The organism is Uliginosibacterium gangwonense DSM 18521 (genome assembly GCF_000373965.1).
In the GTDB taxonomy this organism is placed as follows: domain Bacteria; phylum Pseudomonadota; class Gammaproteobacteria; order Burkholderiales; family Rhodocyclaceae; genus Uliginosibacterium; species Uliginosibacterium gangwonense.
Genome location: NZ_KB892835.1, coordinates 402,141 through 458,285, shown reverse-complemented (window position 1 = coordinate 458,285; position 56,145 = coordinate 402,141). Strand labels below are relative to the sequence as shown.

General features: G+C 53.5%; 60 protein-coding genes and 3 tRNA genes (2 of these 63 running past the window's edge). 13 read left to right on the top strand and 50 right to left on the bottom strand.

Translation table 11 applies throughout. The features are described 5' to 3' along the window. Window positions 1–271 carry the 5' portion of a metal-sulfur cluster assembly factor gene (locus tag B145_RS0104995; RefSeq protein ID WP_018605574.1) on the bottom strand. It extends 32 nt beyond the left edge of the window, so only the first 271 of its 303 coding nucleotides appear in the window; the start codon lies at window positions 269–271; its stop codon lies beyond the left edge, outside the window. A 74-nt stretch (window positions 272–345) separates the two neighbouring features. Between B145_RS0104995 and B145_RS0104990 the strand changes: the two genes are divergently transcribed. Further along, complete coding sequence (locus B145_RS0104990) at window positions 346–786, top strand: RrF2 family transcriptional regulator (RefSeq protein WP_018605573.1); 441 nt, start codon at window positions 346–348, stop codon at window positions 784–786. Window positions 787–1,985: 1,199 nt separating this feature from the next. On the opposite strand, the gene B145_RS0104985 is transcribed toward B145_RS0104990, so the two are convergent. From B145_RS0104985 to B145_RS0104960, 6 genes are all read right to left on the bottom strand, one after another. Beyond that, window positions 1,986–2,318 carry a hypothetical protein gene (locus B145_RS0104985; protein WP_018605572.1) on the bottom strand — a complete coding sequence of 111 codons (333 nt, stop codon included), beginning with the start codon at window positions 2,316–2,318 and terminating at the stop codon, window positions 1,986–1,988. A gap of 174 nt (window positions 2,319–2,492) precedes the next feature. Continuing rightward, entirely contained in the window at window positions 2,493–2,621 is a 129-nt protein-coding gene (locus tag B145_RS29590; RefSeq protein ID WP_425425546.1) for an ATP-binding domain-containing protein, read from the bottom strand. 311 nt (window positions 2,622–2,932) lie between these two features. Beyond that, entirely contained in the window at window positions 2,933–6,721 is a 3,789-nt protein-coding gene (locus B145_RS24450; RefSeq protein WP_018605567.1) for a CHAT domain-containing tetratricopeptide repeat protein, read from the bottom strand. A gap of 599 nt (window positions 6,722–7,320) precedes the next feature. Next, window positions 7,321–8,127 carry a hypothetical protein gene (locus B145_RS0104970; protein WP_018605565.1) on the bottom strand — a complete coding sequence of 269 codons (807 nt, stop codon included), beginning with the start codon at window positions 8,125–8,127 and terminating at the stop codon, window positions 7,321–7,323. Window positions 8,128–8,423: 296 nt separating this feature from the next. Continuing rightward, window positions 8,424–11,588: a hypothetical protein gene (locus tag B145_RS0104965; protein ID WP_018605562.1), complete on the bottom strand. Its 3,165-nt coding sequence runs from the start codon at window positions 11,586–11,588 to the stop codon at window positions 8,424–8,426. Window positions 11,589–11,676: 88 nt separating this feature from the next. Further along, on the bottom strand, window positions 11,677–12,645 hold the full coding sequence (locus tag B145_RS0104960; RefSeq protein WP_018605560.1) for a DUF2971 domain-containing protein: 969 nt from the start codon (window positions 12,643–12,645) through the stop codon (window positions 11,677–11,679). A 464-nt stretch (window positions 12,646–13,109) separates the two neighbouring features. Here B145_RS0104960 and B145_RS0104955 point away from each other — a divergent pair, with 464 nt between their 5' ends. Then, window positions 13,110–15,293 (top strand): ATP-dependent nuclease, encoded by a 2,184-nt coding sequence (locus tag B145_RS0104955; RefSeq protein WP_018605559.1) that lies wholly within the window; start codon window positions 13,110–13,112, stop codon window positions 15,291–15,293. 53 nt (window positions 15,294–15,346) lie between these two features. Beyond that, window positions 15,347–17,086, top strand: coding sequence for a UvrD-helicase domain-containing protein (locus tag B145_RS0104950; RefSeq protein WP_018605558.1), 1,740 nt, complete (start codon window positions 15,347–15,349; stop codon window positions 17,084–17,086). A 187-nt stretch (window positions 17,087–17,273) separates the two neighbouring features. Here the strand turns inward: B145_RS0104950 and B145_RS0104945 are convergent, their stop codons facing one another. Then, window positions 17,274–20,072: a tetratricopeptide repeat protein gene (locus tag B145_RS0104945; protein ID WP_018605557.1), complete on the bottom strand. Its 2,799-nt coding sequence runs from the start codon at window positions 20,070–20,072 to the stop codon at window positions 17,274–17,276. 125 nt (window positions 20,073–20,197) lie between these two features. On the opposite strand from B145_RS0104945, the gene B145_RS28535 reads away from it, so the two are divergent. Both B145_RS28535 and tcmP read left to right on the top strand, forming a co-directional pair. Continuing rightward, window positions 20,198–20,341, top strand: a complete 144-nt coding sequence (locus B145_RS28535) for a hypothetical protein (protein ID WP_018605556.1) — start codon at window positions 20,198–20,200, stop codon at window positions 20,339–20,341. Between the two features lie 311 nt (window positions 20,342–20,652). Next, window positions 20,653–21,507, top strand: a complete 855-nt coding sequence (gene tcmP, locus B145_RS0104935; RefSeq protein ID WP_026258832.1) for a three-Cys-motif partner protein TcmP — start codon at window positions 20,653–20,655, stop codon at window positions 21,505–21,507. Here tcmP and B145_RS27230 read toward each other — a convergent pair. Then, window positions 21,504–22,256, bottom strand: coding sequence for an FRG domain-containing protein (locus B145_RS27230; RefSeq protein WP_083917611.1), 753 nt, complete (start codon window positions 22,254–22,256; stop codon window positions 21,504–21,506). The two genes, tcmP and B145_RS27230, sit on opposite strands and share 4 nt — an antisense overlap. Window positions 22,257–22,954: 698 nt before the next feature. Between B145_RS27230 and B145_RS0104925 the strand changes: the two genes are divergently transcribed. Genes B145_RS0104925 through B145_RS0104915 form a run of 3 tightly spaced genes read left to right on the top strand, consistent with a single transcriptional unit; the run spans window position 22,955 to window position 25,611 of the window. After that, the gene (locus B145_RS0104925) at window positions 22,955–23,557 is read left to right on the top strand and encodes a LexA family protein (protein WP_018605553.1); all 603 of its coding nucleotides are present in this window, start codon (window positions 22,955–22,957) and stop codon (window positions 23,555–23,557) included. An 18-nt stretch (window positions 23,558–23,575) separates the two neighbouring features. Further along, window positions 23,576–24,322, top strand: coding sequence for a DUF5131 family protein (locus tag B145_RS0104920; protein ID WP_026258831.1), 747 nt, complete (start codon window positions 23,576–23,578; stop codon window positions 24,320–24,322). A 5-nt stretch (window positions 24,323–24,327) separates the two neighbouring features. Continuing rightward, window positions 24,328–25,611: a three-Cys-motif partner protein TcmP gene (locus tag B145_RS0104915; RefSeq protein WP_018605551.1), complete on the top strand. Its 1,284-nt coding sequence runs from the start codon at window positions 24,328–24,330 to the stop codon at window positions 25,609–25,611. A 109-nt stretch (window positions 25,612–25,720) separates the two neighbouring features. Here the strand turns inward: B145_RS0104915 and B145_RS0104910 are convergent, their stop codons facing one another. After that, window positions 25,721–26,491: a Fic family protein gene (locus B145_RS0104910; protein WP_018605550.1), complete on the bottom strand. Its 771-nt coding sequence runs from the start codon at window positions 26,489–26,491 to the stop codon at window positions 25,721–25,723. A gap of 331 nt (window positions 26,492–26,822) precedes the next feature. On the opposite strand from B145_RS0104910, the gene B145_RS0104905 reads away from it, so the two are divergent. Further along, complete coding sequence (locus B145_RS0104905; RefSeq protein ID WP_018605549.1) at window positions 26,823–27,386, top strand: 3'-5' exonuclease; 564 nt, start codon at window positions 26,823–26,825, stop codon at window positions 27,384–27,386. 50 nt (window positions 27,387–27,436) lie between these two features. Here the strand turns inward: B145_RS0104905 and B145_RS24440 are convergent, their stop codons facing one another. After that, window positions 27,437–28,705, bottom strand: a complete 1,269-nt coding sequence (locus B145_RS24440) for a type II toxin-antitoxin system HipA family toxin (RefSeq protein WP_018605548.1) — start codon at window positions 28,703–28,705, stop codon at window positions 27,437–27,439. Window positions 28,706–28,951: 246 nt separating this feature from the next. After that, window positions 28,952–29,386: a hypothetical protein gene (locus B145_RS0104895; RefSeq protein ID WP_018605547.1), complete on the bottom strand. Its 435-nt coding sequence runs from the start codon at window positions 29,384–29,386 to the stop codon at window positions 28,952–28,954. Between the two features lie 89 nt (window positions 29,387–29,475). On the opposite strand from B145_RS0104895, the gene B145_RS0104890 reads away from it, so the two are divergent. After that, window positions 29,476–29,760, top strand: coding sequence for a helix-turn-helix domain-containing protein (locus B145_RS0104890; protein ID WP_018605546.1), 285 nt, complete (start codon window positions 29,476–29,478; stop codon window positions 29,758–29,760). A 1-nt stretch (window position 29,761) separates the two neighbouring features. On the opposite strand, the gene B145_RS0104885 is transcribed toward B145_RS0104890, so the two are convergent. From B145_RS0104885 to ssb, 5 genes are all read right to left on the bottom strand, one after another. Then, window positions 29,762–30,247 (bottom strand): hypothetical protein, encoded by a 486-nt coding sequence (locus B145_RS0104885; RefSeq protein WP_018605545.1) that lies wholly within the window; start codon window positions 30,245–30,247, stop codon window positions 29,762–29,764. A gap of 14 nt (window positions 30,248–30,261) precedes the next feature. After that, entirely contained in the window at window positions 30,262–32,334 is a 2,073-nt protein-coding gene (locus B145_RS24435; protein WP_018605544.1) for a hypothetical protein, read from the bottom strand. Beyond that, the gene (locus B145_RS0104875; RefSeq protein WP_026258830.1) at window positions 32,324–33,868 is read right to left on the bottom strand and encodes a site-specific integrase; all 1,545 of its coding nucleotides are present in this window, start codon (window positions 33,866–33,868) and stop codon (window positions 32,324–32,326) included. The genes B145_RS24435 and B145_RS0104875 overlap by 11 nt, the downstream gene beginning before the upstream one ends. Then, the gene (locus tag B145_RS0104870; RefSeq protein WP_018605542.1) at window positions 33,865–35,139 is read right to left on the bottom strand and encodes a tyrosine-type recombinase/integrase; all 1,275 of its coding nucleotides are present in this window, start codon (window positions 35,137–35,139) and stop codon (window positions 33,865–33,867) included. The genes B145_RS0104875 and B145_RS0104870 overlap by 4 nt, the downstream gene beginning before the upstream one ends. Window positions 35,140–35,268: 129 nt before the next feature. Further along, the gene (gene ssb / locus B145_RS0104865) at window positions 35,269–35,787 is read right to left on the bottom strand and encodes a single-stranded DNA-binding protein (protein WP_018605541.1); all 519 of its coding nucleotides are present in this window, start codon (window positions 35,785–35,787) and stop codon (window positions 35,269–35,271) included. A gap of 264 nt (window positions 35,788–36,051) precedes the next feature. Between ssb and uvrA the strand changes: the two genes are divergently transcribed. Beyond that, window positions 36,052–38,868: an excinuclease ABC subunit UvrA gene (gene uvrA, locus B145_RS0104860; RefSeq protein WP_018605540.1), complete on the top strand. Its 2,817-nt coding sequence runs from the start codon at window positions 36,052–36,054 to the stop codon at window positions 38,866–38,868. Between the two features lie 119 nt (window positions 38,869–38,987). Here uvrA and rplQ read toward each other — a convergent pair whose 3' ends face one another. The 33 genes from rplQ to B145_RS0104700 form a co-directional block, all read right to left on the bottom strand. Further along, on the bottom strand, window positions 38,988–39,383 hold the full coding sequence (rplQ, locus tag B145_RS0104855; RefSeq protein WP_018605539.1) for a 50S ribosomal protein L17: 396 nt from the start codon (window positions 39,381–39,383) through the stop codon (window positions 38,988–38,990). 25 nt (window positions 39,384–39,408) lie between these two features. After that, window positions 39,409–40,389, bottom strand: coding sequence for a DNA-directed RNA polymerase subunit alpha (locus tag B145_RS0104850; RefSeq protein ID WP_018605538.1), 981 nt, complete (start codon window positions 40,387–40,389; stop codon window positions 39,409–39,411). A gap of 38 nt (window positions 40,390–40,427) precedes the next feature. Then, window positions 40,428–41,057, bottom strand: coding sequence for a 30S ribosomal protein S4 (gene rpsD, locus B145_RS0104845; protein WP_018605537.1), 630 nt, complete (start codon window positions 41,055–41,057; stop codon window positions 40,428–40,430). Between the two features lie 16 nt (window positions 41,058–41,073). Then, window positions 41,074–41,463: a 30S ribosomal protein S11 gene (gene rpsK / locus B145_RS0104840; RefSeq protein WP_018605536.1), complete on the bottom strand. Its 390-nt coding sequence runs from the start codon at window positions 41,461–41,463 to the stop codon at window positions 41,074–41,076. A gap of 13 nt (window positions 41,464–41,476) precedes the next feature. Beyond that, complete coding sequence (gene rpsM / locus B145_RS0104835) at window positions 41,477–41,839, bottom strand: 30S ribosomal protein S13 (protein ID WP_018605535.1); 363 nt, start codon at window positions 41,837–41,839, stop codon at window positions 41,477–41,479. Between the two features lie 61 nt (window positions 41,840–41,900). Then, window positions 41,901–42,014 (bottom strand): 50S ribosomal protein L36, encoded by a 114-nt coding sequence (gene rpmJ, locus B145_RS28005; protein ID WP_083917609.1) that lies wholly within the window; start codon window positions 42,012–42,014, stop codon window positions 41,901–41,903. Window positions 42,015–42,040: 26 nt separating this feature from the next. Then, window positions 42,041–42,259, bottom strand: a complete 219-nt coding sequence (gene infA / locus B145_RS0104830; RefSeq protein ID WP_018605534.1) for a translation initiation factor IF-1 — start codon at window positions 42,257–42,259, stop codon at window positions 42,041–42,043. A 13-nt stretch (window positions 42,260–42,272) separates the two neighbouring features. Further along, window positions 42,273–43,598, bottom strand: coding sequence for a preprotein translocase subunit SecY (gene secY, locus B145_RS0104825; RefSeq protein ID WP_026258829.1), 1,326 nt, complete (start codon window positions 43,596–43,598; stop codon window positions 42,273–42,275). Between the two features lie 24 nt (window positions 43,599–43,622). Then, window positions 43,623–44,057 carry a 50S ribosomal protein L15 gene (gene rplO, locus B145_RS0104820; RefSeq protein ID WP_018605532.1) on the bottom strand — a complete coding sequence of 145 codons (435 nt, stop codon included), beginning with the start codon at window positions 44,055–44,057 and terminating at the stop codon, window positions 43,623–43,625. Then, a complete protein-coding gene (gene rpmD / locus B145_RS0104815; protein WP_018605531.1) occupies window positions 44,058–44,240 on the bottom strand; it encodes a 50S ribosomal protein L30 in 183 nt (60 codons plus the stop codon). Between the two features lie 3 nt (window positions 44,241–44,243). Continuing rightward, entirely contained in the window at window positions 44,244–44,768 is a 525-nt protein-coding gene (gene rpsE, locus B145_RS0104810) for a 30S ribosomal protein S5 (protein ID WP_018605530.1), read from the bottom strand. 11 nt (window positions 44,769–44,779) lie between these two features. Next, window positions 44,780–45,133: a 50S ribosomal protein L18 gene (gene rplR, locus B145_RS0104805; RefSeq protein ID WP_018605529.1), complete on the bottom strand. Its 354-nt coding sequence runs from the start codon at window positions 45,131–45,133 to the stop codon at window positions 44,780–44,782. A gap of 12 nt (window positions 45,134–45,145) precedes the next feature. Beyond that, window positions 45,146–45,679 (bottom strand): 50S ribosomal protein L6, encoded by a 534-nt coding sequence (gene rplF / locus B145_RS0104800; protein ID WP_018605528.1) that lies wholly within the window; start codon window positions 45,677–45,679, stop codon window positions 45,146–45,148. Between the two features lie 11 nt (window positions 45,680–45,690). Further along, on the bottom strand, window positions 45,691–46,086 hold the full coding sequence (rpsH, locus tag B145_RS0104795) for a 30S ribosomal protein S8 (protein WP_018605527.1): 396 nt from the start codon (window positions 46,084–46,086) through the stop codon (window positions 45,691–45,693). Between the two features lie 10 nt (window positions 46,087–46,096). Further along, on the bottom strand, window positions 46,097–46,402 hold the full coding sequence (gene rpsN / locus B145_RS0104790) for a 30S ribosomal protein S14 (RefSeq protein ID WP_018605526.1): 306 nt from the start codon (window positions 46,400–46,402) through the stop codon (window positions 46,097–46,099). Between the two features lie 7 nt (window positions 46,403–46,409). Continuing rightward, window positions 46,410–46,949 (bottom strand): 50S ribosomal protein L5, encoded by a 540-nt coding sequence (gene rplE, locus B145_RS0104785; RefSeq protein WP_018605525.1) that lies wholly within the window; start codon window positions 46,947–46,949, stop codon window positions 46,410–46,412. Between the two features lie 9 nt (window positions 46,950–46,958). Further along, on the bottom strand, window positions 46,959–47,276 hold the full coding sequence (gene rplX, locus B145_RS0104780; RefSeq protein WP_018605524.1) for a 50S ribosomal protein L24: 318 nt from the start codon (window positions 47,274–47,276) through the stop codon (window positions 46,959–46,961). Window positions 47,277–47,285: 9 nt separating this feature from the next. Then, window positions 47,286–47,654 carry a 50S ribosomal protein L14 gene (gene rplN / locus B145_RS0104775; RefSeq protein WP_018605523.1) on the bottom strand — a complete coding sequence of 123 codons (369 nt, stop codon included), beginning with the start codon at window positions 47,652–47,654 and terminating at the stop codon, window positions 47,286–47,288. Window positions 47,655–47,794: 140 nt separating this feature from the next. Further along, a complete protein-coding gene (gene rpsQ / locus B145_RS0104770) occupies window positions 47,795–48,061 on the bottom strand; it encodes a 30S ribosomal protein S17 (protein ID WP_018605522.1) in 267 nt (88 codons plus the stop codon). After that, on the bottom strand, window positions 48,061–48,252 hold the full coding sequence (rpmC, locus tag B145_RS0104765; protein WP_018605521.1) for a 50S ribosomal protein L29: 192 nt from the start codon (window positions 48,250–48,252) through the stop codon (window positions 48,061–48,063). Before rpmC ends, rpsQ begins: the two co-directional genes overlap by 1 nt. Before the next feature lie 3 nt (window positions 48,253–48,255). After that, window positions 48,256–48,669: a 50S ribosomal protein L16 gene (gene rplP, locus B145_RS0104760; RefSeq protein ID WP_018605520.1), complete on the bottom strand. Its 414-nt coding sequence runs from the start codon at window positions 48,667–48,669 to the stop codon at window positions 48,256–48,258. After that, window positions 48,653–49,456, bottom strand: a complete 804-nt coding sequence (gene rpsC, locus B145_RS0104755; RefSeq protein ID WP_018605519.1) for a 30S ribosomal protein S3 — start codon at window positions 49,454–49,456, stop codon at window positions 48,653–48,655. Before rpsC ends, rplP begins: the two co-directional genes overlap by 17 nt. 9 nt (window positions 49,457–49,465) lie before the next feature. Beyond that, on the bottom strand, window positions 49,466–49,795 hold the full coding sequence (gene rplV, locus B145_RS0104750) for a 50S ribosomal protein L22 (RefSeq protein ID WP_018605518.1): 330 nt from the start codon (window positions 49,793–49,795) through the stop codon (window positions 49,466–49,468). A gap of 9 nt (window positions 49,796–49,804) precedes the next feature. Beyond that, window positions 49,805–50,080, bottom strand: a complete 276-nt coding sequence (gene rpsS / locus B145_RS0104745; RefSeq protein WP_018605517.1) for a 30S ribosomal protein S19 — start codon at window positions 50,078–50,080, stop codon at window positions 49,805–49,807. A 9-nt stretch (window positions 50,081–50,089) separates the two neighbouring features. Then, window positions 50,090–50,917: a 50S ribosomal protein L2 gene (gene rplB / locus B145_RS0104740; protein ID WP_026258828.1), complete on the bottom strand. Its 828-nt coding sequence runs from the start codon at window positions 50,915–50,917 to the stop codon at window positions 50,090–50,092. Next, complete coding sequence (rplW, locus tag B145_RS0104735; RefSeq protein WP_018605515.1) at window positions 50,914–51,222, bottom strand: 50S ribosomal protein L23; 309 nt, start codon at window positions 51,220–51,222, stop codon at window positions 50,914–50,916. The genes rplB and rplW overlap by 4 nt, the downstream gene beginning before the upstream one ends. Continuing rightward, window positions 51,219–51,839: a 50S ribosomal protein L4 gene (rplD, locus tag B145_RS0104730; RefSeq protein WP_026258827.1), complete on the bottom strand. Its 621-nt coding sequence runs from the start codon at window positions 51,837–51,839 to the stop codon at window positions 51,219–51,221. The genes rplW and rplD overlap by 4 nt, the downstream gene beginning before the upstream one ends. An 11-nt stretch (window positions 51,840–51,850) precedes the next feature. Beyond that, a complete protein-coding gene (gene rplC, locus B145_RS0104725; protein WP_018605513.1) occupies window positions 51,851–52,492 on the bottom strand; it encodes a 50S ribosomal protein L3 in 642 nt (213 codons plus the stop codon). Between the two features lie 114 nt (window positions 52,493–52,606). After that, window positions 52,607–52,918 carry a 30S ribosomal protein S10 gene (rpsJ, locus tag B145_RS0104720; protein ID WP_018605512.1) on the bottom strand — a complete coding sequence of 104 codons (312 nt, stop codon included), beginning with the start codon at window positions 52,916–52,918 and terminating at the stop codon, window positions 52,607–52,609. 75 nt (window positions 52,919–52,993) lie between these two features. Then, window positions 52,994–54,184: an elongation factor Tu gene (tuf, locus tag B145_RS0104715; RefSeq protein ID WP_018605511.1), complete on the bottom strand. Its 1,191-nt coding sequence runs from the start codon at window positions 54,182–54,184 to the stop codon at window positions 52,994–52,996. Window positions 54,185–54,231: 47 nt separating this feature from the next. Then, window positions 54,232–54,306: transfer RNA gene (locus B145_RS0104710), tRNA-Thr, on the bottom strand. A gap of 12 nt (window positions 54,307–54,318) precedes the next feature. After that, window positions 54,319–54,392, bottom strand: a tRNA-Gly gene (locus tag B145_RS0104705). Window positions 54,393–54,473: 81 nt separating this feature from the next. After that, window positions 54,474–54,558: transfer RNA gene (locus B145_RS0104700), tRNA-Tyr, on the bottom strand. Window positions 54,559–54,701: 143 nt separating this feature from the next. Here B145_RS0104700 and B145_RS0104695 point away from each other — a divergent pair. Both B145_RS0104695 and B145_RS0104690 read left to right on the top strand, forming a co-directional pair. Further along, on the top strand, window positions 54,702–55,457 hold the full coding sequence (locus B145_RS0104695) for a class I SAM-dependent methyltransferase (RefSeq protein WP_018605510.1): 756 nt from the start codon (window positions 54,702–54,704) through the stop codon (window positions 55,455–55,457). 131 nt (window positions 55,458–55,588) lie between these two features. Further along, window positions 55,589–56,145, top strand: the 5' portion of a protein-coding gene (locus B145_RS0104690) for a P-loop NTPase family protein (protein WP_018605509.1). Its footprint extends 103 nt past the window's final position; 557 of the gene's 660 nt are visible here — the first part of the coding sequence; it begins with the start codon at window positions 55,589–55,591; its stop codon lies off the right edge, out of view.

The following is a 56,145-nucleotide window of genomic DNA, read 5'->3' as shown; positions in this document are numbered from 1 at the left end:
TCATCAGTGCGGGCGACCATGGTGGATTCCACACAAGCTGGACGCGCACTGGGCAATCGATCGGGAGGGCGGCTTTAAGCACGGCCTCAGCATCTTCCGCAATGCTTTCCCCCATCGGGCAGGCAGGCGAAGTCATCGTCAGATCCAGCTCCACGCCATCGGCTTTGTGTTCGAGGCGGTATACGAGCCCCAGATCGACGATATTCATGCCAACCTCGGGGTCTATGACCTGACGCAGCACTTCCTGCAAAGTATGGGTATCGGTAGTCATGATTAAGGTGTATTCTTAATACACCTTTACTGTATGCCTTTGCTTTTACAAAAGCAATATTTTTTGCACATCTTATGAAACTGACCAGCTTTACCGACTACACGCTCCGTGTGCTGATGTATCTGGCACTGCATCAGGAACGGCTTGCAACCATCCAGGGGATTGCGCAGGCGTATGCGATCTCTGAGAACCACCTCATGAAGGTAGTACACCATCTGGCAAAGACTGGCGTGATTGAATCGGTACGTGGCAAAGGCGGTGGCATCCGCTTGGCATTTCCGCCTGAGCAGATCCGCCTGGGCGCCGTGGTGCGAGCTGCCGAAGGGGACAGCCCGATTGCCGAGTGCTTCGGTGAAAGCAATGCTTGCTGCATCACGGCCAGCTGCCAGTTGATCCCGATTCTGGCGCAGGCCTTTGATGCACTCTATGCCGTGCTGGACCAGCATACCTTGGCCGACCTGGTCCATACGCCGATACCGATGGCACGTTTGTTGAAGATAGAATTTGTACGCTAAGCCGCCGCTGATCTATCAACACAATTTGTTGGCCTTCGTCGAGTAGATAAGAAAAACCCCCTGGCAGAGATCAATCTGCCAGGGGGTTTTCACTCTATGTATCTCACTGGACCCTAAAAGGGTTGTGTTTACTATTTCTGTAAATAAACACTTAACACAATGATTTTTAAATTAAAAATTTAACAACACAAATTTAACGTAAACAACCATAACCCAAATCGCTAAGTTGTTTACAAAATCGTGTCACTGATATATATCCATATACCTTACCTAGCATTGCTTACTGGCCAATACGTGTCGTTTTATACCCAAGTGCTTCAGAATGTAGACGTTTCAGTTGCAGGCCCTCGGCCACAGCAGTCAATTAGCAGCAACCTCCTGAGAGGCTGCAATTCGTCCAAAAGCAGCCAGTAGGTGGCAGGGAAACCCGTATAGCAGCTTTCGGTCTTAGCGAATGCCCAGTCCGACCCTTTGCAGACGGTCAGGCTTTTGGAAAGCGACCGCTCGAACGTTTGACATGAGGGGCCGCCGTAGCGGCGAAGGGAAATCAGCCAGGAGATAGGACAACTGGCCGTCATTACATATTCCAGTCAAAACCTACCAGCAATTCCGTTTCAAACACGTCCAGTAATTCTCATCCATTTCCAGCCAGTTATTCCGATCTGAACACAGCCACGGTTTCCGGTTAGAGTTACGAACAGCGCCTGCAAGCCAGACGAAAATCCACTCGCTGCGGTTGCGTGGAGCCAGACCATGATTCAGCAGTTGCCAGCAACTGGTTATTGCCAGAAAGAATGAGAGTTCAGGCGTGATCCGAATACATATTTTCCACGTGGCCGGATTTGATAGATTTGCACACTATGAGTGGCAAATCGTCGGCCAAAGCTGCCAGTCGGTATCCGGAGAGCTAACGGCCGCTTCCAACCGAGGCTGCGTAAAAACGCCGTGGAATTCCAGGGGACAAAAAACCGACCCTTTAAAACGGCCCATACGCAACAATCGTTCATGCAGGAGGGGTAAAGCAACCCAAAAAAAAATGCAAATCCGGCTCTTCATTGTGTTTTTGCACAGTCTAAACCCAAACCAGTCGCCCACATTGGAAAGAACCGGTATGTCGGCAAAGCTAACTTCGCGCGGAAGTAAGTTAGCCGATGAAACCGAAATCCAACTGTTTTCATCAGCCGCATTGTCTTGAATTTTCAAGCCGCCAGCACAGCATCGGCCCGCTTCGCGAACTCGGCGATGCGGCTGTAAACGACGATGCGCGGGTTATTCGTCACCACAGGAAAACGCGAGACAAGCATGTGCTGCACAGGCTCAAGGCCCAGTCTCATTTTCAGCAGTTGCTCCCGATTGCGTTCCTTCACTAATGCCTTCTCATATGCGCGCACGAGGCGGCGGTTGTAACGGGCGAAGGCCGCCGCATCCGAATCGACGCGCGTGAGGTCGACGAAGTTATTCTTGCATTGGACATTCCAAATGATACCGCTGCGCAGCGTCACGACGTCGAATTCCTGCCGGTTGATGCGCACAATGTCCTGCACAAAGAATGAGGTTTATGACCCGAGTCAGTGGCTGAGTTTGCACTGGAACCACTGGCTGATATCTCGTTGGAATCACTGCTACAGTTTGAATGAGAACGGGTGGCGGAAATAGGCTGAAATATGCACGTCATCATGCACTGTCGGCCCAAGGCCGTTAAAAGTTCATGCAAATGGAGCTTTACTAAGGTTGGCCTCCAACTGTACGAGTACAAGGCAGCGTTCTTTCGCGCGAGTGACTGCGTTGTAGAGGAGCCGACGCTTTTGATCGTCGCTCCCATGGCCGCTGGCCACAGCACAATAACGTTGTCGAACTCGCGGTTCTTTGCCCCATGAACTGTCACACCCTTCCAACCGCCACCATCGCTTTTCCGTACTCAACTTCGCTGAGCAAAGCTGTCAGACGTATCAACGGTCAACGCCAGTACAGTGGTCAACATGTCCCAGGAACGTCTGGTCAACTTCAATGAAATCCGCAGCAATCAACAAACGCTCCGGTATTATCGTGAGTCGTCACCACTACACGTCTTACGTCACCATTGGCCGACTGACAGATGACTTTATCAGGTGGCTACTGCCTTTCGAAGGCACGTTCTCAACAGACTCTAAACATCAGCACCGTTAAAGGTAAATGCTGCCCAGTAATACGGATTGGCATAGGGACGCTCATCAGGTGCGCCGTTCAGCATAATGTCTTTGTAAGCACCTAGGGCATGCTCCGGACTCATGCGAATAAAGGACTTGTAGTGCTCACCTAGCTCTGCACGCGTAGTACCCCGTAGCCACAGCTGTGCTTCGCGCAGAGCAGCCGAGCAGCGCATTCCTTGTAGGATATGATTGTGGTAAAAGCGGTCCATGAGTAACGCAGTGCAACGGTCGTCCACACTCCATAGGCTGCTTATCAGGGCAGGTGTCCCAGCTTGCAGAAATCCTGCGGGCAATCCTAAGTACTCATCGGGTGATTGGCTCGCATCAGAAATGCCAGTTTCACATGCTGACAGTGTTACCAAACGCGCCGACCGCAAATCCAGCTTGCCGATGACATCTGAGAGTGTGAGCATTTCATTGTTGGCGAGGCAGAGTGTCGAATCCATCGGCATGCTCCAATTGAAGGAGCCGTGACATGAGAAATGGAGATAGGCCGCCTTGGGGGCACCGCTGATCACTGCCCCTTTGGTCGCGTCGGTGTCGAGCAAGGGCGCAACGTTAAATAATGCGGCTACAGCCTGAGCCTCGGGGATAGCGTTGACCAGGGGCGACTGAGCGTAATCGTTGATTCCAACTACCAGCGCCTCACGTCCTGTACGCCCAGCGAGGCGTCGACGCGCAATGGAGTACGCGTGCGCAGAAGGCGCGAAGGCGATTTCATAGTCATCAAGCAAGCTACACCGTTGCCCGTCTTCCCCAGAGAACCATGTTGAGTGTAGAGGGAGCAGTTGCAGACCCCCTGAAGGCAAGACAAGAAGGCGCTTAACCTTCAATGCTGTCAAGCGCTCTTGAATGGGCGCTATGATTGCTTGCCCCATTCGTCCTACGAGCGACTCAATGGCCTCTTTCCAATTATTGATATCGAGATCAGCTAGGTAGGCTCCGTACGCGGTCAACCAACCGGGGCATTCTTGTGTGCCGCGCAGCAAGGCATCCAGGTCTGCGTCCTGGAAAGCGTCCAGTTGCACTACATGTGCTGCGGTAAGCTCTGTGGTGCCCTGCGGAATGACGAATACGGCACTGCCCTGGGAGGTGAATAGCGGTGCTACCAACGCGCCTTCTGGTGGAATAAGCTGAAGTATCTCGTCTAGACTCAAACCGAGCGGGAGGAAGTCCGGGGCCTTGCGTCGAATGTTCCCAACCAGACTATTGAGCGCAGACCGTTCAGTGAGAAGCCGTTCCGCCAAAACACGATCATCCCGGCGCGCTGGTGTGTTCGGAGGCAGGCGCATTTCTGCCTCCAATTCTTTGATGGTTAACCGAGCAGACTGGAGTTGCTGCTGGTTCTCTATGGACAAAGAAGCCATATCCAAATCGCTCAATGCCATTGTCTCAGCCAACAGACGCGTTTTGCCTCGCTCCAGAACCTCAAGTGCTTCGCTGTGGCGATTCAAGCGCAGTAGGCAATAGGCAGTACGGGCGTAGAGTTGAGTGGTTTCCCTTACTTCAGCTTGCCGTCCCACTTCAGAATAGGCGAGAGCCAGAAGGTCGTTTCCCGCTTCGATCGCCCGCTGATAGGCAATGAGCGCATCCAACTGTCTGCTTTCTCGGAAATACAGATCACCCAAGTTGCGCTGAGTCTGGCGGTAATCAGTAGGGAAGGCAGAGCGGGTTCTTACCTTCAACGCCTCTTGATAGTGATGGATGGCGTGGCTTACGTTTTCGGCTCGATCTCCACAGATGCGATTAGAGTAAGCAAGTGCTAGGCTGTTTTGAGTCATGCCCCACTGCTCGGGGAGAGCCGTACGGGTTCTTACCGTCAGAGCCTCCTGACAGCGAAGGATTGCCTGCTCCAAGTTCTCCTCGCGCTCGCCGCTGATGCGGTCTAAGTAGGCATTTGCGAGGTTATGTTGAGTCGCTGCCCAGTCTTCGGGGAAGAAGTCGCGGGTTCTTACCGCTAGCGCCTCGAGATGATGATGAATAGCACACTCTAGGTTCTCGGCGCGATCACCGCAGACGCGATGTTTGTAGGCTACCGCTAGGTTGTTCTGGGCTGTAGCCCACTGCCCTGGGAAGGCTGTACGGTTATAGACTATCAGCGCCTCCTGATAGTGATGGATGGCCTGCTCCAGGTTTTCATCGTGTTTCCCGCAGATGCGGTCTGAATAAGCTAGGGCTAGGTTGCTCTGGGTCATTGCCCACAGTTCGGGAAAAGCCGTGTGTGTATAAACCGCCAGCGTCTCCTTATAGTAATGAATAGCGCGTTCCAGATTCTCTGTGCGCTCCCCGCAGATGCGGTTCCTGTAGGCAAGTGCTAGATTGTTCTGGGTCGCAGCCCAGTCTTCGGGTAAGGACTCGCGGGTTCTTACCGCTAGCGCCTCTCGATAGTGATAGATGGCTTGCTCCAGGTTTTCGGCACGCTCTCCATAGATGCGGTTTGAGTAGGCAATTGCCAGGTTGTTCTGAACGACAGCCCACTTCTCGGGAAAGGCCGCGCGGGTACAAACCGATAGGGTTTCCTGATAGTAACGGATGGCCTGTTCCATGTTTTTGGCACGCTCACCGTAGATACGGTTCGAGTAGGCAAGTGCTAGGTTGCTCTGGGTCGCAGCCCAGTCCTCAGGGAAAGACTCGCGGGTTCTTACCGCTAACGCCTCTCGAAAATAACGGATGGCCTGCTCTATGTTTTCGGCGTGCTCTCCACAGGTACGGTTCGAGTAGGCAATTGCCAGGTTGTTCTGAGCCGTAGCCCATTTCTCGGGGAAGGCCACGCGGGTATAAACCGTCAGGGCTTCCTGATAATAGCGGATGGCCTGCTCCATGTTTTTGGCGCGCTCACCGCAAATACGGTTTGAGTAGGCAAGTGCTAGGTTGTTCTGGGTTGCTGCCCAGTCTTCGGGTAAGGATTCGCGGGTTCTTACCTCTAGCGCCTCTCGATAGTGATAGATGGCTTGCTCCAGGTTTTCGGAGCGCTCACCGAGAATGCGGTCTGAAAAGGCTACTGCCAGATTGTTTAGAGTCATGGCCCAGTCCTCTGGGAAGGACTCGCGGGTATAAACCATTAGAGCTTCATGACAGTAATGGATGGCCTGTTCCAAGTTTTCGGCATGCTCACCGCAGATACGGTTCGAGTAGGCAAGCGCTAGATTGTTCTGAGTCGCAGCCCAGTCCTCAGGGAAGGACTCGCGGGTCCTGACTGTTAGCGCCTTCTGATGGTGATGGATGGCAAGCTCAAGGTTTTCGGCGCGCTCTCCACAGATACGGTTCGAGTAGGCAAGCGCTAGGTTGCTCTGAGTCGCAGCCCACTGCGTGGGGAGAGACTCGCGGGTTCTGACTGCTAGCGCCTCCTGATAATGATGGATGGCTTGCTCCAGGTTTTCGACGTGCTTCCCACGGATGCGTTTCAAGTATGCATTCGCCAGACTGTTCTGCGTTATGGCCCACTGCTCTGGGAAGTCTGTGCGGTTGTAGATCACCAGCGCCTCCTGATGATGATGGAGGGATCGTTCCAAGTTCTCAGCGCGGTTGCCCTGGGGGTTTTGGGTCAGACTGTTGCCCAGTTCATTTTGTAGCGCAGCCCACAAGATCGAGTGCTGATTTCGGCTCACCAGCGCTAAGGCATGAACGCATAATTCTATTCGATGTGGTAGCTCCTGAACGCTTTTGGCAGGTCGTTGCAGCTCTTGCAGAAGAGCTGCTAGATCGCTGCTGTTAGATTTAGCCCCCTGATCCGATGACATTGCCATGTTTCTTCTTCCTAAGAATATATCCGTAAATAGTGGATCATGGTGTTTTCATTTTGGATGAATTCAAATGGGTGCACTAACTTTGGATGTGACAGATGAGTACTAGAGTCGTGTAGAGCCCCTCATTCCTCCCAAGGCAACTACTGCCCCAACAATCTGGGCGAACCGCATACGATCGCATGCAACAAGCTCAAGAGCGCCCAAAAAAGCCCTTCGATCATCGCCCCGCTTACTGCAGGCTACCCTCCGGTAATGTTATGAATTACGGAAGTCTTAATAGATGCTGTCCTGCAGGCCAGATGCAGGATACCGCAGCCAGCAAGCCCTGCAAAGCATTCTGGCCCACAGCTACATCCCCCCATGTGAAAGGGCGCAGCCAAGAGGCGTCCAAACTGAGACATCACCCAAACAAACGCGCCTGCAGATTGCAGCGTCGAAGTGGCACACAATTGGTTCAACCGATTCCGCAGACTCTTTGTCTGATATGAAAAGCTCGTCCGTAGTTTTTTGGTGCTCAACCACCTGACTGCTGCCATCATTGCTTTTCGGAAGATTTCTTTATCTATTAATATTATTTAGGGATAAATTATAAGCAGATTCTAGAGTGCGTGTGCCTTGTGTTTCTCGACAATTCTCCATGTATCTGGATGATCTACCATTTGCTCGACGCTCCTCATCCTCTTTAGGTCGTGCAGGGAGGATGTCAGCTCTATTGGTTTCAATGCGTCTCGCCCCACGCTTTGCCGAGCAGCGTTGACGTGTTCCAGAAGCATTGCCTCGGTGATGGCTCCATCGTCTTGTTTTGGTGATCGAACTAGTCCCCAGAATACTGTTGCTTCGCGTTCTGGAATTTTCACCTTAACAGCTTTGTAAAGCGAGCCAAGAACTGCCAATATGCCCGCAGCTATCAGAATGCCACTAGGCTGATGAATCACTTCCTTGCCGACAGTGGTGAGAACGCAAGCACTTAAAGTGGAGATGCCATCGAATTCCCAATTGATGTTGCCCAATTTGTAACTGAAGGCTTCAGTGGGATGCTTCTGCTTAATAAGACGTGTTTCTTGCGGATCGCGCTGTGCTTCCTCAAGTAAGAGAGAAACGCTCTCACTGTTGTCTAGATTGAGTTGTTTTGCTAGATCAAGCAGGGTGGCAAGCATGACTCCCGCGTCGCCCTGAGTGGCAAGGGCTGCCCGCAACCGTTCGCGAGCGGGCGCATAGGGAGCAAACAGCGCGACCAGATCGGCAACGACGCGATCAGGGCTCACGCTCGTTGCCCCTTGCAATTGACTGCGTAAGCAACGGTAACGGACTTCTAAATTCCCCCAATCCTCGCCAACTAAGCTAGGCCATTCACTTTCCACCGCCACGAGTATGCTCATAACTTCAGCAGGAAACGCATTGGACATCGCAACATTCCTTAAATAGGGCCCCCAGGGTCAGACAGAAATGCAGTTAGTTTAAGCTGCGTATTCGACTTTTTTCGCAGATGGACAGGCCGAGCCAATCGCCGACTGAATCGCCCCGTTTTCCGTGGAGGCTGGTTGGTTTGAGTCAGGCGGCGAGACGGCCTGACTGGCAAGTTGCCTTTAGTATTTTGCCTCAGCCTCTGCGGGCGGTATATAAGCCTGTCACCTCTATTGCGCATTTGTGTGCTGTAAGTCACATCGTAAGCATCCCCACTTCGGGGGGACCACAGGGGAAGTTAAGCGTCAAATAGGGTTCCTTGTTTCTGATCAGTCCACAGCCGATTGAGCGCTTCCAGTTCGAAACGTTGACTTCGGCTTTCGCTCACCAGATTGCAGAGCGACTGAAAAACCCCATAGTCATCTGCTACTGCTGCGAGCCGGGCCCTGTTTATTTGAAGGGGGATGTTTTTGGTTAGCAGCCCTGGGATTTTAACCTTTAGTGCCTCGGCTGCTTGCGCCTTCGCAGCTCCACGCGGCTTGCCATTGAGCGAGTGGAAGACACACTCGAAATACATACCCAGCGAGTGTTGATCGTCCAATGAAGTCTTTTCGGTCAGCAGTTGGACTGCAGCATCCGCACGCCCCTCTCCTTTCAAAACTTCGGCTTCCATCGTTATGAAAATTGGATCAGTTTTGTTTTCCGCTGCCCGCAATGCCCGTTCGAATACTTGGCGGGCTTTGTATAGGGTCTCGGGGCAACGTCCATATATCTTGATCAGCGTCATTGCAGCGTTGGTTTGATTGGGATAAAGGTCAAATAGTGGTTGTAGCGAATTAACAGCATCATCAAGCTTACCCAAGCGCTGGAGAGCCCCACCATCCATTGCAAGCAATTCCAGGTTTTCGGGGTAATGTTGCAATGCTTTTGCCAAGACTTTCCGCTCTTCTTCAAGCGCGCCCTGGTATTGGAGTGCGCGGGCCAAGTCCAAATATGCACGCGAGTGCGGCAGTTTGGATGAGCCGACAACACGTCTCAATAGCGTTTCGGCTTCGTCATAGTCATGCAAACCCAGATGAATTCTTCCAAGTAGGCCCGCTGCGTAGACGTCGTTGACATCCACCCCAAGGCTTGTGAATTTCTCTAGCGCTTCGTCGTACTTCCGGATCCATATGAGCGCCGCGATGTACGACAGCCTCATACCGGGGGCATGAGGGTACATGCCGAAGAGTCGGGAGTATTCATCGTCACCCTTTGGCCTTTCTCCTGTTCGCACCATGCACGACGCCCTGCGCATTAGCGCGTCTTCTGTAAGAGTCCCCACTGATGCGGCGAAGTTAAAGAGTTCAAGTGCACGATCGTGGCGTCGCACGCGGAAGCAATAGTTAGCGGAACTAACGAGCTCGCGAAAATAGTATGCGCCTAACAGAGGATGAAGAGAGTCGGATGAGAGCAGCCTATGAAAGTAGCTTTCGCGAATCCACTTAGGATCATCGTCGTCTCGGTAGAGCGACACGTATTCGTCTGCAAGTTTCCCATGCAGCTCAGACGATGCAGCATCCGGACTAGTGTGCCGTCGAAATAATTCAAGGGCGGAAATGAGAGCATCCCACCGGCGATCAACGGTGGTACAGAGGGCAGAACTTGCTAAACCTGCCTCAACAGAATCTTTTGATGACAGCAGTTCTAACGAGGTTTGAGGAATCGGGACGCGCAGTTGGACGGCAATATCGACCGCAGACGAAGATATTTTGGTGACTAACCGCCCCCAAAGTTCATCGAAAAGGTGCTCTTCCAACTCTAAGAGGAACCGTTCGTCATCCAAGACTCCCGCACCCCGCGTCCTTAGAACGTCAGCTGCAAGTCGAGCCGCGAGGGGATGCCGACTGATTGCCGAAATGAGGGGCTCGGGATAGGTAGCAATCCCCAAAGATTTTCGATCTACCCGATCGTCGAGAACGTTGACTACCGTGTTGTCCGACGCAAAGCGGTGAAGTTGAACGGTGAAAGGATTGAGTTGCCCCCAAGCTGCTACCACGACGTTTGAAGGGGCACGCAAATTCTGCGCAAGGATTACTTTCGAAGAGGCAGATCGCACCAAAAGTCCAATTGCTGCCGCAAGGTCCTTGTCCGCCAGATTGCCGTTTGAATCAAGTGCGCGATGAAAATCATCTATATAGACAATGATCTTACTGGAGAAAGCTTTAACGAATTTCGTCCATGACGGCTCTAGAACTGTCCAGCCAATGTTCTTTAGTGAGCTCAGGACGTCAACCGACAAGTTGAGCCCCAACTGCGAGAAGACCACTTCGACAAATAACCAAATATCTGTCAATGCACCACCGTCAACGAGCACTGGGCTTTTGTCGTAGGCCCGACGCGACAGCAAATGACGAACAAATGCAGTCTTACCTATGCCTCCCCCCCCTGCAACAATTGCCAAGCTGGCATTGCTTCGAAGAAACTCCTCGATCTGGGTCAACTGCTCACCCCGCTCCCGAAAGTTAATAGTGTCGATAATAGAATTCTTCTTTAGTTCCCCTCTGGCGATGAATTCGTCAACGGCACCAGTTAGCGACTTCGCTCTCAGCTTTTTATCTACTGCCTTGTCGAAGTACAAGTCTTGACCAACGTCCTTCAATTGCCGCGTTAGGGCTGCGTACTGCACATCGAGATCCAGCACACGCACAATCTCGACCTCTTGGCTACTCGATTGAGTCGATTTACGCTCAAGGCTGTCCCACATATCCCATTGTTGTCGGCGAGCAGACATAACGCTTGCCAGAGATTCGTCGGAAGCTATGCCAGGACCGACTTGCCCCCGAACCAGACAGTTGAACCACAGAGCACCGCTTTTCGACTTAAGGGGAACTGTCTGAGCTTTGCCTAATCCGTGCTGCTCTATGCTAAGAGCCAGTTCATCCGGAGACCAGCAGACGTTGTCTCGTTCGCCTTCTTGAAAGTTCATCAAATCCTGGATGAGAACCAATTCCTCGTCGAGCCTGGCCTTTTTGATCCGCTGGAGCAGATTGGCGGTCTGCGAGATTGTCAGTTCGTGAAGGACATTTCGGCAAAAATAAATCCGCGGTCGCGGAAGGTCAGGCCACTCCTGGTAGAACTCGTCCACAGTTAGTGGCTCCACGCGCCGACTCAACTTCTTTTGCCGCGCTACGAGTAGGACCTCGGCAAGCATTTTATCAAAGTCCACCGCAACATATACCCAGTTGCTCTTAGCAAACTCGGGGCACTCTGCAAGTCTTTCGAGAAGGGTGCCTTTGCCACACCCAATGTCGAACAACGCTCCTTCGGTCGACTTAGCGATCTGTTCGAGTAGCGTAGTGAGAATACTTCCCAATTGAGGATCCGTGTTCGCATCAGCTGGTTCCTGCACAGGAGCGGGCTCCAAGTAAGTCTGGATATATCGCTGTACTCGCGGATTCGGAGCCGCTGAGGTTCCTGTCATGTTTTCCCTCCAAAATTAGTGCCCTATTATGCCGATTCCTAACTCAGCTTCAGCGGATTGTAGCCCTTACGCCAATGACCACCAGCGCCTAATTGGCGCCTTGATCGGGGGGGACTGGCTCAGACAGATCATCGAATATTCCATCGAATGCGCGGCACCTCCTCGGTAGAGCTGAAGCCAATTCGTCGATATCAACGCGGCGTTTCAACAAAATGAAGCTACTTCGCTGCTCTCTAATCTCGAAAAATCGAACCGGCCGCTCACGCTTTTCAAGTGCTCGGACGACTGCGTACTTGACTGCCGAATCGCAGCGCATTCCGAACACTACTTCCTCAAGCTCCAGCGGCGAGTCCTGCTTTCCAAGCGGGCCAATCAGCCGCCATTCGCGCTCATAGGCCCACGGCTTGGCCTTCTTCAGAAGGACTGCGTTGTCGACGGCGCGTCTAGCGGTGTCATTGCCACTAAGCATGCCTTCGACAACGCTCGCCAGAACCACGCGATTACCGCCATACTGAATCTTATGTATGTTCGGCATCGCGGCTTCGGGGATTGAATAACCTAAGCAAAGGCCTCGATGTTGGTCGGCATAGTGACTCCACATTAGCGGGCAGGTCGCGCGCGCTGCCAATGAGAAAACGCCCTTATCGTAGCGGCGTAACAATTCGTCTTCAATGTACCGGTTGAGAAGAAACCGCACGGGTTCGTCAACTTCGAAGTCCGGATTCGTAGCGTCGTAACGAATATCGGCCAGCAGGCGTTCTGCAGTTTTGCGGCTCTGACGGTCTATGTGATCGAGGGTTTTAGGTCCTCTATAACGGATCGCCTTGGCTGCCGCTGACATTTCGGCGCTAGTGCGCTCTTCTATCAGTTTGGAGAGTATTTTTTCGAGCGCCTCGTTGTCGATATCCGCTTCCAGTGAGGGTCTCGTATCTAACGGGTCGTTGAACGTCGTCGGAGTGGCGAAGTAGATCGTGTCGTCTACCAGTAGCGAGAGTGTCAGATTGCTGAAGCCACGGTATTTGTAGAGCAGCTTAGGCGGTTGCTGATTATTTGCCATACGGTTTCTCCCTTGAAGCTAGCCCCATTAGCTCCCTCGGATGGCCGCATCAACGCTAGTCTGAAACAGATATGAGTGCGTTTTTCCGAGGACAATGCTTAGGCAATGGCCCCGGATCCACGACGGCAGGAGGCGGTTTTCCCGGTTCGGCCATTTCTACGTTGGATGCAAGCCAATTTAGTCGGTGGCTGGCTGCTATTTTGGAAAAGAGCAGACGTTGTCGGCCACTGTCGAGACTGATCGTATTGGCCGAAGTTCTGCCCATCTGGGCAATAACAGTTCAAATTTCGGTCAAGAAGGTCGCCAGTTCGCCCCTCCGTTTCTGACTCTCTGTGAGGGTTTTGCATAACCAATTCCTGGAACACATCGCGCAGCGGGAAGGTCTCATCTTCAAATTCATATACCCACTAGCGGTATTCTAAGTGTAAATTAGCCACAAAGAATACCTCAGACGGGACAGCTACGTGAAGATAACAACAGTAGAAGTGGAGAACTTCCGTCTGCTGCATAACGTTTCTCTGAAACTTGAAGATGAGACTACCGTTGTGGTCGGACGTAACAACTGCGGGAAGACTTCGCTTTCTGACGTCATCCGAAAATTCCTCTCAGAGCGAAGTACGTTCGAGATCGAGGATTTTTCAAGTGCTTGCTACGACAATTTCTGCGCGGCGCACCGTGCGCACCTGAGAGGTGCTAGCCCCGAAGAGGTACGCGCCCTAGTGCCGTCAATCAATCTGCGGCTTCATGTTAGCTACGACCCCACAGTTCCCGAGTTCGGCCCCCTCCGCGAGTTCGTCATAGACACCGAAGACAGTTGTACGGAGGCTATCATTGTGTGCTCGCGGAGCCTAGCCGATGGCCAAATTGCAGCCTTGTTCGAGGGTCATGAGAAAACCGTCCTGCAAGGGACCGACCAAGTGCACTCCGAAGAAGATCGTCTCGGTCTCTTCCGTAGTTTGACAGATCGAGTGCCGATACTCTTCGCGACACGTATGTGGGCCGAGAATCCGCAGGACCCAACGGACACGCGCGACGTGACGCTTAAAGCCGTTACTAATCTGCTGTCGCTGGGCTTTGTGAACGCACAACGGGCACTTGATGGCACAGGCAGTCGCGACACAGACGTGCTAGCAAAAGTGCTGGAGGAGTTGTTCCAAAGCGCATCAGTTTCGACCGCGGATGGATCTCAAAAAAATATCGCAGAAGGTCTTCAGAAAGCCATCGAGGAAATCCAGTCAGGCATGGACACGGATTTCAAGAGTGAGCTCGCAAAACTTATGCCCGCAATAGAGTATTTCGGGTATCCCGGCTTGAACAATATGCCATTGCAACCAGAGACGAAGCTCGAAGTAGGCAAGCTTCTGTCCAACTTTACAAAGGTTCAGTACGCCAGCTACAGCGGTGTGCAACTACCAGAATCCTACAACGGGCTTGGATATCGCAACCTTCTTTATATCCTGTTAAAGATCGTTGGCTTCTTCCGCGAGTACCGAGCTTATGCGAACGCGCCAGGCTTGCAGCTCATCGTGATTGAAGAGCCTGAAGCCCATTTGCATCCGCAAATGCAGGAGGTCTTCATCCGGCAGCTACCGGAAATCGTTAAAAAACTCTGCGCCTTAGAGGGGGATAGCGTCTCATGGCCGGTACAGTTCATTGTCTCAACGCACTCTTCACACATCGCTAATGAAGCTCGCTTCGATACGATCCGCTATTTTGCTGTGACGTCAAAAGATCTACCGGTTGGCGTGCGTTGTACTCAGGTAAAGGACCTCAGCAACGGGCTCGTCGGATTGAAAAGCGCAGCCTCTGAATTCCTGCACCAGTACCTTACATTAACGCGCTGTGATCTCTTCTTTGCGGATAAAGCAATGTTGATTGAAGGGACGACTGAGCGACTGATGTTGCCCCAAGTAATGCGGGCTCTTGATGCTAAGGATCCATCACTGATGCTTGGTAGCCAATACATCACGATCATGGAGGTCGGTGGGGCCTATGCTCACATCTTCATTCCGCTCCTCGAGTTTTTGGGCCTGCGTAGTCTGATCATCACCGATCTTGACGCCGTTAAACGCAACGCACAGGACAAATTCGAGGCTTGCCTCGTCCATGAGGGGGAGAGCACAAGCAACTCCTGCATTAAGCATTGGTTCAAGACGGCCGAAGCTACAGCCCTGTTGCCCGAAGCGCCTGCTGAAAAGTCGGCCACTATACCTTTAGCCACGTTGCAAGCAACCACAGCAATCCCCGTTCCGGCGACGGAGGAGGCCACTGTAGCTGCGCCTGCTGACGATGATGAGGAAGAAACTGCAGATGGAGCTGCGGTGTTCCCATTGTCAACGGCATTGGAGGCTGATGACGCTGCCAAGATCCGCTGCGGTCTACGCCTTGCTTATCAAATACCGGAAGCCCCAGGTGGGCCGTGTGGTCGAACTTTCGAAGATGCGTTTATTCTCGCGAACCAAGCCCTCTTTGGTATCAACGGCGTGACGAATGACGAACTCGAGAAAGCTGCCCATGACAAGGCTTCAAAACAGAAAAAGTCAAAGTTTGCGTTGACCTATGCTATTGAAAAAACTGATTGGGTTACGCCGCAATACATTGCTGAAGGCGTGCGCTGGCTCGCCATGAGCAACGCCGTTGAGAAGTAGGCAGTCAATGCGACAAATGCACTTACAAACACACCAACTTTCGGGGACTCCAAGTGAGCGAGACCGCCCACCTCAATCCAGCTGAGGCCGCAGCAGCAATCGCATGGGAAGCACTAAAAGGCTGCGTCGACGACGGGTCGAGCTTCGTGTTCGAGGCTGGCGCTGGCGCAGGTAAGACCTATTCGCTGATCGCAGCGCTTCGCTATATCCTGAAGGACAGGGCGCGGGAGCTTCAACGTCGGCACCAGCAAGTCGCGTGTGTCACCTTCACGAATGTTGCTCGGGATATGATTATCGCGCAGACCGATGGCAATCCGGCGATCTATTGCGAAACGACCCACGCGTTTTCGTGGATGCTCGTCAGCCCCTTTCAGAAACGGCTTCGCGAGCTTATCCGAGAGCTGCCAGGCTGGGCGGATCGCGTCGAAGAACTTGACGCCGTGAACATAACGACAGTTGAGTATGCGCTCGGCCGGAGATCCATCGAAGATGGCACAGCGAACCTGCACCATGACGACATCTTTCCTGTATTTATCAAGCTCATGCAGTCCGTGAAGTTCCGTAACGCGGTAGCGTCACGCTTCCCGCTCATCCTGGTGGATGAGTATCAGGATACGAATGCCCAACTCGTCCAATGTTTCAAGGATCAATTTATTGGCAAGCCGTATGCGCCGCAATTAGGCTTCTTCGGTGACCACTGGCAAAAGATTTATGGTGATGGCTGCGGTTCGATCACACACGACGCGCTGAAGTGCATCAACAAGAAGGCGAACTTCCGCAGTGCGAAACCAATCGTTGACTGCTTAAACTTGATCCGTCCAGAACTAGCGCAGGCGGTGAAAGATCCGGCTGCGCCGGGCGAAGTTCATGTTTTCCACACCAACGGATGGGGTGGGGTACGGCTTACGAAGAATCACTGGCAGGGAGATCTTCCTGAAGTTGAAGCCACGCGAGCACTCAAGTATGTCCGCGCCGAGTTGGAGGATTTCGGCTGGGATTTTGCTGGTGATACGAAGGTTCTGATGCTGACCCATCGGGCGCTTGCGACGGAGATGGGCTACGGCTCGCTGCGCACAGTGTTCAAATTTAACGACTCATTCACGCGTAAGGCTAACGAGGTCATCGCATACTTCCACGAACACCTTGAACCTGCGGCACGGGCCTACCTCACTAAGCGGTTTGGCAAGATGTTTGAAGCGATCGATGCCAAGCGCCCAATGATGAACAGTCCAGCCGATAAGACCAAGTGGACGAAGGCCATGAAGCGCCTGTGCGAACTTCGTGACACGGGCACTGTAGGTGAGGTGATTGCGCACCTTTCATCTACGGGCTTGCCGATCCTCTCAGAAGCCGTCGTGAGCCAGGAAAGAGCCCTTGCGGAAGCGCTTGCGAGCGGCGAGGCGCTGGCGGGGCGACTCAAGGAGCTTCATGCGCTTCATGCCGTGTCCTATCAAGAGATCATTGCGCTCTGCGAATATCTTGACGGTCACTCTCCGTTCGAAACCAAACACGGGGTGAAGGGCGACCAGTTCGAAAATGTACTCGTTGTGTTCGGACGCGGCTGGAACGAGTACGACTTCAATCTCTATCTAAAGATGGCCAGGACTCCTAGCCTGATTGGTCCTCGAATGGAGGCCTACGAGCGTTACCGCAACCTGTTCTATGTAGCGGTCTCAAGGCCGAAGAAACGTTTGGCTCTTGTCTTTACGCATCTGCTGGAGGCAGACGCGTTGGCTACACTGTCAGAGTGGTTTGCGGGCCACCAGATTCGGGATATCGGCTCAGATCTATGATAATAGTATATGTAAATCACGCCGCTAATTTAGGCGCAATCGCTGTAAATTGGACTACATAAAGTTGTTTGCTCTGGCAAACAGAAAGCCACGCAGCTACATCGGTTACCTCTGGCTTGCACTGAATATCATCGTCGCTTTCAGTTGGCTGATTTGTTGCCAAAAGATGGGCCTGTGTAAGGACGTTCTAGGCTTGTATCTTCGACAGTTCTTTCACGCGCGCTGCCAACTGCTTGCCGAATTTTTCGTCGTTCACCGAGTTGAGCGCAGCTTTAGCGCTGCTTAGTGCTTCGTCCATCCTGTCGAGCAATTCGTAGCATTGACTTGTCAAGTGGTGATAGATCGAAAGCCGTGGCTTAGCCCTTGGGTCTTTCTCCGCTGACTCAAGAGCCAGCACAGCCGTTTTCAAGGCCGTTGCGCCGTCGCCAAGTTTCAGTTCGGCTTCGGCCTGTCGATAGAGCAGCCAATGATCCCTCGAATTCTCAGGGATTTTATTGACTGCATCGATTGCAGCTCTCGGATCACCGACAGTCAGGAATGTCTTTGCAAGCAAGCGTGCAATAAAAGGTTCGCTGCCTTTAGAGATTTCAAGTTCATGCGTGAAGGTTCTCATGGTGCCCTCCAACTTGCTTGCGAGTTCCTCCTTCCCATTGCTTCGCGCGACGGTTACGATATTGGCTAGGGCCTCGCACGTATTGGCCCATTGGCGGGAATCAACAGCATTAGGGAAGATGGCAAGCATGTCCGGAAAGACCTCTGCTACGGCTAAGCAAGTTTGTCCGTGCCGATAACCGAACAATGAGGTCAGAGCCACGAACGCTTCGTAGAACTGGTCGAACCCCTCTAGCGCTGACAATGCGACCACATCGCCAAACTGCTTGACGCTCGCCTCATCAGCGTTGAGAGCGTCACTGATGCTAGGGTATGAGCGAACCCGGCTTAGGGTCGCTAGAGAGACTCGCAATGGCACGACATCGACCCTGGAGACGATTTCGCGGACAAGGTGATGAAGGGCTTCCTCTCCGGCGCATTTCGCTTCTGTCGTAGCGTCCTTCTGTGCCCCAAGGTGCGCGATCTGGCCGTAGGTCGCATGCAAATCGGGCATTTCTGCCAGAAGCTGTCGAAAGCATGCCAGTGCAGCGGTAACTTCTCCACAGCGGCGTAGGGCTTTGCCCTGATGGTGCAGCATCTCCGCTCTAATTTCAGGATCAGTCGTAGCTGCCGCAACCTCGGCGTATTCAGCCGCGCTTGACTTGTAGCGTTCTGTTCTTTCATCTTGAGTTAGGGTGTACGAAGCCGCTTCTCGAGCATCGACAATGCATAGGAGTTCGGCAACTGACATATCCGAGCTAATTGTTTTTTCTTGCAGCCTAGCGACAAGTGTACCTCGCGAAGCTTTATCTACTTGGAGTAAGGCGTAAGTCAGCCACCCAGTTGTATCTCGTCCCGCGTCGTGTGCTGCTTGTAGTTGATCCGCTGAAAAATGAATTTGCCTTAGGACGCTAGGCCGCATCTCGCCACGACTCTTTTCAACATATCCAGCGACCGCATCCGCTAGATCGTGCTTTGCTAGACCACCAGATCGCAGGACACGACAGATCAGGTCATGAACTGACAGGCTGCCCGTTGCGACAGTTCGGTTGAGAATCGCCAGCTTTTGCAGTGACGAGCGCTCATTCGTGCCGATAAACACTCTGAGGAACTGTGCGTCGTATGTTGTGCAACCACTGTCAGCGATCTTCTGCAGCGCCCGGCGGAGGAGCGGACTCAGGCGTTGAAGAACGCGCTCCATGACGGGAGCTCCGTCATCTTCATGAACAGTCGTGGGATCTTGAAGAACCTCGCGATAGAATTCGTCTTTTGGAACATCGTCGGACTTAGCTATTTCTCTGACAACCGCTAGGATCAGTGGGCAGAAACGACATGCCTCTACGAACTGCGTACAGGTATTACTGGCAGTTGCCTCATCCTCTCCCAACACCTGAAAAGCCGTTGCAGATGACATGACGGGTAAAGGAAGGTGAATCGGGCTGCGTGGATCACCAAGTTGCGAGGTAACCAAAACCCGACCACCAAGTGCAAAACCAGCCTTCAACTCGGCAAACGACTCAGTGCTCACAGCGCGAGTGAAATTATCGATAACTAGAAGCGTTCTAGTGGTATTGAAAAGCCCCGCTGCATTAATAGCTACTCCACCACGCGCTCTCTTAATGGCGGTGAGCGGGATCCCCTCGGGCCAGTCTGCGCCAGATATCCAGAGGTAAGTCCCGAACTCCGGTAGCGCTGCTTGAACGTAATCAATCGCCGCCTGGGTCTTGCCGGAACCGCTCAGCCCATATAGAACGCAGACCTCGATGCCAGCTGCGAAATGGCGCGTAATTGCTTCAATAAACGGCTCTTCGACTTGGTGGTTGCTACACGCTGTCGGAAGCCGTCCGAAGTATTCGTAGCGATCCAGATTTTGCGAGAAGTCTGGAAGATAGTGGCGATAGAAGTCCGCCGCTAGCGAGTTTTCCGTAGAGGATTTGAAGATAATCTTGGCAAGTTCACGAGCGTCTAGAAAGCTGACCCGCTTTCGGTCGTCCTCAGGAATCTGAGACTTATTGAAATTGCCGCGAAAAGATGCTGGCTCTTCTTTAATCGAGACCAGATAAACCTTGCTCGGCGGCGTAGCACCACTCATGGCGAGTGCGTGCTTTAGGTCATTCTCGATTTTGTCAAATCGATTCTCTTTTCTTCTACCCGATGAATCCTCGAAGTAGCCATCCTCGGTGCTGTACTCGCCTATGACGGTGAAGTCCTGGGAAAACGTATCTACTGTATAGCCGACAGGCCTGTGATTTTTGTTGATGCCATGGTGAACCAATGTTTTGGATTCGAGCGTCTCTATTACCTTGTGTCCAACAATCTCTAGACTGACCGAGTCGATGTCAGCGAGCTCGCAAATTAGGTCATTGATGACGCGCTTCTTAATTAGCTCAGACATGTTTGTCGTCTTCTTGAATTTTCGGCGTTCAGCTGGTAACGGCCATTCTAACCCGGCAGCATCAACGACCGCAAAGGCCGAAGTACAACCGCTGTGATGCGCTATTACGGCGTGAGCATGTGTCTGTGCCCGCTCACTTGTTCAAGCTTGTCTATGACCAAGCCGAGAACAAGGCTTGGGCCTACCGGATCGGCAACACTAACGAGTCACAGGCCAGCAAACCGATCAGCGATCAGGACCTGACCAAGCGGCTGGGAGTGGAGTTGTAACCGGGTCTGCAACCTAACTCGCAATCACTCTTGATTCTTGGCTGACGAGAAAAACCGCTTCAGTCTGCACTTATTCCAAAACCGGTTGTTTTGTGACATAAGTCACGAATTTGTGTGCGTTTGGTGCCGACATGATCAACTTGACCTCTATGGCGAAGCCATTGGATGTTCGTTTAACATTAGGTTAGGCACGTCCACCCAAGGAATAACTAGATACTGTTATTTGGATGCAATCTGTATATATACAATGTCAAAGTAGTATAGTAGCACCCTATTAGCAGCAAGCCACCAGAGTTGCTAGAGGGCAAATAATGAAAGGTAAATTCGTTCTTTCGGTATCCCCTGACCCACTTCCTGAACTGCCTGTAGAGCGTGGTCCTTCAAATGCGGGGGTGGGAGATTGGGTTCCAGGAATTAAACATACAAATCTTGCGAAGTACATTGATGGCACGCGCAAGGCGCAAATCAAGTTCCCACAGCGGGTCCTGATAGATCCTTTTTCAGGGCCAGGAAGGCTTCAGGTTAAAGGAGAGGGCTTTACTAGGGACGGCGGCGCAGTCGTTGCATGGCGTCAATCACAGAGATCTTTATGCCCCTTTACTCAAGTACTGGTCGGAGATATCTCGCCTGAGCGCGCAGAAGCGTGTGCCGCAAGACTGTCCGCTCTTGGTGCTCCAGCATCTTCATTTATTGGCCCAGCCTCAGAGACCGTTTCCGAGATGGTGGTCAAGGTTCCAAAGGGGGCCCTCTGTCTAGCCTATATAGACCCTTATAACCTTGAGTTTCTCTCGTTTTCTCTCTTTGAAACTCTTGCGAAGCTTCCTCATGTCGATTTCGCAGTGCACTTCAGTTTGATGGATTTGTCGAGGAATGTGGATATGGAGTTGGATCCAGACAGAGCGCGATTCGACGATGCCTCGCCGGGATGGCGATGCAGAATTGACACATCTTCGATATCAAAGAAACAGCTCGCCCCGTGGTTTTTCCAGGACTGGTGCCAACAAATTCACAACCTCGGTTTTACTGTCAGCAGAGAAATGCCTTTGGTAACTGATAGACTCGGACACCCAATATATCGGTTGGTTTTCTTTAGTAGGCATTACTTTCCAAACAAGATATGGGATGACGTTGTGGTTAAGAGCCAAAACCTATCGTTTGGATTTTAGCCTACGTCGCACCCGCCTGGAGACTGCCCTTGACTCTCTACTGACGCGTACTCTTTTACGCTTTCGTATTTCATTTTCTTTATCCATGCGGCCAGTCCATCAACATCTGGGAATAACGTCTTTCTATTTATGCCCATGATATTTAATCCATGAAATACACTAAAACAGAATTTTCTTGGAATGAGTATTTTTGCGACAACTTCTTTATCGATAGGAACTGTCGGGTCTGGGTGGCATGTAAATAAACCGTTTTGAGCACTAATCCTCAGTGTGACGTGCCTCGGGTGATAAGCAACCAATTCGCCCCAAGATAATGGATCGGTACTTTTAGCTTGATTTACGCTCAAAAACTTTATCGAGCGGTCAAGAACGTACACCGCCGCGTCATTCTGGCCGTCACTCTCAACAGCAAAAAATAGAGCCGCAGCAGCACTGTAGCTCCAATCCAACAATCGAGTTGGGAGGCCATGGTGTTGTGCTAACGCAAGCCATTCCCAGTAGCTACCCGGTTCGGAGCTTATGCTCGCCCTGGCTTCTTTATAGAAAATACTGAACGCCGATTTTTCCTCAAACAACAAATCTTGCTTGGTCTTCCCTGAGCGAACAAAATTAGCAAGATGGCGTCCAACTCCAGGAATAAGGTGGTGATTGATCGCATCTGGCACCCCTCGATACAGATATCCATAAGCAAAGTTAGACTGAATACAATTCATGTATTCGCCTAGACTCAAGACAATCCATTCTTTCATGTTTGTGGAAGTTACGTTTTGTTTGTTTAAGGTGGCTGTAGCCGACTACTACGATCGGGTATGTCTTGAAAGCATGTCATTCAGGGCAAACTCCAGTGAACGACGACTCTACCCAGGATTGCATCCAATTTTCCGACCAGTAAGTCTTTTGTGCACTATGAACGAATACCTTTGATATGTCTAAGGATGGTCAATTAAAGCTGCAGTGGTTCACGCAGGAGAGTTGCGATGGTGATGGTGCATAACACGGCGTTCCATCACCACCAGGCATGCCAATACAAATTCAGCAACAGAATGGTCAGCCACACGTGCTTCCTGCCGACGGTACACCACTCTGTACAGTGCCTAACCCTGGGGGATAAGGTTTGATGTGTGCCCTGGTTTCTCAAGACCATGGCCTGACGACCTGGCATGTCCCTAACGAGGCAAGGCGCTTAACGGTAGCCACGCCCACCTCGTATACAGATCTGCCCAAGATCCCAGAATCAGCCTAGTGCGACCGAAGTGTCGCATGGGTGGTTTCATAGAGAAACACGCAAAGTCTACCCGCTTTCTTCCGTCACTCGACAACAGTCATTAAGCGGGTCATCCCTAAACCAGCACCATGCTTGATGAAATGTGTAACGTTGCCCCTAGATTCACTGAGTGATTTCTTTATTCTCTTGTCAATTAGTAGACGACCGTCTACTATGTGTCTCATGTCGAGAAGCAACAGAGATGTCGAGCATTTGGAGAAGCTTAGGGACTACTACGCTGAGCACGGGGTGTTGCCGTCGTACTCAGGAATTGGGGCTGTGCTTGGTTTCAAAGCCAAGCAAGGTGCTTTGAAGTTGGCCCGTAGGCTTATTGAAACCGGATATTTGAAGCAAGCGCCTGGAGGAAGGCTGGCCCCAGAAGCCTCATTCTTCATGAGAAGCATGGCCACGCAGTCTGTTCCTGCAGGGGGCGCGGATCCTGCTGTCTATTCGGATGTTGGCTCAGCGTTTTTGTTGGATCAGTTCCTTGTTCTTGAGCCTTCGAAAACTGTTCTTGTTCGAGTACGTGGAGACTCTATGCAAGAAGCCGGGGTCCTGGATGGAGATATTGCTGTTGTCGAAAAGACAGAGGCCGTTGCAACAGGAGATTTCGTTGCGGCGCTCGTAGATGGAGAACTGACGTTAAAGGAGCTCCAGTATGAAAAAGGTAGCCCAGTGCTTATTCCGCACAACAATCATTACACTCCAATTAGGCCACAAGAAGAGCTTGCAATACTTGGAGTCGTAAAGGGCATCATTAGGCGCTACGGTGCAACGTCGATGTAGAGTCATAAGGGAGCGGTAATGACAACCACAAGTCGAATTGAGTGGACAGAACAGACCTGGAACCCCACCGTGGGTTGCACGAAAGTTTCGCCTGGGTGTAAAAACTGCTATGCTGAGGTTATGTCAAGCCGGTTGCGTGCGATGGGCACTCCAGGTTATGAACATGGCTTTGAATTGCGACTTCTGGAACAGAGGCTTCAAGATCCGCTGCTGCGGAAAAAGCCTACTGTCTATTTCGTGAACTCGATGTCGGACCTGTTTCATGATGACATTCCGGACGCCTATATCGAAAAGGTGTTCGATGTCATCGAACGGACTCCTCACCATACATACCAGATACTGACAAAACGCGCAAAACGCATGGCTCGATTCTTTGCCAAAAGGCCGGTTCCGAAGAACGCTTGGATGGGCGTGTCGGTAGAAGATAAGAGGTACGGCGTGCCACGCATAGATTTTCTACGGAAGGTCCCTGCTAGCATTCGATTCTTGTCAGTTGAGCCGCTGCTTGAGGATGTTGGAGCGTTGGATTTGGCGGAGATTCACTGGGTTATCGTCGGGGGTGAGTCCGGTCCCAAAGCTAGACCAATGCAGCAATCTTGGGTAGATGCGATACGAATTCAGTGTGAGGAACAGAAAGTAGCGTTCTTCTTCAAGCAGTGGGGAGGCTGGGGGGCTGACGGAGTAAAACGCGCCAAGAAACACAATGGCAGAGAGCTCCATGGTCGTACCTGGGATGAGTTACCCGCTCAAACTGTACAGTTTTAATACCAATGACCAAGAAAAAGAAGAAGAAATACGAGTGGGAGCTTGGAAAGGCGCCGCCTGTGCTGCAGCAACATAGCGCCGTTAAGCACAGAATTATTGAGAGCTACGTTCGAAATTATGTGCAGACGGTGATGGCCCCAGCCACAATACCGCGGCTACAGCTGACTCTTGTTGATGGGTTCTCTGGCGGGGGCTGTTATTTGGCGGAGAACGGTAGTGGATTTGTTGATGGCTCCCCGCTTCTGATGATGCGGGCGGTGCGAGAAGCTCGCGCACGTCTAAATCTTGGCCGAAATAAACTCCGTGATATTGTTGTAAATTACGAACTAATTGACATTGAGCCCAAGACAGTTGAGTACCTTCATTACTGGATAGCCGCGAGGAACAGCGAAGGCTTACTCGACCAAGTTGATGTCCAGCGCGCTGCTGTCAAACGTGCTAGCTTCCTAGATGAACTTCCGAGAATCAAGGCTTCGATCAAAGCGCGCAAAATGGGGGAGCGCGCCATTTTCGTTCTTGATCAGTACAACTATGATGATCTCCCAATGGAGGAGATGGCTGGCATTCTTCGGGAGATAAAGAAGAGCGAGATTATTCTGACCTTCAATGTCGGCTCTTTGATGACATTCATATCGGACCAAGCTGCAAACAGAAAGCCAATGGTAAGAATTGGCCTTGAGCGTTATATACCTTGGCAAGACATTGGAGAGCTAAAGGCCGGTGATTCACAGAAATGGCGTCAAGTGCTTCAGCGTCATGTGGCTCATGGGATCAAGTCTGAAACGGGAGCACGATATGCAACCTTGTTCTTCGTTAAGCCTCTGGGAAGCAATACCTGGGACTACTGGCTGATTCATCTTTGCAACAACTATAAGGCCCATGAGGTCATGAAGGATTTGCACTGGGAACATGCAACCGAATTTGGGCATGAGCTGGAGCCTGGCGTATTTATGCAGGGATATGATGCTAATCGAGACCAGGATTACACCCAGCAAAGTCCATTTGACTTCGGCCCTGGCTCTAGAGAGCTGTGCGTTGACGGTATTCGTGAGTTTATGGGGCGCCAGATATACGCTCACGACAAGCCCGTCACACTTCGGGAACTAATTGAAGGCTGTGTCAGTCGCTCACCAGGGTCAACCCAACATTTTCTAGAGGCGGCTCACGTTCTGCATACATCTCAAGACATAGTCGTGTGTGATGCTTCTGGGTGCATTCGGCGCCCGTCGAAAAACTATAACTTTGATGACGTGGTCGAACCATCCCGCCTCATTCGACTCTTTTCCTGAGCATTTATATAGCACGCAATGTACTTATGTTGCTATCTCTTGATGCCAAGTTCATTGACTTTATCGCCTGTGATCTTGCTAATATCGATATGGCCGTATCACTCATAGGCTAATTAGTCACCGACCGAGGCTCAATCAGGTATAGAAACACATCCAATGACCGCTGGAGCGCTTCTGCAACCAGCAGGGTGACTCCGTCGTAACAACCACTCACGCACGCTTCATCGAGCACGTCATAGTACCTAACACGATCTTCCTTACGGATCACTGCTGGTGGGTAGCCTGCTTTCATCAACTCCAGGTTGAGCAGCAAACGTCCTGTCCGGCCATTGCCGTCAATGAATGGGTGGATCTTCACGAAGCGCGTATGGAGCTCAACTGAGCGCACCACCGGATGCATCGTAGGGAGTGCGCTCTCATGCCACACCATCAGGTTCTGTATCTCCTGGGCGAGATGCTGATAATCAGGTGGAGTCGCGCTAGCGCCTGAAATGGCGACATTCTCGTGTCGGAAACGTCCTGCTTCTCCGTCACGGATGTTTTTGAGAATCAGGCTGTGTATCTGTTGGATCTGCCACGTTGCCAGTGGATCTTGAATACGGGCCTGCTCTTCAACAAATCGGATGGCTTCGTTATGGTTGATCGCCTCAAAGTGCTCCTGCATGGACTTTCCGCCGATGGCAATCCCTTCCAGAACAACCTTGGTTTCGCGCAAGGTTAGGGTGTTCCCCTCTATCGCATTCGAGTGGTAGGTCCAATCCAGCGCCAGCTTGTCACGCATGGAAGATTCCGTGTGCGTCGGCAGTGGGCGCAAAGCATCCAACCTGAGCTTTTGAGCATCCACCACCCTGAGCGTCTGAGTAATCAATTCTGCGGTCATTGCCAAAGCCTTGGATGAGGTGAGCACTCCGCAACCGGTGATGGTGCTGGGTGTGGTGACAGGTGGTTCATCATATAGCGGTTTGCCAGTCAAACGGCAGAGAGGGCAGAACCTCTGGAGCCGCTAATAAGACAATTTCATGCCCGTTGTTCACCCCATAAACATTCACCTTTGAGTCTCACCCTGAGCAACTGAGTGACATAAATTTCTCAGGATCTTTCAATAACGTTCGTGAGCTGATACTTTGGTGGTTGCGAGAGGCAATTAAGGCATTTCTCCAAGGGCATGGGGCATTTCTCGCTGAGGCTGAATCACAACAGATATACCAACCATGATTCTTGTTATTGATCTTGAAGCCACCTGCTCAGAGGATGACACCATCACGTCCGAGATGATGGAGATCATTGAAATCGGCGCTGTCTGGGCAAATCCAGAGGGGCAGATCATTGAGCGTTTCCAGGCCTATGTTCGTCCCACCGACCATCCCCAACTGACGGCCTTTTGCACCGGACTGACCGGGATTGACCAAGCCACTGTAGATGGTGCGATGACCTTCGACAAGGTTGCCCCCGCTTTGACAGAGTTTGCTCAGCACTACCGGAGCCCTGAAGGCTTCTGGGGAAGCTGGGGGGCTTATGATCGCAAACAGATTGAGCGGGAATGTGCACGACACGGCCTTGCCAATCCTCTGGAAGGCTTGACGCACCAGAATCTCAAGGCGCTGTTTGCCAAGCAGCAAAAAATCGGCAAACAGGTTGGGATGAGTAAAGCACTTGCCTTGGCAGGACTCACCCTGGAAGGCCAGCATCACTCAGGCATTGATGATGCCTGCAATATTGCTCGGCTTTTGCCTTGGGTGTTGGGTACAGCAAAGACCCGTCCTTTGGGCTCTTGATGGGTTATTTGGCGCTCGCTGTTTGCACCGTCAGCAGGTGAAGGGATTCTTCACAGAACCAAGCGCTGACATTGCAGATCAATCCGGGCCTGGCAGTCCTGGATGATCACGGGATCAACGCCTTGGTCTTGCATGATCTGAGGCAAACGGTTGAGCGGCTCAGCGAAGGCACGTAATTCCTGGATGACCTGGTCGGATACATCAGACGCCAGGGACAATGCGCCCACGATGTCACGCCATTCCGTGAGTTCCACCCCTTTGATCTGCCATTTGCTGCTACGGGGGATGACTTCCCGATCAAGATACATGGGGGCAAAGTCATAGAGCGGGGTCAGCTGTACCGTGCCATCTGGTAAGCGCTGTACTGCGGTATTCCTTGCATGGTTGTCTGTGTTACGCAGCGCTTGATTGAGGATGTCACGCTTGATGAACTCGGCCACTTCACGTGCGAGATGCGTGACATGAGGTGCAAAAGCGCTGACCAGCTCAAAGAGCGTGACCGGCAAGCCAAACCCTCTCAGCCCTGCCAGAGACGCCAGGCTCTCCTGATGGAGCCGTTCCAGCCCGCTAGAGGTCACCAGACGGTCAAAGCGCGGCACGAAGAGCATATCGCTCTGGTGTATCGCCTCTCCCCAAATACGCAGGCCACAGGCCCGAGCCACGCGCAGATAAGCAGCTTCATTACGCAGAATGGCAAAGTCAGTCTCATGTGTCCCACGAGGAAGCTTGACCAGCCAATGCCTGGACGCCTGTGCATCAGGCAACAGGGTATCGGCATACCACAAGCCTTCATGCGATTGGGTCAGCAAGAACTTGGGCGCAGCGCCTTGTACACCAGTTGTACCCGTACACAGCATGCACTCCTGCCAGATGGTTTCCAGAAAAGCAGCGCGATCAGAAAGTTTCTCTTCGAGGACAAAACCACACAATTGGCTGGAAGCAGCGCTTTGCTGTGCATAGAACTGTACAGCTGTATTCAGACGCAGATTGCCGATAGGGTTGAATGCCCCGTAATGGGCCAACAGCAGATCGGCTCCCTCACCATCGCCTTGGTGAAGTAATTGCTGAAGATAGGATCGCCCTGGTCCCTGAGGCACAAGATCCAGCAAAAAAGGTGGGCACGGCCCGAACGCATTGTCGGCATCCAGCCCTAACCGGTCCAGACTGACAGGCAGATTGAGAGAGACTGGCTGAGGGGAGTCACTGAAGACATAATCGACCAAATACTCAAACGTGGCCGTGTACGCCTGACGTCCTGGCACAAACTCCGCAGCCGGAACCCAGCGACCACTCTGATAGACCTCAATGACTGATCTCATCGGGGATACCCAATTTATCTAGATTGCGCCCCATAAACATTCACCTTTGAACCCCTAAATTATGAGAAAGAATAGATAGGGTAGTGATCTACGACCGGGTTTGCTGCTGGAAATGAAAACGCCCGACAAGGTTCAGCGAGCGTCTGGTGCGGCGGCACAATATTGAGCTTGCAGGCATCAACGTAATTCTGGGCTGAGCGGCCTTGTTTTTGTGTCACTTCGGTTGCCTTAACCGCGCAATTTTATCTATCCAGGAAATTTCATCAATAATTGCCAATCGATGAAAGTTTCGTCTACGAGTGGTAGCAGGTCAGAGTGTTTACTCCCATCAGCGCATATGCAGACATGTTGATAAGCATCTGCGTCCTTTTCCCTGGCCTTCCAAAGCTCCTTAACTAACGATATTCGCCATGGTGCGCAATTGCTTTTGGAGTCATGCCAGACGAGGAGCGCTGCTTTAGGTGATATGTTTGGAGCGTGACCTTGAAAGAAGGTCAGAACCATTTCGCTACTTGATAGCAAAATGTTTTCTTCATGTCTGCCATCTTCAGTAACTTGAACATATGTCACGATAAACCATGGCAGCAATGAAGACAGTTGGATTGCCGACCACACACTCTTCCCATTCCCAGCCAAGGCGCTCATAACGGATTGATGGGTGCTTGCATCAGTAATGAACATCTTGTCTCCCCCAGAAAAAGAACACTATAGATTGTAGCTCTATAGTATTCAAAAAGGGTTCATTATCGATTTTGTCCCACAACATCGATATGGACATTCGCCAAGCACTTGGTCAAGCTATTCGGCTCGTTCGAAAGCAGAAGGGGCTTACACAGGAGGAGTTTGATGAGGTTTCCTCACGTACCTACATGAGTACGCTTGAACGAGGGCTTAAGAGCCCAACTATAGACAAACTAGGTGAAATAGCCGGTGTAATGGGAATTAGCCCGGCAGCCTTGGTTTGCTTGGCTTACGCAATTCAAAGGCAAGACAATAAAACAGAACTCTTGGAAGAGGTTGCTTTAGAGGTTAGGCAATTTCTCGAAGGACCTTGAGTTACCTCTTGATGCTGGGTTTCATGGGCTTCCGTGCGGGCTGTTTTGCCTCGACACGGGTGTAATCCCGATCTATTGTGGGCAGTGGACGGCTTAAAAATTCCTCACTCAGCCCCCGGGTATGAGCGTTGTATGCCCACACCACAAACTGCTCCAAGAGCCGTGTATTTTCCGCTTTTAGCCGGACATTCTCAGCCTGCAGGCGATCATTGCGCCCAATAAGCATCTCCACCTCTTCCTCAGATCTCGGGCGCGCAGGCTTTGTACGTTTCTTTTGTTTATCCGACAATACCCCTTTCCGAAGTTGAAAGGCCAACAAGATACGCTCGTGTTGATGAAGGGCTTGCCGTGTATAGATACTCCCCAGCCGTTTTTCGATGCTCTCGATGAGCTTCTCCCAGGTCAGCTTACCGCTCCACCCATCGATGACGCTAACAATTCCCTCTATGATTTTATCATCGATATTCTTGCCTCGTTGAGTTCCCATCCTCAATCTCCTCGTCAATCTGCAAACAGATCTCGCTGCAGCCCCATTGGTAACCAGTCATCTGGGCGGTCAGAAGTAATTGTCGGCACGCCCGTAGCAACACCCTCCGTGAACTGCTCCAATCTTGACGGTGAGTGGACATTTGACAGCTGTATGATTGCTCCAATAGGTACTTCTGGGTTTTGCATGATGGCGTGGATCTGTTCGAGCCTACTCACAGTGACCTGGTGGTGCTGCATCCAACGCTCACTGCCTACGTAGCCATTGTTAACCGCCCTCTCCGCCTTCAGTAGTAACTGCCGCGCTTCGTCCAGTTGCAACCTGATGTGCGCCATCTTTACCTCGTCTCCTTTTACGCACACGTGCTCTTCGCAGTTAATGCAGTCACGATGAATTTGGCATGGCATCATCGAATAGTCGTGTACGCAATAGCCCAGATCAGTCACGTGTGCGGTCTGGATTTTCAGCTGCGCAAACTCATTCCGAGCAATCGGCAGATACTTAGGCAGCGAAGCAAGGGGGCCATAAGCTAGGTCCGCATCACCGACTGCCTTGCGAATAGTCATAACCATCTGGTTGGCTGACACGTGGTCATAAGCCTCGTTCTGGCGGATGTCCTTGCGGCCTGACCACTTGGCGATATCCAACTGGCTCAGGCCGCCAGCTTGCGCAAGGGTATTCAGGTAGTGGCGAAACTGATGGGTAGTGGCACGTATAACGCTGCCATCATCCTCGGTAAACCCGAATTTGGCGAAAATAGATTTGCTGCCATATTCAATGTGCGCGCCCAACGCGTCATTGATATGCGATATAACCACCGGCTCAATCAGCGAGATATAGGTTGCTTTCCTACTTTGGAAAAAATTCTTCGGAACAACTAGCAGAGCCTCACTGTATTTCAGATCCTGCGCTCGGTTCAGATAGGGGAATTCTGGCGGTATCTGCCTGACTACCGCTTCTTCTACCGCAGCAAATCGGGCGAACAGCACACGGTCTTGCTTGATGAGTTCTACACCATTTGTTTTACACCAATAGGTCGCACTTGCTTTTGATTCTTGGCGCCCCCACAAAATATCCGCGACATCTCGCATTGAAAGTAACTTTTTCTCTCTAAGATGATTCAGCTTTTCAGGAAGATAGAGATGCTTGGGATTGTTCTCATACCAAATAGCTACCTGACGAGCTGAATCGGTACAACGACGGATGCGCGCCAAAGCCTCTTTGACCACCCCGGCCATGGATGGCACGACCCACTTCATCATCGGAGCTGCGCCTTTAGCTGGCCACCAACGGAGCCCGTAGGCTTCTTCCTTATTTTCCGGGCGGGGCTGTGTAACCTCGCAATCGAGAGGTAATAGTAAAACTTCGCTGATTCGGTCAGGTGAGGCACAGAGCATGGCTATAACAGCGCTGGTGAGAATATCGGCTGGTTCGCTGGCACTGCAAAAGATTTTGGGCAACGCATCCAATGCGGCTTGGGATGGCATTTTTTCTGCGCGTTCTTGATCGAACTCAGCGCCGATGCGCGCTCCTTCCCGAGGTCGCGGAATCGGATTTCTCCATCGAAGTGAAATATTGGTCAATTGGTGTTCGGCCATAAAATTAGCAATGAGTTCTAAATGGCTGCCATTTCGATATGCGGCGCCTTCGCTGAAGCTGGCTCGGATGAGTTGCGCCGCTCTGTTCAGGATGCCAGTATCCACTTTCACTGGAGATGAGGACTCTCCGTATTCGGTCAGAGCGGCTGCCAGTGCTCGCAATGCTGCTACGCGAGGACCAAGCCCTACAACGGGTCGCAAACCTTGCATGTAGCGGATGTAAGCCTTGGCAAAATCCATAAAGGGTGCAGGCAACGGTTCTGGTGTAGTGCAGCCAATACTGTCCTGAGTACAGAAGGTGATACGTTCACGTTTTGTTCCCCGCCCTTTACGAGAGCAGGCTTCTGTTACATCCCATGTCATGTCATCAAAAGCTAAGTCTGCACCAAACACCGTAAGTTGATTTCGGCAGACGTCAATGAATCCAGCCAAGTTGGCTTCTGCGTCCAGTTCTGCTTTCGGGGTAAAGAGAATGATGTTATCCGCCATGCTGTTCTCCTGCTGCGCGAATGCTCTCGCATTGCTGTACGACTTGAGCAACAGCCAAAATGGTACGGTCGTTAATTGCGGCGATGCGCCGATCCGTTCCGAGCATCAGGCGCTCGCGTTCCGCGAGGAGATAGTCGAGAACGGCTTCGTGTGGCCCGTCCAGCCAAGCATGAAATTGCCTGCATGTGTAACAGGCTACGGGAGCTGCAAAGCTGCAGAAACCGTGTTTTCCACAATTCCCAACAGGGGTAAATTCTTGGGTGTATTGTGGGGCAACGATGTTCGATGCAAGAGGTCCAACTTGCCGTGGGTCTTCGTCGATAATGATGCCTGCAAAGGCTTGTGCAAGCGGAGCCAACTGCACTGCCATTGCCCGATCAATACGTTCGACCATCTCTGGAATCGCTTCAACGTAGACCCAGACATTTTGCGTATCATTATGGTCCAGCAACTCTGCAATGACTAATTCGCCATGCCCCTCCGCCGCAGCACGCGTACCGAGAGTACGGCGAAAACGAGTTGGCGTAATGTGTAAGGGCTGGCCTGTACGTTCTGATGATACTTGCAGTTTTGCAAAAATCTCTTTCATTTGTTGGCCTATGTGCTGGCCTGTTCGATGAAACTCCAGCCCAGGTGGGTATTCCCGTTCAGATATATTTTCTGGAAATAGTGGAGCTTGAGTCAGGTCGTCTAAATAGTGTTTGAACTGAAATTTTACCGTTTCTGCATAGGCCAACAATAGAGCCCCTATCTGTGGAGTCAGTGCCCGCTCTTTGAACACGCTACGAGGGAGAGTCCCCTGTTGTTTCGCCCGCGGGACGCGAAGGATGTAAGTCACAGCATCGCCGGAGCCGATAGACAGAACATCACAGACCTTTAGGTAGGCATATTGGATGGGGCGCTGACCAAGCATCATCAAAAGCCAAGCAAGCAGGTAGTCCCCCAGCGACAATTCTCCTTTTGCATAGGTATCGTTCAGCGCGCAGTGGAGGGCTTCTAGCTCAATACTGGTAAACGGCCCCTGCTCTGGGTCCATTGTTAGGACAGCTACGCCTTTGGAGTTCCCAGAGAGCCGAATCGAGTTCAGAAATGCGATAGCGTCTGAAGTAACCCCTGGGAGACGAAGTCCTTCCCATTGTTTCAGGAAACCGGCTAGATAACCGAGGAACCACTCTCGATTCTTACCAAGACTTGCACGATAATTGATGAGGTCTATGCTGTTGATTTCTTCAAGTACTAGGCCCTTTTGGGCGAATAGCTCTTTGAAAAAACGTTTGAAATGTGCGAAACCGTTATTGAGAAAGGCTGGCGAGAGGTTTTCCGCATACCACAACAAGACTCCTTTCAAGCTAAGACGCATTATTGGAGAAACCTCTGTGACATCCGAGAAATTCAAATTTACCGGATGTGCGCCGTCTCGGTAGTTCCAACGGTCTGATGACGGATCAAATATAACGCCATTCCGTGTTCTTGCCGTAGTCGGAAGAAAGCGGTAATCATTTTCTGTAGGTGCAGGAAGTTGGCTCAGCATCATTCAGGTCTCCCTTTCGACTTTCTCTCCTGCATTTCGAGTGATACCTTCATTGCCTTGTTCCGCACATGGCGACGTGTGTAGGTGGCTGCCGTGTTGGAGGTTGGCGACCATCCCATCAGGTAAGAGCGATAGCGCATTTCTTCTGCTTCAGTAATTTTTTTAGCGTCCATCCGCTCTGAGAATTTTTCATTCCAATCATGCCGTAATACGTGTGGGGTAAAATTTTCCGGCAGTTCCGGTATCCTGCTTCGCAGAACACGAAACAGCTTGTTCAGTGAAGCCAGAGACATCGGCTGTCCGGTTCGCTCAGTGACAAATAAGAATGTCTGCTTCTCTATATTAGGGATCTGGGCGCGTTCATGCAGGATGTGGCGTTCAATAGAGGAAACCAGTGACTCCGATAAAGGTAGAATGCGTTCACGCGTTTTGACCCGGGGTTGATGAATACGAGGGTCTGCCGGGTCATCTGGCCGACGCAGGATACTGATCTCATTTTTCCGGAAATCAATATCGGAGATCTTGATATTGAGGAGTTCCCCGCGACGGAGTCCAAGCGTGCGTAACAGGTAAATGATCAGCACATTTCGGGACCGCACAAAACGATCTCGCCAGGGATTTTCTGGTGATGCTGGGTCTATCGCCGCAAGGATGAGTTCAAGGATTTCGTTTGGGAGGCCCTCTCTCTGCCCCAAAACGTTCCGAGCCTTTGACTTCGGGATACGCTGCAGCAGAGATCCGCGTACATCTGCCGCAGTAGCACGCAACACAGTTTTGTATTCTGAAGCGAGCGCATATCCAGATAGATGACTTATGGCTAGCCATTCCAGATATGCTTGAATGGTGCGGATTCGGTTTGCAGCTGTTTGAGGTGCGACTACGTCTAGAGTCGATTTCACTCGACGCATGTGCGCTTTTTCTAGGGACAAAACATTCGCGTTGCGAAACGTTTGGACTGGCTCGGTACGATCTGCTTCCCCTCTGGATTCCCGACAGCGTCTTGCGAGGGCATCGATCTCCCAGTAAGCAAGAAGTTGTCCAGCCATCATCCGTTCTTCTAGATTAATGCCAAGTTCAGAGAGGAAGTCGAACAAAACCACGAGTTCGCGCAGAGTACGCAAGATAGTGGCGGTTGCACGGTTACGCTGCCGTACTTCGGTTAGGATGAAGAGAGCGGGCTTGTAAAGCGGAATGCCGGTCGCCCGGTCGATTAGCAGCGGGAGGCGTTCCCCATTGGCAAGTGTGATGGTGCGAATGATGGGTCGAGATGCCATTTGTTGACACTTTCGTTAGTCACCGTCTGTTCTAAGCATGCAATGTTTCCAGAAATGTGTAAACAAGAAAAAAGCCAAGTTACGTCAGTAACTTGGCTTGTGTTGTGGACAAAAGATCGTTAGTCAGGGCTAAAACGGGATGTCGTCGTCGAAGTCGCCGAAATTCCCACCGGCTGCTGGGCTCGAAGGTGCCGGGCTGGGGGCCGCGGGTGCTTGGGGACGGGCGCGCGGGGCGGGTGCGGATTGTTGATAGTCGCCACCACCGCCACGCTGGTCGTAGTCATCACGCGGGCCGGCGCTATCGCCACGGCCTTCGCGGGAGCCGAGCATTTTCATCTCATCGGCACGGATTTCGGTGGTATAGCGTTCCTGGCCGTTGTTGTCGGTCCATTTACGGGTCCGCAGGCTGCCTTCCACATACACCTGGCTGCCCTTCTTGAGGTACTGTCCGGCGATTTCGGCCAGGCGCCCAAAAAACACGACACGATGCCACTCCGTCTGTTCCTTGCGCTCGCCGGAGGCTTTGTCTTTCCAGGTATCGGTCGTAGCAATCGTGACGTTGCAGATGGCATCTCCGCTAGGTGCGTACCGCGTTTCCGGGTCGCGCCCCAAATTCCCCACCAAAATGACCTTGTTTACAGATGCCATGTTCTTTCTCCTAAATTCAATCGTTCAGACCCCGCTCTAACGTTTGGCGCAAAGATGGCAAAATCTCGCGTCGGTTCAGGGTCGATTCGTGGATGCACGGGCGAAAATCGCCACGCCGGATGCAAGGCGTGATCCTACCTGTTTTGTGGGCTTTTGCTAAGGCCATCAATCGCGTCAGCACTTGGCAGCTGAGATAAAAATTTCCCTTGGCCTTTGTGGCTGCGCTGGCTATATTGGTCGGTTTCTTCTGCGCTTTTCTGTACCATGGAATGGATCCGAATTCGTGGTGCCCGCACCCACAATCTCAAGAATATCAATCTTGATATCCCGCGCAATCAACTGACCGTGATCACCGGGCTGTCTGGCTCGGGCAAAAGTTCACTGGCTTTCGATACGCTGTACGCAGAGGGGCAGCGGCGCTATGTCGAGAGCCTGTCGGCTTACGCGCGCCAGTTTTTGCAGTTGATGGAAAAACCGGATGTGGACCTGATCGAAGGGCTTTCCCCCGCTATCTCCATCGAGCAGAAAGCCACCAGCCATAACCCGCGCTCGACCGTGGGTACGGTAACGGAAATCCACGACTATCTGCGCCTGCTTTACGCACGGGCGGGCACCCCGCATTGCCCGGACCATCACCTGCCCCTGGCGGCACAAACCGTCTCGCAGATGGTCGACCACGTGTTGGCACTGCCCGAGGGTACAGCCTTGATGATCCTGGCGCCTGTCATCACAGAGCGCAAAGGCAGCCACGAAGAGTTGATCACCGAACTACGGGCACAAGGCTTTGTGCGTATGCGTGTCGACGGCAAGATCCATGACATGGATAGCGTGCCCGCGCTCAACAAAAACGCCAAGCACTCCATCGACGTGGTCGTGGATCGACTCAAGATTCGCCCGGATTCACGCCAGCGCCTGGCGGAAAGTTTTGAGACGGCCCTGGCTCATGCGGATGGCCGTGCGATTGCAGCAGAGATGGATTCAGGCAAGGAATACCCTTTTTCCGCCCGCTACGCCTGCCCGATGTGCGGCTTCTCGGTACAGGAGCTAGAGCCCAGGCTGTTTTCTTTCAACAACCCGGTGGGGGCCTGCACCAGTTGTGATGGCCTGGGTACGCATGATTTTTTTGACCCGTCACGGGTCGTGCTGCACCCGGAACTCTCGTTGGCCGCAGGCGCAATCCGGGGCTGGGATCGGCGCAACCAGTTCTACTTCCAGATGCTGCAATCGCTGGCCGCGTTCTACGAATTCGACATTGACACCGCTTTCTGCGAGTTGCCTGCCGATATCGTGGAGGTCGTGCTGCACGGTTCGGGTCAGCGCAAAATCCCCTTCAAGTACATGTCTGAATCGGGGCGCATGACCACCAAGGAGCACAGTTTCGAGGGGATCGTCCCGAATCTGGAACGACGCTACCGTGAGACTGACTCGATTGCGGTGCGGGAAGAACTCAGCAAGTACCGCTCGACCCGCCCTTGTCCGAACTGCCAGGGGAGCCGCCTGCGCCGTGAAGCCCGTTATGTACTGATCAGCGGCAAATCGCTGCCCGAAATCAGCGCCTTGCCGATTAGTGAGTGTCAGGAATTCTTTGCCTCCGCCCGTCTTTCTGGCCACAAAGCGCAAGTGGCCGAAAAAATCACGAAGGAGATTGTGACTCGCCTGCAGTTTCTGATCGACGTGGGGCTGGATTACCTCAGCCTGGGTCGCTCCGCCGATACGCTCTCGGGTGGAGAGGCGCAACGCATCCGGCTGGCTTCGCAGATTGGCTCGGGCCTGACTGGCGTGATGTATGTGCTGGATGAGCCTTCCATTGGCCTGCATCAACGCGACAATGACCGCCTGCTTGCCACCCTGGGGCGACTGCGCGACATTGGCAACACGGTCATCGTGGTAGAACACGACGAAGATGCGATCCGGATGGCTGATTACGTGGTTGATATGGGCTTGGGTGCGGGTGAGCACGGCGGAGATGTGATCGCCCATGGCAAACCAGCAGACATTGAATCCAATGCGCAATCCATCACGGGAGCCTTCCTCTCTGGCAAACGCAAGATTCCTGTGCCCGCCAAGCGTGTCGCCTGCAAGCCGGAACAAATGCTGCACCTGAAGGGTGCGCACGGTAACAACCTCAAGAACGTCGACCTGAGCCTGCCCATCGGCCTGATGACCTGTGTGACTGGCGTGTCGGGTTCTGGCAAATCCACCCTGATCAACGATACGCTGTATGCCATCGCCGCCCGCGACATTCATCGCAGCTCGATTGAACCTGCCGCATATGAGAGCGTTGAGGGTCTGGATCATTTCGATAAGGTCATCAGCGTCGATCAGGCGCCCATCGGGCGCACACCACGCTCAAACCCGGCCACCTACACAGGCTTACTCACCCCCATCCGCGAGCTGTTCGCAGGCGTGCCGGAATCCCGTGCGCGTGGCTATGGTCCGGGGCGCTTCTCCTTCAACGTGAAAGGCGGGCGCTGCGAGGCCTGCCAGGGCGATGGCATGTTGCGGGTGGAAATGCACTTCCTGCCCGATGTTTTTGTACCTTGTGATGTCTGCCACGGCAAACGCTACAACCGCGAAACCCTGGAGATACGTTACAAAGGTAAAGCGATTTCAGATGTGTTGGATATGACGGTAGAGGAGGCTCTGCGCTTCTTCGATGCCGTTCCTACCATCGCACGGAAGCTGGAAACGCTCATGGACGTGGGCCTCGGCTATATCCGCCTGGGGCAGAGCGCCACCACGCTGTCAGGCGGGGAAGCGCAGCGCGTCAAACTCTCGCTGGAGCTATCCAAACGGGATACCGGCCGCACGCTGTACATTCTGGATGAGCCCACCACAGGCCTGCATTTTCATGACATCGAACTGCTGCTCAAAGTGCTGCACCGCCTGCGCGAGCATGGCAACACCATCGTCATCATTGAGCACAACCTGGATGTGATCAAAACCGCCGACTGGCTCATCGACCTCGGGCCAGAAGGTGGCGCCAAAGGCGGGCAGATCCTGGCTTCGGGTACGCCTGAAGACATTGCGGCGGAGCCGACAAGCTACACAGGAAAATACCTTCAGCCTTTGCTCAAATAGAACTCACAACAGGCCCGGCTTGCCGGGCCTCTCAATCCATCCTGTTCTTGAGCGTGATGAGATGCGAAAGAAAAACAAAAAGCCCGCCGAAGCGGGCTTTTTGTTAGACCGAAAACTGATTACTCAGCGGCAGGAGCCGGTGCAGCTTCAGTTGCTTCGGGACGATCCAGCAGCTCGACAAAAGCCAACGGAGCGTTGTCACCAACACGGAAGCCACACTTCAGGATGCGCAGGTAACCGCCGTTGCGACCAGCGTAACGCGGGCCCAACTCGTTGAATACCTTGACGACCATGTCGCGATCGCGCAGGCGGTCAAAAGCCAGGCGACGATTAGCCAAAGAGGGCTTCTTGCCCAAAGTGATCAGGGGCTCCACCACGCGGCGCAATTCCTTGGCCTTGGGCAGAGTGGTCTTGATCACTTCGTGACGAAGCAGCGAGTTTGCCATGTTACGCAGCATCGCCGAACGATGGGCGCTGGTGCGATTGAGTTTGCGAAGGCCGTTACCGTGACGCATTTCTCTAGTTCCTATCTCTTAGCGCTCAGCTTTGCTTTTCCAAGCCAGCAGGCGGCCAGTTTTCCAGTTTCATGCCCAACGTGAGGCCACGCGAAGCAAGAACATCCTTGATTTCATTCAGCGACTTACGACCCAGGTTCGGAGTCTTGAGCAATTCAGTTTCAGTACGCTGAATCAAATCGCCGATGTAATAAATGTTTTCTGCCTTCAGGCAGTTGGCCGAGCGAACCGTCAGTTCCAGGTCATCAACCGGGCGCATCAGGATCGGATCGATCTGCGGTGCTTTGGCTTCTACCGCAGCAACCGGCGTACCTTCCAGATCAGCAAACACGGAGAGCTGATCCATCAGCACGCGGGCAGCGTAGCGAATGGCCTCTTCGGGTTCCACCGAACCGTTGGTTTCGATATCAATCACCAAGCGGTCCAAGTCGGTACGCTGCTCAACGCGGGCGCTGTCAACTTGGTAGCTGACGCGGCGCACCGGGCTGAACGAAGCATCCAACACGACACGGCCGATCACCTTGGGTTCGCCGTTCAAGGGACGCACATTACCTGCGACATAGCCGCGGCCTTGTTCGACCTTGATCTGCATGTCCAGCTTGCCGCCGGGAGCCAAGTGGGCGATCACGTGATCGGGGTTGATGATTTCGACGTCATGTGTGACTTCGATATCACCGGCCTTGACCACGCCTTCACCGGTCTTCGACAGGCGAAGGACGGCTTCCCGACGATTGTGCAACTTGAGCACGACCCCCTTGAGGTTCAGGAGGATGTCGACGACATCCTCACGAACGCCTTCGAGTGTCGAGTACTCATGCAGAACACCATCAATCGACACTTCCGTAGGTGCGTAACCAGGCAGCGACGACAACAGGATGCGACGCAACGCATTGCCCAGCGTATGCCCATAGCCCCGCTCGAACGGCTCCATCACTACAACCGCATGTACCGGCGAAATGTTTTGCACATCGATGATGCGCGGCTTGAGAAGACTGTTACTCTGCATGTTCTATCCTTGTCACGAGTTATTCCGGGTCGCCCGCATTAGCGCGAGTACAATTCAACAACCAGGCTCTCGTTGATGGTAGAAGGCAATTCTGCGCGTTGCGGGTAAGCCTTGAAGACGCCCTTGCCAGCCTTGGCATCGACTTCCAGCCACTCGGGGAAGCCACGACCTTCAGCAGCTTCCAGGGCAGCCTTGCTACGCAGATGACCGCGCGCGGCTTCCGTCAGTTGTACCACATCACCTGGACGCAGCACGTAGGACGGAATGTTCACACGCTTGCCATTGACCAGAACGCCGTTGTGGCGAACCACTTGGCGTGCTTCAGCGCGGGAAGCACCGAAACCCATGCGGTAAGCGACGGCATCCAGACGGCCTTCGAGCAACTGCAACAGGTTTTCACCGGTCTGACCCTTACGGCGATCGGCTTGGAAATAGGTCTTGCGGAATTGACGCTCCAGAACGCCGTAGATACGACGGATCTTTTGCTTTTCACGCAGCTGCTGGCCATAACCAGACAGACGTTGACCAGACTTTTGACCGTGCTGGCCAGGTGCATAGGCACGGCGTTCAATTGCACACTTGTCGGTGAAACACTTCTCCCCCTTCAGGAAGAGCTTTTCACCTTCACGACGACACTGACGGCACTTTGGATCGAGATTGCGAGCCACGTTCTTTTGCTCCTAATTAGATGCGGCGACGCTTCGGCGGACGGCAGCCGTTGTGCGGCACAGGGGTGATATCGGTGATCGAGGTGATCTTCAGGCCCAGTGCATTCAATGCACGAACAGCAGATTCACGACCCGGTCCCGGCCCCTTGATGCGCACTTCAAGATTCTTCACACCGCATTCCTGAGCGGCCTTGCCGGCAGCTTCAGCAGCCACCTGGGCAGCAAACGGCGTGCTCTTGCGCGAGCCTTTGAAACCTGCACCGCCGGAGGTCGCCCACGACAGCGCATTTCCCTGACGATCGGTGATCGTCACAATGGTGTTGTTGAAAGAAGCGTGAATATGGGCAATGCCCTCGGCCACGTTCTTCTTGACTTTCTTGCGAACCTTCGCAGCGGTCTTTACCATGATCTATCCCAGATTACTTCTTACCAGCCACAGCCTTGCGCGGACCCTTGCGAGTACGTGCATTGGTGCGGGTGCGTTGCCCACGAACCGGAAGACCGCGACGATGACGAACGCCACGGTAGCATCCCAGGTCCATCAGGCGCTTGATGTTCATGGTGACTTCGCGACGCAAGTCGCCTTCCACCGTAAACTTACCCACCTGTTCACGAAGACGTTCCATTTGTTCTTCGGTGAGATCTTTCACCTTGGAAGTACGGGGAACGCCTGCCGTATCACAGATGACTTGGGCACGCGGACGGCCAATACCGAAAATCGCCGTCAATGCGATTTCAGCGTGCTTATGATTCGGAATATTGACGCCAGCAATACGGGCCATTTACCTACCCTTTTATCACGCAAAAGCGAAACGTAAGATTGTAACAAAAACGACGAACAGATCAACCCTGACGCTGTTTGTGGCGAGGATCTTCACAGATCACACGAACCACACCCTTGCGACGGATGATCTTGCACTTGCGGCAAATCCGCTTAACAGACGCTTGAACTCTCATCTCAGACTCCCAAAAACCGATTCCAGTCACTTCGAGCGGAACACGATACGACCTTTGCTCAGGTCATACGGTGTCAGTTGCACCGTAACTTTGTCGCCAGGCAGGATGCGAATATAGTGCATACGCATCTTGCCCGAGATATGACCGAGCACGATGTGCCCGTTTTCCAGCTTGACCTTGAAGGTCGCGTTAGGCAGGTTTTCTACAACCTCGCCTTGCATCTCGATGACATCTTCCTTCGACATAGCTCACAACTTCTTAGCGAGTCAGCCCCAGACCCCCGCGGAAATTCGCTTTCTTCAGGAGACTTTCGTACTGATGCGACATGATGTAGGCCTGAACCTGCGACATGAAGTCCATCGTGACAACCACGATAATCAGCAAGGACGTGCCACCAAAATAGAACGGTACCTGCCACTTCAAGATCAAGAACTCTGGCAGCAGACACACGAGCGTTACATACACAGCACCCACCATCGTCAAGCGCATCAAAATCTTGTCGATATAGCGTGCAGTCTGGTCACCAGGACGAATCCCGGGTACAAACGCCCCACTCTTCTTCAGATTGTCGGCGGTCTCTTTCGAGTTGAACACCAACGCTGTGTAGAAGAAGCAGAAGAACACGATCGCAATCGAATACAACATGATGTAGATCGGCTGACCTGGGGACAAGGTACTGGCAATGTCCTTGAGCCAACGCATGCTCTCGCTTGAACCAAACCACTGTGCAGCAGTTGCCGGGAACAGAATGATCGACGATGCGAAGATCGGCGGAATCACACCCGACATGTTCAGCTTCAGCGGCAGATGCGAACTTTGACCACCGTAGAGCTTGTTACCAACTTGCCGCTTGGCATAATTGACCAGAATCTTGCGCTGACCACGCTCCACGAAGACCACGAACGCGGTTACCAAAGCAACCAGTGCGCAAATGATCAGGGCAGAGAAAGAGCCGATTGCACCCGTTCTGACCAATTCCAACAAGCTCCCGATCGAATTCGGCAGGTTTGAAGCAATCCCTGCAAAAATGATGATCGAGATCCCGTTACCCAAGCCGCGTTCGGTAATCTGCTCACCCAGCCACATCAAGAACATTGTTCCCGTGAGCAAGGTGGTGATCGCCGTCACCCGGAACATCATCCCCGGGTCAAGCACCAAGCCGGCCTGCTGCTCCAGCGCCACTGAGATCCCCAGAGCCTGAAACAATGCCAAACCAACTGTAGCATAACGCGTATATTGCGTAATTTTGCGACGCCCGGCTTCGCCTTCCTTCTTCAGCGCTTCGAGCTGAGGCGATGCAATCGCCAACAACTGCATGATGATCGAGGCCGAAATATACGGCATGATCCCCAGCGCAAAAATCGTGAAACGCGAAAGCGCACCACCTGAAAACAGGTTGAACACCCCGAGAATGCCGCCCTTTTGTGAATCAAAAAGCTTGGCAAGCTCGATGGGATCAATCCCAGGAACCGGGATATGCGCGCCAAGGCGATAAACAACCAAGGCCCCAAGGAGGAACCAGAGTCTGCGCTTCAGATCTGCAAATTTCCCGGACTTTCCGAGCACTGGTGCTTGGGTTGCCACGCTAATCGCTCCCGCTCTGGAAAGTTATTCGGAAACCGAGCCGCCTGCAGCTTCAATCGCTGCACGCGCACCCTTGGTAGCACCGATACCGCGCAAGGCAACCTTGCGTTCGATCGAGCCGGACAGAATAACCTTCGCAGACAGAGCGTCAATGCTGATCAGCCCTGCTTGCTTGAGCGACAACAGATCAATTTCGTCGATAGGCAGCGCAGCGATTTCGCTCAGGCGAACTTCCTGGTTACGGGCAGCCGTCAGCGACACAAAACCGCGCTTGGGCAGACGACGTTGCAAAGGCATTTGACCGCCTTCGAAACCAACCTTGTGGAAACCGCCAGCACGGGACTTCTGCCCCTTGTGACCGCGACCGCAAGTCTTGCCCAAACCACAGCCGATGCCACGGCCAACGCGACGACGAGCCTTTTTGGAACCCTCAGCGGGTTGCAGCTTGTTCAGTTCCATTTAACCCTCGCACTTAACCAGGTAGGCAACCTTATGGATCATACCGCGAACAGCCGGTGTATCTTCCAGTTCTACACAATGATTCAAACGACGCAAGCCCAAGCCGCGCACGGTGGCACGGTGATCTTGCTTGGTGCCGATCAGGCTTTTCACAAGCGTGACACGAACCTTCTTGTCAGCCATATATCACCCCTGGATTTCTTCAACGGTCTTGCCGCGCTTGGCAGCAATTTCAGCGGGTGTGCTGGTTGCAAAGAGGCCATTGAGGGTTGCACGAACCACGTTGTACGGATTCGTTGAGCCCAGGCACTTGCAAATCACATCCGTGACACCCATGACTTCAAACACAGCGCGCATTGCACCACCAGCAATGATGCCGGTACCGCTTGGGGCGGGCTGCATCAACACTCTGGCTGCACCATGCTTACCGATCACCGAATGCTGCAGGGTGCCATTACGCAAGGCTACCTTGGCCATCTTGGCGCGGGCTTCGTTCATGGCCTTTTGTACAGCCACAGGCACTTCGCGGGACTTGCCCTTGCCCATGCCAATACCGCCATCGCCATCACCAACCACCGTCAGCGCAGCAAAACCCAGGATCCGGCCACCCTTCACCACCTTGGTGACGCGGTTGACGGATACCATCTTTTCGCGCAGGCCATCGTCACGCTCTTCAGAAGCCTGAACTTTCTTTGTCTGTTGCTTAGCCATGACTCTCTCGCTCAGAACTTCAGTCCATTCTCACGCGCAGCTTCGGCCAGAGCCTTCACACGCCCGTGATACATGTAACCAGCGCGATCGAAAGCAACCGAATCGACTCCGGCCGCAACGGCACGCTGCGCGATTAACTTACCTACCACAACGGCCGCCTTGCTGTTGCCGCCATTGGCCATATCGCCGCGCACTGCTTCCTCGTTGGTAGAGGCCGCAGCGATCACGCGCGAACCACAACCAGAGATGATTTGCGCATAAATATGGCAATTCGAACGGAACACAGTCAGCCGAGCGACTTTTTGCTCCGCAATACGGGCCCGGGTCTTGCGAGCCCTGCGCAAACGCGCTTCTTTCTTGTTCATATCCGTCCGCCTTTACTTCTTCTTGGTTTCCTTCAGGGACACCACTTCGTCGGCATAACGCACGCCCTTGCCCTTATAGGGCTCCGGAGCACGATAAGCGCGAACTTCAGCGGCTACCTGACCAACCTGTTGCTTGTCGACACCCTTGATGACGATTTCGGTCTGGGTCGGTGTTTCCACCTTCACACCGGCCGGCATCTGATGCACCACAGGATGGGAGAAACCAAGCGTCAGGTTCAACTTGTCGCCTTGAGCCTGGGCACGATAGCCCACACCCACTAGGTTGAGCTTGCGCTCAAAACCCTTGGCCACACCGTTCACCATATTGGCCAGCAATGCGCGGGTGGTACCCGACATGGCATTGCCATTCACACTGCCAGCAACAGCCACCACCTTGACGACGTTACCTTCACGCTCAATGGCAATGGATGGATGCAAGTTCAGCTTCAAGCTACCCAATGGGCCCTTGATGGTGATTTCGCCCTGACCAACATTGGCTTCAACACCGGCGGGCAGCACAACGGGGTTCTTCGCTACGCGTGACATATTCTTCCTCCTTATGCCACGACGCAGAGCACTTCGCCGCCAACCTTGCTGGCACGAGCACGACGGTCAGTCATGACGCCACTGGGGGTGGAGACAATTGCCACACCGAGGCCGTTCATGACCTTCGGCAAGTCGTCACAGCCGCGATAGACGCGCAGACCGGGCTTGCTCACACGCTCAATACGCTCGATAACCGGACGACCTGCATAATACTTGAGAGCAATCGACAGCTCGCGCGAAGCACCTTCGCCACGAACCACGAAATCCTCAACATAACCTTCGTCCTTCAACACTTGGGCGATCGCAACTTTCAGCTTCGAGGACGGCATGGAAACCGAACCCTTCTGAGACTGCTGAGCGTTACGAATGCGCGTCAGCATATCGGCGATCGGATCAGACATACTCATCTCGATCTCCTTACCAGCTAGCCTTGGTCATGCCAGGAACTTCACCACGGAAAGCAGCTTCACGCAGTTTGTTACGACACAGACCAAATTTACGGAACACACCACGAGGGCGCCCAGTCAGTTCGCAACGATTGCGCAAACGACTCGGGCTGGCATTGCGTGGCAGCTTTTGCAGCTTCAGACGAGCCTCCACACGCTCTTCTTCGGAGCGGGAAACGTCTTCGATCACTGCGACCAGTTCGGCACGCTTGGCAGCGAACTTTTGCACCGTCTTGCGGCGCTTTTCTTCGCGATTGATAACAGCCAGTTTAGCCATATCACCCTCAGTTCTTGAACGGGAATTTGAACGCCGCCAGAAGCGCACGCGCCTCTTCGTCCGTCTTCGCAGTCGTGGTAATACTGATGTTCATCCCACGCAGCGCATCGATCTTGTCATACTCAATCTCGGGGAAAATAATTTGCTCTTTCACACCGAGGTTGTAGTTGCCACGACCATCAAAACCCTTGGCAACAATCCCGCGAAAGTCGCGAATACGCGGCATCGCAATCGTCACCAGACGATCCAGGAATTCGAACATGCGCGGACCACGCAGGGTCACCATGCAGCCAATCGGGTAGCCTTCGCGGATCTTGAAACCGGCAATGGACTTCTTGGCCTTGGTCACCACCGGCTTTTGACCTGCAATCTTGGTCATATCGCCAACAGCGTTTTCCAACACCTTCTTGTCACCCACAGCCTCACCCACACCCATATTCAGGGTGACCTTGGTGATACGCGGCACTTCCATGATCGACTTATAGCCGAATTGCTTGCTCAGTTGAGCAACCACTTCAGACTTGTAGAAATCTTGCAGACGAGCCATGACTATTCCTTACGCGCCAAGCAGTTCGCCGTTTGACTTAAAGAAGCGAACCTTCTTGCCATCTTCAAGCAACTTGAAACCAACGCGGTCAGCCTTCTGGGTTGCCGGATTGAAGATCGCCACGTTCGAAACGTGGATCGGCATCTCCTTTTCAACAATGCCACCAGCCTGACCCTTAACCGGATTCGGGCGCGTATGCTTCTTAACGCGATTCACGCCTTCCACCACCACTCGCTCGGCATCCACACGGCGCAGCACTGTTCCGCGCTTACCCTTGTCCTTGCCAGTCAGGACGAGAACTTCGTCCCCTTTGCGAATCTTGTTCATCTTCGCTCCTCAGAGGACCTCAGGGGCCAGCGAAACAATCTTCATGAAACGCTCGGTACGCAATTCGCGCGTGACCGGCCCAAAAATACGCGTGCCAATTGGCTCCAGCTTCGCGTTCAACAAAACAGCCGCGTTCTTATCAAACTTGATCAGCGAGCCATCCACGCGACGCACACCCTTGGCGGTACGAACCACCACAGCATTGTACACATCGCCCTTCTTGACACGCCCACGCGGTGCCGCATCTCTGATGCTCACCTTGATGATGTCACCCACGCCAGCATAGCGGCGCTTGGAACCACCCAACACTTTAATGCACATCACAGAGCGTGCACCAGTGTTATCGGCGACATCAAGTATCGTCTGCATTTGGATCATTTAATTCACTCCATCCAACTTGGAACGCTAGGCGTCCAGTCTTGGATCCCGTCTGGGAAAAGACCCCGCAAAGTGCGGGAGATCGAGCCAAGCATTCTAGCTTGGCTCGACAGTTTGTGCAAGACCTAAAGCCAAATTAATTAGCTTTGTGCCTTTTCAATGACACGAGTAACACGCCAGCTCTTGGTTTTGGAGATCGGACGGCATTCCTCGATCTCAACCAGGTCGCCTTCTGCAGCAACACCGGCTTGCACGTCAGCGTGGTAACGCTTGGAACGCACGATCACCTTGTTGTACAGCGGGTGCTTGACGCGACGCTCAACCAGAACGGTCACCGTCTTGTCCATCTTGTCACTGACCACACGACCGCTCAATGTGCGGTGTACCACTACCTTTTGCTCACTCATCACGCCACCGCCTTTTCACGCAGCACAGTACGAATGCGTGCAATGTCACGACGCACGCGGCCCAGCTGTGCGCTGTTGGTGAGTTGTTGGGTTGCCAGTTGCATACGGAACGAAAATTGCTCCTTGAGCAACGCAACCAACTCTTCTTGCAGCTCAGCGGCGCTCTTGGCACGCAGATCATTAGCCTTCATGTCTTACCCCACAAGCCGAGTGACGAACGTCGTCTCGATGGGCAGCTTGGCAGCGGCCAGGCGGAAAGCCTCGCGTGCCAGCGTTTCATCGACGCCGTCCATTTCATAGAGAACCTTGCCCGGCTGGATTTCAGCAACCCAATACTCCGGATTACCCTTACCGTTACCCATACGGACTTCAGCAGGCTTCTTGGAAATCGGCTTGTCCGGGAAGATCCGGATCCAGATCCGACCACCGCGCTTGATGTGACGCGTCATTGCACGACGAGCCGCTTCAATCTGGCGGGCGGTCAAACGACCACGACCAATTGCCTTCAGGCCGTATTCGCCAAAGCTCACCTTGTTGCCGCGGGTCGCAATACCGGTATTACGACCTTTCTGCTCTTTGCGGTACTTCCTTCTATTCGGCTGCAGCATCGCTAGCTCCTGCGTTCTTCACTCGCTTGTCCGCGCCTTCACCAGGCTTGCGTGCTGCACGACGAGGAGCGGGCTTGCCCTCACCTTCGTTGCGTGCGCCACGACGCGGCTTGCGGTTTTCGTTCTCAGTCGGTTCGGCTGCCACAGGCTGTTCGCCCTTGCCAACCATCTCGCCCTTGTACACCCAGACCTTGATGCCGATGATGCCGTAGGTGGTGTTGGCTTCGGAGAAGCCGTAGTCGATGTCAGCGCGCAGGGTGTGCAGGGGCACACGGCCTTCACGATACCATTCGGTACGGGCGATTTCAGCACCATTCAGACGACCTGCACTCATGATCTTGATGCCCTGGGCACCCAGACGCATGGCGTTCTGCATTGCGCGCTTCATGGCGCGGCGGAACATGATGCGCTTTTCCAATTGCTGGGCAATCGAATCGGCGATCAGTTGCGCATCCAGCTCAGGCTTGCGGATCTCTTCGATATTGACGTGTACCGGCACGCCCATAATCTTTTGCAGATCGGCCTTCAGCTTTTCAATGTCTTCACCCTTCTTGCCGATCACAACGCCCGGACGGGCGCTGAACACGGTGATACGGGCGTTCTTGGCAGGACGCTCGATGAGCACGCGGCCCACCGAAGCCTGCGCCAGCTTCTTCTTCAGATGGTCACGAACTTCGATATCTTCGTGCAACATCTTTGCAAAACTCTTGCTGTTGGCGAACCAGCGAGAGCTCCAGTTCCGCGTTACCGCCAGGCGGAAGCCGGTAGGATGGATTTTCTGTCCCATGTGCTCCCCTTATTCCCCAACAGAAAGATAAATGTGGCAGGTCTGCTTCTCGATGCGGTTACCACGGCCCTTTGCACGGGCTGTGAAACGCTTCAGGGAAGTTGCCTTCTCCACGTGAATGGTCTTGACCTTCAATGCATCAATGTCAGCACCATCGTTGTGCTCGGCGTTGGCGATTGCCGACTCGAGCACCTTCTTGATGATGACTGCGCCCTTTTTGGGGCTGAAGGTCAAAATATTAAGCGCCTGTTCCACCGGCTTGCCACGTACCAGGTCAGCCACAAGGCGACCCTTCTGGGCGGAGAGGCGGACACCGCGCAAACTTGCATTGGTTTCCATGATCACCCCTTACTTCTTCGCCTTCTTGCTGGCAGCGTGACCCTTGAAGGTACGCGTCAGCGCGAACTCGCCCAGTTTGTGACCCACCATGTTTTCAGTCACATACACCGGAATGTGTTGCTTGCCGTTATGCACAGCAATCGTCAGCCCGACAAACTCAGGAAGAATCGTCGAACGACGCGACCACGTCTTGATCGGACGCTTGTCGCTGGAATTCGCCGCCGCTTCAACCTTCTTGAAAAGATGGTCGTCTACAAACGGCCCTTTTTTTACGGAACGTGCCATGACTACCTCTTATCGCTTGTGACGACGCTGAACGATCATGCTGTTCGTACGCTTGTTGCTACGCGTACGATAGCCCTTCGCCGGAGTACCCCACGGGCTGACAGGCACGCGGCCTTCGCCAGTACGGCCTTCACCACCACCGTGCGGGTGATCCACCGGGTTCATCGCCGTACCGCGAACGGTCGGGCGAATACCACGCCAGCGTTGTGCACCAGCCTTACCAATCTTGCGCAGGTTGTTCTCTTCGTTACCGACTTCGCCAATCGTGGCGCGGCAATCGACGTGAACACGGCGAATTTCACCGGAACGCAGACGCAGCTGGGCATACATGCCTTCACGAGCCAGCAGTTGTACCGAAGTACCTGCGGCGCGGGCCAGCTGAGCACCCTTGCCCGGCAGCATTTCCACGCAGTGGATGGTGCTACCAACCGGGATGTTGCGGATCGGCAATGCGTTACCAGACTTGATCGGGGCTTCGGAACCGCTCAGCAGTTCTTGACCAACAACCAGACCCTTCGGGGCCACGATGTAACGGCGTTCGCCGTCAACGTAGCACAGCAGGGCGATGTTGGCGGTACGGTTGGGGTCGTATTCGATCCGCTCAACCTTGGCCACGATGCCATCTTTGTTACGCTTGAAGTCGATCAGACGGTAGTGTTGCTTATGACCGCCGCCTTGATGGCGAACGGTGATGCGACCATTCGAGTTACGACCAGCGTTCTTGCTCTGGCTCTCCACCAGACCAGCAAAGGGCTTACCCTTATGCAGATCCGGATTGACCACCTTGACGAGGCCACGGCGACCAGCGGAGGTGGGTTTGACTTTGACCAACATTATGCAGCCCCTCCCTCAACAAAATTGATCTCTTGACCCGGCTTCAGGCACACAAAAGCCTTCTTCCAGCCCTTGCGGCGGCCTACGCCACGAGCAGAGCGCTTGACTTTGCCCTTGACGTTCAGGATCTGAACGGCATCAACCTGCACCTTGAACAGCAGCTCAACGGCAGCCTTCACTTCAGGCTTGGTAGCGTCCGAGGCGACACGGAAAATAATTTGCTCATTCTTGTCGGCTACGTATGTAGCCTTTTCAGAAATCTGCGGCGCGAGCAGCACCTGCAGGAGTCGTTCCTGGCTAAAGCTCATTGCCACATCTCCTCGATCTTGGCGACCGCAGCACGAGTCACGATGACGCGCGGGAAGCGCACCAAGGAAACCGGGTCGGCTTCGTGGGCTTCGAGCACGAGCACATTGTGCAGGTTACGCGAAGACAGCCACAGGTTTTCATCGATGGAATCGGTGATCACCAGCGCGGAATCAGCACCATAACCCTTGAGCTTTTGAACCAGCATACGAGTCTTGGGCGCATCAACAGCCACGTTTTCAACCACCACCAGACGATCCTCGCGCACCAGTTGCGACAGAATCGTCGCAATCCCGGCGCGGAATTGCTTGCGGTTGACCTTTTGCGAAAAGTTTTCGTCCGGGCGGTTCGGGAAAATCCGACCACCACCACGCCACAACGGCGAGGAGGACATACCGGCACGGGCGTTACCCGTACCCTTTTGGCGGAAGGGCTTCTTGGTGGTGTGCTTGACTTCACCACGATCCTTCTGAGCACGATTGCCAGAACGGGCATTCGCTTGATAGGCCACCACCAACTGGTGAACCAGCGCTTCGTTGTACTCGCGGCCGAACACTGCGTCGGATGCTTGTACAGTAGCGGAGGCTTGACCCTGATCGTTAATCAGTTTGAGTTCCATGATGCCCCCGATCAATTAGCCTTGACAGCCGGACGCACAACCACGTCGCCGCCATCATGACCCGGCACTGCACCCTTGATGAGCAGCAGACCACGTTCAACATCCACACGCACGACTTCCAGGTTTTGCACCGTCGACTTGACAGCACCCAGATGGCCGGACATGCGCTTACCCGGGAAAACACGCCCCGGATCCTGCGCCATACCGATAGAACCCGGCACGTTGTGGCTACGGGAGTTACCGTGGGTAGCGCGTTGCGAACTGAAGTTGTGACGCTTGATCGTACCGGCAAAACCCTTACCAATGGACGTACCGGTCACATCGACCTTCTGACCCACAGTAAAGATTTCCACACTGATCACGTCGCCCGCCTTGTAACCGGCAAGCTTGGCAACGTCCACGCGAAACTCGCGCATCACGCTACCTGCCTCTGCACCCGCTTTGGCCATATGACCAGCGAGAGCCTTAGTGACGCGGCTGGCACGCCGCTGACCGAAAGCCACCTGCACTGCGGAATAACCATCCACATCAGGGGTCTTGATCTGGGTCACTCGATTGTTCGACACGTCAAGCACAGTCACGGGAACGGAAACACCGTCATCCGCAAAAATGCGAGTCATGCCAACCTTGCGACCGACAAGGCCTAGACTCATGTTTTTCTCCTATGACCCGGTTCCGATTGACCGGGTCGCAATTGACTCTTTCGCGCTACATACGCGAAGCGTGGGATTCTATCCCAAGAGCAAGACAAAACGCAAGCGCAAGAATTATTGCAGCTTGATTTCGACATCCACACCAGCAGGCAGATCAAGCTTCATCAGCGCATCAACCGTCTTATCGGTCGGATCGATGATGTCCATCAGACGCAGGTGAGTACGGATTTCAAACTGGTCACGGGAAGTCTTGTTCACGTGCGGGGAACGCAGCACGTCAAAACGCTCGATCTTGGTGGGCAGGGGCACAGGGCCACGCACCACAGCACCGGTACGCTTGGCGGTCTCGACGATCTCCAGAGCGGATTGATCGATCAGGCGATAGTCGAAAGCCTTCAGACGGATACGGATTTTTTGATTTGCCATGATGATTCCTAAAGAGCAACAAAGAGCACAAAGAACAAACGGCGCCCGCTTGGGGCGCCGCATGCAACAAAGATATTACGCGATGATCTTGGCAACCACACCGGCGCCAACAGTACGGCCACCTTCACGGATGGCGAAGCGCAGACCTTCTTCCATGGCGATCGGGGCAATCAGCTTGACGGTCATCGAGATGTTGTCGCCAGGCATGACCATTTCCGTGCCTTCGGGCAGGGTGATGGCGCCAGTCACGTCCGTGGTACGGAAGTAGAATTGCGGGCGGTAGTTNTTGAAGAACGGGGTGTGGCGTCCGCCTTCGTCCTTGCTCAGCACGTACACTTCACCGGTGAATTCGGTGTGGGGGGTGATGGAGCCGGGCTTGGCGAGCACTTGGCCGCGTTCGACGTCTTCACGCTTGGTGCCGCGCAGCAGCACGCCGACGTTGTCGCCTGCTTGACCTTGGTCGAGCAGTTTGCGGAACATTTCGACACCGGTACAGGTGGTCTTGACGGTGGCTTTGATGCCGACGATTTCGATTTCTTCGCCGACTTTGACGATGCCACGTTCGACACGACCGGTCACCACGGTGCCACGACCGGAGATGGAGAAGACGTCTTCGATCGGCAGCAGGAAGGGCTTGTCGATGGCGCGTTCCGGGGTGGGGATGTAGGTGTCCAGAGCGTCTGCGAGGGCCATGATGGCACCTTCGCCAAGCTCACCCTTGTCACCTTCGAGCGCCTTGAGGGCGGAGCCCTTGATGATGGGGGTGTCATCACCGGGGAAGTCGTACTTGGAGAGCAGTTCGCGCACTTCCATTTCGACGAGTTCGAGCAGTTCGGCGTCGTCAACCATGTCGCACTTGTTCATGAACACGATCACGTAGGGGACGCCAACTTGGCGGGCCAGGAGGATGTGTTCGCGGGTTTGCGGCATAGGGCCGTCAGCGGCGGACACGACCAGGATGGCGCCGTCCATTTGGGCTGCGCCGGTGATCATGTTCTTGACGTAGTCGGCGTGCCCCGGGCAGTCAACGTGGGCGTAGTGACGGTTGGCGGTTTCGTATTCGACGTGGGCGGTGTTGATGGTGATCCCGCGGGCCTTTTCTTCCGGCGCTGCGTCAATCTGGTCGTATGCCTTGGCGGCGCCACCAAACTTGGAGGCCAGCACCGTGGTGATGGCTGCCGTCAGCGTCGTCTTACCATGGTCAACGTGACCAATCGTGCCCACGTTCACGTGCGGCTTCGTACGTTCAAACTTTTCCTTGGCCATGATCTACCCCAATCAACCCGAGCAAATACACCCTTGATTAAAAGAAATGGTGCCCATGACGTGGATTGAACACGTGGCCTCTCCCTTACCAAGGGAGTGCTCTACCACTGAGCTACATGGGCACTACACAAAACTGGAGCGGGTGAAGGGAATCGAACCCTCGTCGTAAGCTTGGAAGGCTTCTGCTCTACCATTGAGCTACACCCGCAAACAACGAATCGTAAAAAACGACTTCGCTTACAACCCGCTGCTGCGTATTTCAACTTCAAATACCCAGCACCTACAAAACTGGTGGAGGGGGAAGGATTCGAACCTTCGAAGGCAGAGCCGTCAGATTTACAGTCTGATCCCTTTGACCGCTCGGGAACCCCTCCGTTGAGAAGCGAGACTATAGAGAACGAATAACCCCAAGTCAAGCTCTTTTTACATATCCATCGCATATCACGCAGTCGCCATAATCAGCCTACACGCGTTAAGCTAGGGGCTTACCGGTGTTTTTCCCTTTTAGGACAATATTTTGCCGTCGGCCCTCTCCACTGCCCTGCGCTGCCAGTTGCTGGCCCTGATTCTGGTTTTTGTCATCGGGCGCAGCGGCCTGCTACCGCCATTGGACGCCCTGGCGCTGGCAGCGATGCAGGCCTTGTGTGCGGCCTTTCTGTCTCTGATGGCCAAGGCAGACCGGTGGTGGGTCGCGCTGCACCTGGCTTTTTTCCCTGGGGTGGTACTTGCCATCCAGCTTGGCCTGCCCGCAAGGGTGTATGGCATGTGTTTTCTGCTCTTGCTGACGATCTACTGGACAACATTCCGGACGCGGGTTCCTTTGTTTCTGTCAAACCGTACCACGGTTCATCGTTTTGCCGCGCGTTTTTCCGCTCAGCACAATCTGCAGGTACTGGATGTCGGCAGCGGCACGGGTTCCTTCGTCTTGCAACTAGCAGACTTGCGCCCGGACTGGCAGATCACCGGTTGCGAGGTGGCACCGGGGCCTTTCCTGCTCTCCCGCTGGCGGGCTCGCCCCCAGACCAATGCCCATTTGCTGCGTCAGGATTTCTGGCAACATTCATTCGCAGCCTATGACATCGTTTATGCCTTTCTCTCCCCTGCCCCGATGAGCGCGCTCTGGCGCAAGGCACGGCAGGAGATGCGGCCTGGAACATTGCTGATCAGCAATAGTTTCGTGGTGCCCGACCTGAAACCTGAAATGATCATCGCGGTGGGGGATCAGCGCCAAACTCAACTTTTTTGCTACAGAATTCCGGGGCGCGGCCGGTAATAGCATGATTGCGCCCAGGCGCCATGTCCTTGCAGGCAGTCGGGAGGCCTGTCATCGGTAGGCGAGATGCCCAGGGGCGCATAACATATACATAAGAGACCACCAGCAGTTCGATCACCGGAGTGACGGGCATGGCAGAAATCATCTGCATCATTGGCACCAAGGGGGGAACAGGCAAAACCAGTCTGTCGCACATGCTGTGTCACGGCCTGACCCTGGTGGGCAGACGAGCCGCGTGTGTGATGACCGATGAATACCGCGAGCCCCTTCGCCCGGAAGGGCGGCGTTACGTGATGGCGGATGCGCGCTCGCCCGAGGCGCGCGAAAAGGTGGTCGACAAGCTACGTGATCTGCCAGGCTGGGTCGGGGTACTTGATGGGGGCGCAAACCGTACCAACACGGACATTGCCCTTTACGATCTATCAGACATCGTACTCCTGCCCTTTCGGGATTCGCCTGAAGATCTGCGCACGATCATGCACGACCTGGAGTTGTTCCCACGCGCTTTCGCCATTCCCTCGCAATGGCCGCGCAACAAGTGGCAGCAAGACGCCGCCGACAAAATGCTGGCAGCCCTGCCCGCAGAACATCGGGAACGTATTCTGCCACCTGTTTTCGCCTTGTCTGCCAGCAAACTGCTGCTGCAGACACGCCCGCCGGAGACCCTGCCAGCAGCGCTGAATAGCGC

Coding starts and splice junctions, on each gene's coding strand:
- B145_RS0104990 (WP_018605573.1), top strand. CDS start 346: ATGAAACTGACCAGCTTTACCGACTACACGCTCCGTGTGCTGATGTAT.
- B145_RS24450 (WP_018605567.1), bottom strand. CDS start 6,721: ATGGCAATGTCATCGGATCAGGGGGCTAAATCTAACAGCAGCGATCTA.
- B145_RS0104970 (WP_018605565.1), bottom strand. CDS start 8,127: ATGTCCAATGCGTTTCCTGCTGAAGTTATGAGCATACTCGTGGCGGTG.
- B145_RS0104965 (WP_018605562.1), bottom strand. CDS start 11,588: ATGACAGGAACCTCAGCGGCTCCGAATCCGCGAGTACAGCGATATATC.
- B145_RS0104960 (WP_018605560.1), bottom strand. CDS start 12,645: ATGGCAAATAATCAGCAACCGCCTAAGCTGCTCTACAAATACCGTGGC.
- B145_RS0104945 (WP_018605557.1), bottom strand. CDS start 20,072: ATGTCTGAGCTAATTAAGAAGCGCGTCATCAATGACCTAATTTGCGAG.
- tcmP (WP_026258832.1), top strand. CDS start 20,653: ATGAAAGGTAAATTCGTTCTTTCGGTATCCCCTGACCCACTTCCTGAA.
- B145_RS27230 (WP_083917611.1), bottom strand. CDS start 22,256: ATGAAAGAATGGATTGTCTTGAGTCTAGGCGAATACATGAATTGTATT.
- B145_RS0104925 (WP_018605553.1), top strand. CDS start 22,955: ATGTCGAGAAGCAACAGAGATGTCGAGCATTTGGAGAAGCTTAGGGAC.
- B145_RS0104920 (WP_026258831.1), top strand. CDS start 23,576: ATGACAACCACAAGTCGAATTGAGTGGACAGAACAGACCTGGAACCCC.
- B145_RS0104915 (WP_018605551.1), top strand. CDS start 24,328: ATGACCAAGAAAAAGAAGAAGAAATACGAGTGGGAGCTTGGAAAGGCG.
- B145_RS0104910 (WP_018605550.1), bottom strand. CDS start 26,491: ATGACCGCAGAATTGATTACTCAGACGCTCAGGGTGGTGGATGCTCAA.
- B145_RS0104905 (WP_018605549.1), top strand. CDS start 26,823: ATGATTCTTGTTATTGATCTTGAAGCCACCTGCTCAGAGGATGACACC.
- B145_RS24440 (WP_018605548.1), bottom strand. CDS start 28,705: ATGAGATCAGTCATTGAGGTCTATCAGAGTGGTCGCTGGGTTCCGGCT.
- B145_RS0104895 (WP_018605547.1), bottom strand. CDS start 29,386: ATGTTCATTACTGATGCAAGCACCCATCAATCCGTTATGAGCGCCTTG.
- B145_RS0104890 (WP_018605546.1), top strand. CDS start 29,476: ATGGACATTCGCCAAGCACTTGGTCAAGCTATTCGGCTCGTTCGAAAG.
- B145_RS0104885 (WP_018605545.1), bottom strand. CDS start 30,247: ATGGGAACTCAACGAGGCAAGAATATCGATGATAAAATCATAGAGGGA.
- B145_RS24435 (WP_018605544.1), bottom strand. CDS start 32,334: ATGGCGGATAACATCATTCTCTTTACCCCGAAAGCAGAACTGGACGCA.
- B145_RS0104875 (WP_026258830.1), bottom strand. CDS start 33,868: ATGATGCTGAGCCAACTTCCTGCACCTACAGAAAATGATTACCGCTTT.
- B145_RS0104870 (WP_018605542.1), bottom strand. CDS start 35,139: ATGGCATCTCGACCCATCATTCGCACCATCACACTTGCCAATGGGGAA.
- ssb (WP_018605541.1), bottom strand. CDS start 35,787: ATGGCATCTGTAAACAAGGTCATTTTGGTGGGGAATTTGGGGCGCGAC.
- uvrA (WP_018605540.1), top strand. CDS start 36,052: ATGGAATGGATCCGAATTCGTGGTGCCCGCACCCACAATCTCAAGAAT.
- rplQ (WP_018605539.1), bottom strand. CDS start 39,383: ATGCGTCACGGTAACGGCCTTCGCAAACTCAATCGCACCAGCGCCCAT.
- B145_RS0104850 (WP_018605538.1), bottom strand. CDS start 40,389: ATGCAGAGTAACAGTCTTCTCAAGCCGCGCATCATCGATGTGCAAAAC.
- rpsK (WP_018605536.1), bottom strand. CDS start 41,463: ATGGTAAAGACCGCTGCGAAGGTTCGCAAGAAAGTCAAGAAGAACGTG.
- rpsM (WP_018605535.1), bottom strand. CDS start 41,839: ATGGCCCGTATTGCTGGCGTCAATATTCCGAATCATAAGCACGCTGAA.
- rpmJ (WP_083917609.1), bottom strand. CDS start 42,014: ATGAGAGTTCAAGCGTCTGTTAAGCGGATTTGCCGCAAGTGCAAGATC.
- infA (WP_018605534.1), bottom strand. CDS start 42,259: ATGTCGAAGGAAGATGTCATCGAGATGCAAGGCGAGGTTGTAGAAAAC.
- rplO (WP_018605532.1), bottom strand. CDS start 44,057: ATGGAACTGAACAAGCTGCAACCCGCTGAGGGTTCCAAAAAGGCTCGT.
- rpmD (WP_018605531.1), bottom strand. CDS start 44,240: ATGGCTGACAAGAAGGTTCGTGTCACGCTTGTGAAAAGCCTGATCGGC.
- rpsE (WP_018605530.1), bottom strand. CDS start 44,768: ATGGCTAAGCAACAGACAAAGAAAGTTCAGGCTTCTGAAGAGCGTGAC.
- rplR (WP_018605529.1), bottom strand. CDS start 45,133: ATGAACAAGAAAGAAGCGCGTTTGCGCAGGGCTCGCAAGACCCGGGCC.
- rplF (WP_018605528.1), bottom strand. CDS start 45,679: ATGTCACGCGTAGCGAAGAACCCCGTTGTGCTGCCCGCCGGTGTTGAA.
- rpsH (WP_018605527.1), bottom strand. CDS start 46,086: ATGAGTATGTCTGATCCGATCGCCGATATGCTGACGCGCATTCGTAAC.
- rpsN (WP_018605526.1), bottom strand. CDS start 46,402: ATGGCTAAACTGGCTGTTATCAATCGCGAAGAAAAGCGCCGCAAGACG.
- rplE (WP_018605525.1), bottom strand. CDS start 46,949: ATGGCTCGTCTGCAAGATTTCTACAAGTCTGAAGTGGTTGCTCAACTG.
- rplX (WP_018605524.1), bottom strand. CDS start 47,276: ATGAACAAGATTCGCAAAGGGGACGAAGTTCTCGTCCTGACTGGCAAG.
- rplN (WP_018605523.1), bottom strand. CDS start 47,654: ATGATCCAAATGCAGACGATACTTGATGTCGCCGATAACACTGGTGCA.
- rpsQ (WP_018605522.1), bottom strand. CDS start 48,061: ATGAGTGAGCAAAAGGTAGTGGTACACCGCACATTGAGCGGTCGTGTG.
- rpmC (WP_018605521.1), bottom strand. CDS start 48,252: ATGAAGGCTAATGATCTGCGTGCCAAGAGCGCCGCTGAGCTGCAAGAA.
- rplP (WP_018605520.1), bottom strand. CDS start 48,669: ATGCTGCAGCCGAATAGAAGGAAGTACCGCAAAGAGCAGAAAGGTCGT.
- rpsC (WP_018605519.1), bottom strand. CDS start 49,456: ATGGGACAGAAAATCCATCCTACCGGCTTCCGCCTGGCGGTAACGCGG.
- rplV (WP_018605518.1), bottom strand. CDS start 49,795: ATGGAAACCAATGCAAGTTTGCGCGGTGTCCGCCTCTCCGCCCAGAAG.
- rpsS (WP_018605517.1), bottom strand. CDS start 50,080: ATGGCACGTTCCGTAAAAAAAGGGCCGTTTGTAGACGACCATCTTTTC.
- rplW (WP_018605515.1), bottom strand. CDS start 51,222: ATGAGCTTTAGCCAGGAACGACTCCTGCAGGTGCTGCTCGCGCCGCAG.
- rplD (WP_026258827.1), bottom strand. CDS start 51,839: ATGGAACTCAAACTGATTAACGATCAGGGTCAAGCCTCCGCTACTGTA.
- rplC (WP_018605513.1), bottom strand. CDS start 52,492: ATGAGTCTAGGCCTTGTCGGTCGCAAGGTTGGCATGACTCGCATTTTT.
- rpsJ (WP_018605512.1), bottom strand. CDS start 52,918: ATGGCAAATCAAAAAATCCGTATCCGTCTGAAGGCTTTCGACTATCGC.